The 57,671-nt window shown below is 42.6% G+C and carries 60 protein-coding genes, 1 tRNA gene and 1 other RNA gene (1 of these 62 running past the window's edge); 47 read left to right on the top strand and 15 right to left on the bottom strand.

Annotated features, from left to right (window positions below):
• The 17 genes from BLL40_RS10310 to BLL40_RS10230 form a co-directional block, all read left to right on the top strand.
• Positions 1-91, top strand: partial view of a DUF4003 family protein gene (locus tag BLL40_RS10310; protein ID WP_073711823.1) — the end only. 824 nt of this gene lie to the left of the window's left edge; the window shows 91 of its 915 coding nt (coding positions 825-915); its start codon lies beyond the left edge, outside the window; the stop codon is at positions 89-91.
• A gap of 128 nt (positions 92-219) precedes the next feature.
• On the top strand, positions 220-1,404 hold the full coding sequence (locus tag BLL40_RS10305) for an ATP phosphoribosyltransferase regulatory subunit (protein ID WP_073711822.1): 1,185 nt from the start codon (positions 220-222) through the stop codon (positions 1,402-1,404).
• Entirely contained in the window at positions 1,404-2,042 is a 639-nt protein-coding gene (gene hisG / locus BLL40_RS10300) for an ATP phosphoribosyltransferase (protein ID WP_073711821.1), read from the top strand. Before BLL40_RS10305 ends, hisG begins: the two co-directional genes overlap by 1 nt.
• Positions 2,043-2,045: 3 nt before the next feature.
• Entirely contained in the window at positions 2,046-3,314 is a 1,269-nt protein-coding gene (gene hisD / locus BLL40_RS10295; protein WP_095532841.1) for a histidinol dehydrogenase, read from the top strand.
• A gap of 18 nt (positions 3,315-3,332) precedes the next feature.
• Entirely contained in the window at positions 3,333-3,923 is a 591-nt protein-coding gene (gene hisB / locus BLL40_RS10290) for an imidazoleglycerol-phosphate dehydratase HisB (protein WP_073711820.1), read from the top strand.
• A 1-nt stretch (position 3,924) separates the two neighbouring features.
• Positions 3,925-4,563, top strand: coding sequence for an imidazole glycerol phosphate synthase subunit HisH (gene hisH, locus BLL40_RS10285; protein ID WP_073711819.1), 639 nt, complete (start codon positions 3,925-3,927; stop codon positions 4,561-4,563).
• The gene (gene hisA, locus BLL40_RS10280) at positions 4,560-5,288 is read left to right on the top strand and encodes a 1-(5-phosphoribosyl)-5-[(5-phosphoribosylamino)methylideneamino]imidazole-4-carboxamide isomerase (protein WP_073711818.1); all 729 of its coding nucleotides are present in this window, start codon (positions 4,560-4,562) and stop codon (positions 5,286-5,288) included. The genes hisH and hisA overlap by 4 nt, the downstream gene beginning before the upstream one ends.
• Entirely contained in the window at positions 5,285-6,043 is a 759-nt protein-coding gene (hisF, locus tag BLL40_RS10275) for an imidazole glycerol phosphate synthase subunit HisF (protein ID WP_073711817.1), read from the top strand. The genes hisA and hisF overlap by 4 nt, the downstream gene beginning before the upstream one ends.
• A complete protein-coding gene (hisIE, locus tag BLL40_RS10270; protein ID WP_073711816.1) occupies positions 6,040-6,669 on the top strand; it encodes a bifunctional phosphoribosyl-AMP cyclohydrolase/phosphoribosyl-ATP diphosphatase HisIE in 630 nt (209 codons plus the stop codon). Before hisF ends, hisIE begins: the two co-directional genes overlap by 4 nt.
• Positions 6,670-6,775: 106 nt before the next feature.
• On the top strand, positions 6,776-8,287 hold the full coding sequence (locus BLL40_RS10265; RefSeq protein WP_073711815.1) for a tetratricopeptide repeat protein: 1,512 nt from the start codon (positions 6,776-6,778) through the stop codon (positions 8,285-8,287).
• 398 nt (positions 8,288-8,685) lie between these two features.
• The gene (trxB, locus tag BLL40_RS10260; RefSeq protein ID WP_073711814.1) at positions 8,686-9,642 is read left to right on the top strand and encodes a thioredoxin-disulfide reductase; all 957 of its coding nucleotides are present in this window, start codon (positions 8,686-8,688) and stop codon (positions 9,640-9,642) included.
• A 400-nt stretch (positions 9,643-10,042) separates the two neighbouring features.
• Entirely contained in the window at positions 10,043-10,501 is a 459-nt protein-coding gene (locus BLL40_RS10255) for an NUDIX hydrolase (protein ID WP_073711813.1), read from the top strand.
• A 21-nt stretch (positions 10,502-10,522) separates the two neighbouring features.
• Positions 10,523-11,404 carry an RNase adapter RapZ gene (rapZ, locus tag BLL40_RS10250; RefSeq protein ID WP_083566485.1) on the top strand — a complete coding sequence of 294 codons (882 nt, stop codon included), beginning with the start codon at positions 10,523-10,525 and terminating at the stop codon, positions 11,402-11,404.
• Positions 11,401-12,363: a gluconeogenesis factor YvcK family protein gene (locus tag BLL40_RS10245; protein WP_173799921.1), complete on the top strand. Its 963-nt coding sequence runs from the start codon at positions 11,401-11,403 to the stop codon at positions 12,361-12,363. The genes rapZ and BLL40_RS10245 overlap by 4 nt, the downstream gene beginning before the upstream one ends.
• A gap of 27 nt (positions 12,364-12,390) precedes the next feature.
• On the top strand, positions 12,391-13,344 hold the full coding sequence (gene whiA / locus BLL40_RS10240) for a DNA-binding protein WhiA (RefSeq protein WP_073711811.1): 954 nt from the start codon (positions 12,391-12,393) through the stop codon (positions 13,342-13,344).
• A gap of 16 nt (positions 13,345-13,360) precedes the next feature.
• A complete protein-coding gene (locus tag BLL40_RS10235; RefSeq protein ID WP_073711810.1) occupies positions 13,361-13,624 on the top strand; it encodes an HPr family phosphocarrier protein in 264 nt (87 codons plus the stop codon).
• A 200-nt stretch (positions 13,625-13,824) separates the two neighbouring features.
• On the top strand, positions 13,825-13,950 hold the full coding sequence (locus BLL40_RS10230; protein ID WP_073711809.1) for a DUF4023 family protein: 126 nt from the start codon (positions 13,825-13,827) through the stop codon (positions 13,948-13,950).
• A 322-nt stretch (positions 13,951-14,272) separates the two neighbouring features.
• Here BLL40_RS10230 and BLL40_RS10225 read toward each other — a convergent pair whose 3' ends face one another.
• The 3 genes from BLL40_RS10225 to BLL40_RS10215 all read right to left on the bottom strand — a co-directional run bounded on the left by BLL40_RS10225 (position 14,273) and on the right by BLL40_RS10215 (position 14,933).
• Positions 14,273-14,488 (bottom strand): nucleotide exchange factor GrpE, encoded by a 216-nt coding sequence (locus BLL40_RS10225; protein WP_143180115.1) that lies wholly within the window; start codon positions 14,486-14,488, stop codon positions 14,273-14,275.
• Between the two features lie 19 nt (positions 14,489-14,507).
• A complete protein-coding gene (gene sspK / locus BLL40_RS10220) occupies positions 14,508-14,669 on the bottom strand; it encodes a small, acid-soluble spore protein K (RefSeq protein ID WP_073711807.1) in 162 nt (53 codons plus the stop codon).
• A 192-nt stretch (positions 14,670-14,861) separates the two neighbouring features.
• Positions 14,862-14,933 (bottom strand) — tRNA-Arg (locus BLL40_RS10215).
• Between the two features lie 216 nt (positions 14,934-15,149).
• Here BLL40_RS10215 and clpP point away from each other — a divergent pair.
• The 14 genes from clpP to ssrA all read left to right on the top strand — a co-directional run bounded on the left by clpP (position 15,150) and on the right by ssrA (position 29,528).
• Positions 15,150-15,752 (top strand): ATP-dependent Clp endopeptidase proteolytic subunit ClpP, encoded by a 603-nt coding sequence (clpP, locus tag BLL40_RS10210; RefSeq protein WP_018394526.1) that lies wholly within the window; start codon positions 15,150-15,152, stop codon positions 15,750-15,752.
• A 78-nt stretch (positions 15,753-15,830) separates the two neighbouring features.
• A complete protein-coding gene (gene rpoN / locus BLL40_RS10205) occupies positions 15,831-17,162 on the top strand; it encodes an RNA polymerase factor sigma-54 (RefSeq protein ID WP_245797932.1) in 1,332 nt (443 codons plus the stop codon).
• Between the two features lie 11 nt (positions 17,163-17,173).
• The gene (locus tag BLL40_RS10200; RefSeq protein ID WP_073711806.1) at positions 17,174-17,419 is read left to right on the top strand and encodes a glutaredoxin family protein; all 246 of its coding nucleotides are present in this window, start codon (positions 17,174-17,176) and stop codon (positions 17,417-17,419) included.
• Positions 17,420-17,578: 159 nt separating this feature from the next.
• Positions 17,579-18,607: a sugar-binding transcriptional regulator gene (locus tag BLL40_RS10195; RefSeq protein ID WP_073711805.1), complete on the top strand. Its 1,029-nt coding sequence runs from the start codon at positions 17,579-17,581 to the stop codon at positions 18,605-18,607.
• 75 nt (positions 18,608-18,682) lie between these two features.
• Positions 18,683-19,690 (top strand): type I glyceraldehyde-3-phosphate dehydrogenase, encoded by a 1,008-nt coding sequence (gene gap / locus BLL40_RS10190; protein WP_073711804.1) that lies wholly within the window; start codon positions 18,683-18,685, stop codon positions 19,688-19,690.
• 434 nt (positions 19,691-20,124) lie between these two features.
• A complete protein-coding gene (locus BLL40_RS10185; RefSeq protein WP_073711803.1) occupies positions 20,125-21,306 on the top strand; it encodes a phosphoglycerate kinase in 1,182 nt (393 codons plus the stop codon).
• A 28-nt stretch (positions 21,307-21,334) separates the two neighbouring features.
• On the top strand, positions 21,335-22,096 hold the full coding sequence (tpiA, locus tag BLL40_RS10180; protein ID WP_073711802.1) for a triose-phosphate isomerase: 762 nt from the start codon (positions 21,335-21,337) through the stop codon (positions 22,094-22,096).
• On the top strand, positions 22,089-23,624 hold the full coding sequence (gpmI, locus tag BLL40_RS10175) for a 2,3-bisphosphoglycerate-independent phosphoglycerate mutase (RefSeq protein ID WP_073711801.1): 1,536 nt from the start codon (positions 22,089-22,091) through the stop codon (positions 23,622-23,624). The genes tpiA and gpmI overlap by 8 nt, the downstream gene beginning before the upstream one ends.
• Before the next feature lie 15 nt (positions 23,625-23,639).
• The gene (gene eno, locus BLL40_RS10170) at positions 23,640-24,935 is read left to right on the top strand and encodes a phosphopyruvate hydratase (RefSeq protein WP_073711800.1); all 1,296 of its coding nucleotides are present in this window, start codon (positions 23,640-23,642) and stop codon (positions 24,933-24,935) included.
• 117 nt (positions 24,936-25,052) lie between these two features.
• Positions 25,053-25,286, top strand: coding sequence for a preprotein translocase subunit SecG (gene secG / locus BLL40_RS10165; RefSeq protein WP_018394517.1), 234 nt, complete (start codon positions 25,053-25,055; stop codon positions 25,284-25,286).
• 178 nt (positions 25,287-25,464) lie between these two features.
• Positions 25,465-26,211: an alpha/beta hydrolase gene (locus tag BLL40_RS10160; RefSeq protein ID WP_073711971.1), complete on the top strand. Its 747-nt coding sequence runs from the start codon at positions 25,465-25,467 to the stop codon at positions 26,209-26,211.
• Positions 26,212-26,233: 22 nt separating this feature from the next.
• Complete coding sequence (gene rnr / locus BLL40_RS10155; RefSeq protein WP_073711799.1) at positions 26,234-28,600, top strand: ribonuclease R; 2,367 nt, start codon at positions 26,234-26,236, stop codon at positions 28,598-28,600.
• Between the two features lie 20 nt (positions 28,601-28,620).
• Complete coding sequence (smpB, locus tag BLL40_RS10150; RefSeq protein ID WP_073711798.1) at positions 28,621-29,088, top strand: SsrA-binding protein SmpB; 468 nt, start codon at positions 28,621-28,623, stop codon at positions 29,086-29,088.
• Between the two features lie 72 nt (positions 29,089-29,160).
• Positions 29,161-29,528, top strand: a transfer-messenger RNA (tmRNA) gene (gene ssrA / locus BLL40_RS10145).
• Positions 29,529-29,612: 84 nt separating this feature from the next.
• Here ssrA and BLL40_RS10140 read toward each other — a convergent pair.
• From BLL40_RS10140 to BLL40_RS10110, 7 genes are read right to left on the bottom strand one after another with little or no spacing between them, the layout of a single operon-like run.
• Positions 29,613-29,957, bottom strand: coding sequence for a Na+/H+ antiporter subunit G (locus BLL40_RS10140; protein WP_073711797.1), 345 nt, complete (start codon positions 29,955-29,957; stop codon positions 29,613-29,615).
• Positions 29,935-30,219 (bottom strand): Na(+)/H(+) antiporter subunit F1, encoded by a 285-nt coding sequence (locus BLL40_RS10135; RefSeq protein ID WP_073711796.1) that lies wholly within the window; start codon positions 30,217-30,219, stop codon positions 29,935-29,937. The genes BLL40_RS10140 and BLL40_RS10135 overlap by 23 nt, the downstream gene beginning before the upstream one ends.
• Positions 30,216-30,701 carry a Na+/H+ antiporter subunit E gene (locus BLL40_RS10130; protein WP_073711795.1) on the bottom strand — a complete coding sequence of 162 codons (486 nt, stop codon included), beginning with the start codon at positions 30,699-30,701 and terminating at the stop codon, positions 30,216-30,218. Before BLL40_RS10130 ends, BLL40_RS10135 begins: the two co-directional genes overlap by 4 nt.
• Positions 30,702-30,731: 30 nt before the next feature.
• A complete protein-coding gene (locus tag BLL40_RS10125; RefSeq protein WP_073711794.1) occupies positions 30,732-32,213 on the bottom strand; it encodes a Na+/H+ antiporter subunit D in 1,482 nt (493 codons plus the stop codon).
• On the bottom strand, positions 32,206-32,544 hold the full coding sequence (locus BLL40_RS10120) for a Na(+)/H(+) antiporter subunit C (protein WP_073711793.1): 339 nt from the start codon (positions 32,542-32,544) through the stop codon (positions 32,206-32,208). The genes BLL40_RS10125 and BLL40_RS10120 overlap by 8 nt, the downstream gene beginning before the upstream one ends.
• Before the next feature lies 1 nt (position 32,545).
• A complete protein-coding gene (locus BLL40_RS10115) occupies positions 32,546-32,968 on the bottom strand; it encodes a Na(+)/H(+) antiporter subunit B (protein WP_073711792.1) in 423 nt (140 codons plus the stop codon).
• Positions 32,955-35,369, bottom strand: a complete 2,415-nt coding sequence (locus BLL40_RS10110; protein WP_073711791.1) for a Na+/H+ antiporter subunit A — start codon at positions 35,367-35,369, stop codon at positions 32,955-32,957. The genes BLL40_RS10115 and BLL40_RS10110 overlap by 14 nt, the downstream gene beginning before the upstream one ends.
• A gap of 293 nt (positions 35,370-35,662) precedes the next feature.
• On the opposite strand from BLL40_RS10110, the gene BLL40_RS10105 reads away from it, so the two are divergent.
• Positions 35,663-36,355, top strand: a complete 693-nt coding sequence (locus BLL40_RS10105; protein ID WP_073711790.1) for a universal stress protein — start codon at positions 35,663-35,665, stop codon at positions 36,353-36,355.
• Between the two features lie 83 nt (positions 36,356-36,438).
• On the opposite strand, the gene BLL40_RS10100 is transcribed toward BLL40_RS10105, so the two are convergent.
• Positions 36,439-36,978 (bottom strand): tyrosine-type recombinase/integrase, encoded by a 540-nt coding sequence (locus tag BLL40_RS10100; RefSeq protein WP_073711789.1) that lies wholly within the window; start codon positions 36,976-36,978, stop codon positions 36,439-36,441.
• Between the two features lie 100 nt (positions 36,979-37,078).
• Between BLL40_RS10100 and BLL40_RS10095 the strand changes: the two genes are divergently transcribed.
• From BLL40_RS10095 to hflX, 6 genes are all read left to right on the top strand, one after another.
• A complete protein-coding gene (locus BLL40_RS10095; RefSeq protein ID WP_425429413.1) occupies positions 37,079-37,210 on the top strand; it encodes a Sec-independent protein translocase family protein in 132 nt (43 codons plus the stop codon).
• A 119-nt stretch (positions 37,211-37,329) separates the two neighbouring features.
• Positions 37,330-38,148, top strand: coding sequence for a formate/nitrite transporter family protein (locus BLL40_RS10090; protein ID WP_073711788.1), 819 nt, complete (start codon positions 37,330-37,332; stop codon positions 38,146-38,148).
• Positions 38,149-38,221: 73 nt separating this feature from the next.
• Positions 38,222-38,821 carry an alpha/beta hydrolase gene (locus BLL40_RS10085; protein ID WP_073711787.1) on the top strand — a complete coding sequence of 200 codons (600 nt, stop codon included), beginning with the start codon at positions 38,222-38,224 and terminating at the stop codon, positions 38,819-38,821.
• A gap of 76 nt (positions 38,822-38,897) precedes the next feature.
• Positions 38,898-39,203: an AbrB/MazE/SpoVT family DNA-binding domain-containing protein gene (locus BLL40_RS10080; RefSeq protein WP_216820185.1), complete on the top strand. Its 306-nt coding sequence runs from the start codon at positions 38,898-38,900 to the stop codon at positions 39,201-39,203.
• Between the two features lie 50 nt (positions 39,204-39,253).
• Positions 39,254-40,075, top strand: a complete 822-nt coding sequence (locus BLL40_RS10075) for an undecaprenyl-diphosphate phosphatase (RefSeq protein WP_073711785.1) — start codon at positions 39,254-39,256, stop codon at positions 40,073-40,075.
• A gap of 101 nt (positions 40,076-40,176) precedes the next feature.
• The gene (gene hflX / locus BLL40_RS10070; RefSeq protein WP_095532843.1) at positions 40,177-41,445 is read left to right on the top strand and encodes a GTPase HflX; all 1,269 of its coding nucleotides are present in this window, start codon (positions 40,177-40,179) and stop codon (positions 41,443-41,445) included.
• Between the two features lie 116 nt (positions 41,446-41,561).
• Here hflX and BLL40_RS10065 read toward each other — a convergent pair whose 3' ends face one another.
• Positions 41,562-43,733 carry an MMPL family transporter gene (locus BLL40_RS10065; RefSeq protein WP_073711784.1) on the bottom strand — a complete coding sequence of 724 codons (2,172 nt, stop codon included), beginning with the start codon at positions 43,731-43,733 and terminating at the stop codon, positions 41,562-41,564.
• Positions 43,734-43,948: 215 nt separating this feature from the next.
• Here BLL40_RS10065 and BLL40_RS10060 point away from each other — a divergent pair, with 215 nt between their 5' ends.
• The 5 genes from BLL40_RS10060 to BLL40_RS10040 all read left to right on the top strand — a co-directional run bounded on the left by BLL40_RS10060 (position 43,949) and on the right by BLL40_RS10040 (position 48,111).
• On the top strand, positions 43,949-44,377 hold the full coding sequence (locus BLL40_RS10060; RefSeq protein WP_073711783.1) for a MarR family winged helix-turn-helix transcriptional regulator: 429 nt from the start codon (positions 43,949-43,951) through the stop codon (positions 44,375-44,377).
• Between the two features lie 107 nt (positions 44,378-44,484).
• Entirely contained in the window at positions 44,485-45,435 is a 951-nt protein-coding gene (locus BLL40_RS10055; RefSeq protein WP_073711782.1) for an ABC transporter permease, read from the top strand.
• Positions 45,428-46,375 carry an iron chelate uptake ABC transporter family permease subunit gene (locus tag BLL40_RS10050; RefSeq protein WP_073711781.1) on the top strand — a complete coding sequence of 316 codons (948 nt, stop codon included), beginning with the start codon at positions 45,428-45,430 and terminating at the stop codon, positions 46,373-46,375. The genes BLL40_RS10055 and BLL40_RS10050 overlap by 8 nt, the downstream gene beginning before the upstream one ends.
• On the top strand, positions 46,375-47,133 hold the full coding sequence (locus BLL40_RS10045) for an iron ABC transporter ATP-binding protein (protein WP_073711780.1): 759 nt from the start codon (positions 46,375-46,377) through the stop codon (positions 47,131-47,133). Before BLL40_RS10050 ends, BLL40_RS10045 begins: the two co-directional genes overlap by 1 nt.
• A gap of 18 nt (positions 47,134-47,151) precedes the next feature.
• Positions 47,152-48,111, top strand: a complete 960-nt coding sequence (locus BLL40_RS10040) for a siderophore ABC transporter substrate-binding protein (protein WP_073711779.1) — start codon at positions 47,152-47,154, stop codon at positions 48,109-48,111.
• Positions 48,112-48,134: 23 nt separating this feature from the next.
• Here BLL40_RS10040 and BLL40_RS10035 read toward each other — a convergent pair whose 3' ends face one another.
• The 3 genes from BLL40_RS10035 to BLL40_RS10025 all read right to left on the bottom strand — a co-directional run bounded on the left by BLL40_RS10035 (position 48,135) and on the right by BLL40_RS10025 (position 50,799).
• Positions 48,135-49,565 carry a sensor histidine kinase gene (locus BLL40_RS10035; RefSeq protein ID WP_073711778.1) on the bottom strand — a complete coding sequence of 477 codons (1,431 nt, stop codon included), beginning with the start codon at positions 49,563-49,565 and terminating at the stop codon, positions 48,135-48,137.
• Positions 49,552-50,235 carry a response regulator transcription factor gene (locus BLL40_RS10030; protein ID WP_073711777.1) on the bottom strand — a complete coding sequence of 228 codons (684 nt, stop codon included), beginning with the start codon at positions 50,233-50,235 and terminating at the stop codon, positions 49,552-49,554. Before BLL40_RS10030 ends, BLL40_RS10035 begins: the two co-directional genes overlap by 14 nt.
• Before the next feature lie 105 nt (positions 50,236-50,340).
• On the bottom strand, positions 50,341-50,799 hold the full coding sequence (locus tag BLL40_RS10025) for a hypothetical protein (RefSeq protein ID WP_073711776.1): 459 nt from the start codon (positions 50,797-50,799) through the stop codon (positions 50,341-50,343).
• Positions 50,800-51,332: 533 nt separating this feature from the next.
• Here BLL40_RS10025 and BLL40_RS16815 point away from each other — a divergent pair.
• The 4 genes from BLL40_RS16815 to BLL40_RS10000 all read left to right on the top strand — a co-directional run.
• Positions 51,333-53,225: a putative Ig domain-containing protein gene (locus BLL40_RS16815; RefSeq protein ID WP_083566483.1), complete on the top strand. Its 1,893-nt coding sequence runs from the start codon at positions 51,333-51,335 to the stop codon at positions 53,223-53,225.
• Positions 53,226-53,291: 66 nt separating this feature from the next.
• Complete coding sequence (locus tag BLL40_RS10010; protein WP_073711775.1) at positions 53,292-55,043, top strand: cadherin-like beta sandwich domain-containing protein; 1,752 nt, start codon at positions 53,292-53,294, stop codon at positions 55,041-55,043.
• A 19-nt stretch (positions 55,044-55,062) separates the two neighbouring features.
• Positions 55,063-56,625 (top strand): InlB B-repeat-containing protein, encoded by a 1,563-nt coding sequence (locus BLL40_RS10005; protein ID WP_073711774.1) that lies wholly within the window; start codon positions 55,063-55,065, stop codon positions 56,623-56,625.
• Positions 56,622-57,671 (top strand): InlB B-repeat-containing protein (locus BLL40_RS10000; protein WP_173799919.1); only part of this gene is annotated, 1,050 nt, incomplete at its 3' end. The genes BLL40_RS10005 and BLL40_RS10000, both read left to right, overlap by 4 nt.

Genomic DNA, 57,671 nt, shown 5'->3' with positions numbered 1-57,671 from the left:
AGCTGTTCAAGCGATGATTCAAGCACAACAAGCAGCGATGGCGGCCGCCACAGCTGGAGCTGTCGCGGCATCATCTGCATCCAACAGTTAAACCGGGGAAAACCCGGTTTTTTGCCTTGACGTGAATTATCAGAACCGTTAAAATACAGATAATCAGTCTTTAGTATATTAGCGAACTAAAGCGAAAAAATGATAAATAATGATAGATTGGGTGATAAAATGTCGAAGCTGTTAATGTTTGAAAAGCCTGTTGGAATGCGGGATACGTTGCCGCACATTTATGAAACAAGACGAAAATTGAAAGAAGCTGCGGAACAGGAAATGAGAAGCTGGGGCTATCGTTTTATTGAAACACCGGCGCTTGAATATCATGAAACAGTCGGCGACGCGTCAGCCATTTTAGACCGCCAGCTTTTTAAGTTGCTTGATCAGCAAGGCAATACGCTCGTGCTGCGTCCAGATATGACCGCACCGATTGCACGTGTTGCCGCGTCAAAACTGTTAAAAGAACGTATTCCATTACGTCTTGCCTATTCAGCGAGTGTATACCGTGCGCAGCAGCGTGAAGGTGGCCGTGCCGCTGAATTTGAGCAAATTGGTGTGGAATTGATCGGTGACAATACAATGAGTGCGGATGCTGAAGTGATTGCACTGCTCGTATCGGTTATGAGAAAATCGGGCTTGGAAAATTTCCGGATTTCACTTGGGCATATCCGTTTTATAGATGAATTATTTCGGCAAATTCTTGGTACAGAAGAGCGCTCTGAACAGCTGCGCCGCTTCCTTTATGAGAAAAATTATGTTGGCTATCGCGAGCACATTACAGGCTTGCCGCTGTCATCGATTGATAAACAGCGACTTTTGCAATTTTTAAATTTGTCCGGTGGCATTGACTGTTTGGATGAAGCCATAAAATTAGTCGAAGGAAGTGCAGGAAGCGCAGCGCTTAATGAATTAAAAACGGTGTATGACCGGTTGAAAGAATATAATGTGGATCAATATGTGACGTTTGATTTGCCACTTGTCAGTCATATGAGCTACTATACAGGACTTGTGTTTGAAGTATATGCAGACGGTGTAGGCGCTCCTGTCGGAAATGGCGGTCGCTACGATAATTTATTAGGGAAGTTTGGTCAACCGGCTGGCGCGACAGGGTTTGGCCTTCGTGTAGACTTTTTGCTCGAAGCATTGGAGCAATTGGAAGAAGAAGAAGGCATTCATTGCATTTTGTTCAGCAATGAACGACGTGTTGAAGCCATTGAAGAAGCACAAAAACGCCGTGCAGACGGAGAATATGTCCTTTTACAGGATGTTGCGGGTGTAAAAGATGTTGATACATTCACACAAACAAGCAAAAATGTAACGTTTTTTGTCGGGAAATCAAGTAATGGAGGTAACGTTTGATGTCAATGTTAACGATTGCGATGCCAAAAGGACGTATTTTTGAAGAAGCAGCGGCGCTTTTGCAAGAAGCAGGCTATCAGCTTCCGCCGGAGCTTGATGAATCGCGAAAACTGATTATTGAAGTACCGGAAGAAAATATGCGCTTTTTCCTTGCAAAGCCAATGGATGTGGCAACATATGTTGAACATGGTGTCGCAGATGTCGGCATTGCCGGTAAAGACGTGCTGTTAGAAGAAGAACGTGATGTATATGAGTTGCTCGATTTGAAAATTAGTCCGTGCTATTTAGCTGTTGCTGGGCTTCCGAATACATCGTTAAACGAAGTCGCACCGAAAATTGCGACAAAATATCCGAATGTAGCCTCGACCTATTTTCGCGGAAAAGGTGAACAAGTTGAAATTATTAAGTTAAACGGTTCAATTGAATTAGCGCCATTAATTGGCCTATCAGATCGTATTGTTGACATTGTCTCAACCGGTCAAACATTAAAAGAAAACGGTCTCGTTGAGTATGAAACGATTGTCGGCATTACGTCGCGTCTTATTGTGAATCCGGTCAGTTACCGGATGAAAAACGCCGACATTGCAAAGCTTGTCACTCGCTTAACGGATATCATTGCAGAAACGGCGGTGCAGTAACAGATGATTAAAACGGAGCGTATTACAGCCGGATTATCCATTAAACGGTCCGTCGATGCAGGAACAGAAGACCAGCAGCAGATCGTTCGTGCTATTATTAGTGAGGTAAAAGAAAAGGGCGATTATGCGCTTTTCGCCTATACAGAAAAGTTTGACGGAGCAAAATTATCGAGCTTAAAAGTGACAAGAGAAGAAATCAACGAAGCATACGAGACGCTTGATGATGAGATGATCAGCATCATTCGTGAAGCAGCCGAAAATATCGCGTCTTTTCATGCGAAGCAAAAACGGGAAACGTGGCTATATACAAACGCAGACGGTTCTATTCTCGGACAGAAAATGACGCCGCTTGATTCAGCGGGTGTTTACGTTCCTGGCGGTACAGCAGCGTATCCTTCTTCCGTTTTGATGAACGTCATGCCGGCAAAAACAGCCGGTGTTGAGCGAATTGTTATGGTGTCTCCACCCGGGTCAAATGGAAAGCTTCCAGCAGGTGTGCTTGTGGCGGCTGACATTGCTGGCGTGAAAGATATATATAAAGTCGGTGGTGCGCAGGCGGTAGCAGCTCTTGCCTATGGAACGGAATCCATTAAAGCTGTTGACAAAATTACGGGACCGGGCAACATATTCGTAGCACTCGCAAAACGGGAAGTGTTCGGAGATGTGGATATTGATATGATTGCAGGACCAAGTGAAATTGCGGTGCTCGCTGATGAGTCGGCTTCTGCGAAAGAAGTGGCAGCGGACATGCTGTCACAGGCGGAACATGACAAGAGAGCGTCTGCTGTGCTCGTGACGACTTCGCAAGATTTGGCGCAAGCTGTTGCACGCGAGATTGAGAAGCAGCTTAAATCGTTGCCGCGTTCGGAAATAGCACGGGCATCGATTGATGATTACGGAGCGATTTATGTAGCAGAAACAATGGAAGAAGCCGTTCAAACGATTAATGAACTGGCACCGGAGCATCTTGAAATCATGACAGAAGGTGCCCTTGAGCTCGTGAAAGACATTAAACATGCTGGAGCGATTTTTGTCGGCCGTTATTCTTCAGAGCCGGTTGGCGATTATTTTGCAGGTCCGAATCATGTCTTGCCGACGAACGGTACGGCCCGCTTTTCTAGCCCGCTGTCTGTCGATGACTTTATGAAAAAATCGAGTATTATTATGTACAGCAAGCAGGCATTTGATCAACATGGAGCAAAAATTGCCGCATTTGCCCGGCTTGAAGGATTAGAAGCACATGCCCGCGCGATTGAAGCGCGTAACGATTAAAAAGAAAGAGGGTTCACAATGGGAAATCGCTATGCAGAGCTGCAGCGTTATACAGGGGAAACAAAAATTGACCTCGCATTTGAGGTGGATGGTGAAGGAAAGTCGAATATTGACACGGGTGTACCATTCATGAACCATATGCTTGACCTTTTCACGAAGCACGGCCATTTTGATCTGACAGTGAAAGCAGATGGAGACGTTGATGTGGATGATCATCATACGACAGAAGATCTTGGCATTGTTCTCGGCATGGCATTAAAAGAAGCACTGGGAGATAAAAAAGGCATTAAGCGATATGGAAGCTTTTTTGTGCCAATGGATGATACGCTTGCACAGGTCGTTGTGGATTTGAGCAACCGTCCTCATTTTGAAATGCGTGGTGAATTCAAGGCGCAAAAAGTCGGCACATTTGATACGGAACTCGTATATGAGTTTCTATGGAAATTTGCTCTAGAAGCACGTATGAATTTACATGTCATTATTCATTATGGTCAAAATACGCACCATATGATTGAAGCGGTGTTTAAAGCGATGGCACGTGCAATTGACGAAGCAACGACAATTGATCCGCGTGTGAAAGGTGTTCCATCAACGAAAGGGATGTTGTAAAATGATCGGCATCATTGACTATGGAATGGGCAATTTATTCAGTGTCAGCAAAGCGCTTGAGCGAATTGGCATGCCCTATATAATTAGCGAATCTCCAGAAGAATTGAACAATACGAAAGGGCTCCTGCTACCTGGCGTTGGCGCTTTTAAAGATGCGATGACTAGTCTGCAGGAAAAAAAGCTTGATCAATTTATTCATCGTTATGTGGATAGCGGCCGTCCACTGCTTGGTATTTGTCTAGGCATGCAGCTTTTATTTGAAGAAAGCGAAGAAAATGGCCATTTTCAAGGATTAGGATTGTTAAAAGGGCGTATTGTGCGTATTCCGGATCGGGATGTGGATGGTGAAAGGCTAAAAGTGCCACATATGGGCTGGAATAAGCTTCATTTTCATCAAGAAGCACCTGTGCTGCATGACATGGAAGAAGGATTTGTTTACTTCGTCCACTCGTATTACGTAGACAGTATCGATGAGGCTTCACTGCTTGCGAGCGCAACGTATGGCGTTCAAGTGCCCGCTGTTGTCGGTCATGACAACGTATTTGGTATGCAGTTTCACCCGGAAAAAAGCAGTGAAACAGGGATGCAGCTGCTTGCTAATTTTGCAAAAGCGATGGAACGATCGGAGGAAATAATATGAGTTTTACGATTTATCCAGCCATTGATATGCGCGGCGGCAAATGTGTCCGTCTCGTACAGGGCGATTACAATCAGGAAACGATATATGGTGATTCGCCGTTTGATATGGCAAAATCATTTGTGGAGCAAGGCGCAGAATGGATTCACATGGTAGATCTTGATGGCGCAAAAGATGGACAGCGTGTCAATGATCAGTTCGTCATTGAAGCGGCACAAAAACTCTCTGCCCGCGTTCAAATTGGCGGGGGTATTCGAACAGAGGAAGATATCCGTCATTATCTTGATCATGGCGTCGATCGTGTCATTATTGGCAGCCTTGCTGTACAAGAACCGGAACTCGTAAAGCAATGGCTCGGTACATATGGAGATAAAATTGCGATTGGTCTTGATGCAAAAAATGGCTATGTGGCAACACATGGCTGGCTAGAAACATCGTCTATGAAAGCAGTGGATCTCGCGAAAGAATTTGCGGATGCGGGTGCAGAAACGTTTATTTTCACTGACATTGCCAATGACGGGATGCTGTCTGGCCCAAATACAGAAGCAACAGCAGAACTTGCGCGTGTGACGGGGAAAAGTGTCATTGCATCAGGGGGTGTTAGTTCTCTTGATGATTTGCGTGAACTAGCAAAATTTGAGGCAGATGGCTTATCCGGTGCCATTTGCGGAAAAGCCATTTACACAGGCCGTTTTAATGTGAAAGAAGCGTTGGAGGTGGCGAAATGATGACAAAACGCATTATCCCATGTCTCGATGTAAAAGAAGGCCGTGTTGTAAAAGGCATTCAATTTGTTGAACTGCGCGATGCAGGCGACCCGGTTGAACTGGCTCGTGTATATGATGAACAAGGAGCAGACGAACTTGTTTTCCTCGATATTTCCGCCTCAGTTGAAGGACGGAAGACAATGGTTGACGTTGTTCAGGCTGTTGCGTCGGAACTGGCAATACCATTTACAGTCGGCGGCGGGATTAATGCACTCGATGATATGAAACGGATTTTACGTGCAGGAGCGGATAAAGTATCATTAAATACGGCCGCTGTGAACAATCCGGATTTGATCAACGAGGGAGCTGCTTTTTTCGGCTCGCAATGTATCGTCATTGCGATCGATGCAAAATATGACGCTGAGATAGATACGTGGCGCGTGTATACGCACGGCGGCCGGACACCGACAGAACGAAACGTTATCGACTGGGCGAAAGAAGCGGTGGAACGTGGCGCTGGTGAAATTTTGCTGACGAGCATGGACGAAGATGGAAGCAAAAAAGGCTTTGATATTGCGCTTACAAAAGCCGTTGGCGATGCGGTTTCTGTCCCGATCATTGCATCTGGTGGCGCCGGTAATGCACAGCACTTTTTAGATGTATTTAAAGATGCGGAGGCAGATGCGGCGCTGGCAGCCTCGATTTTTCATTATAAAGAAACAGGTGTCGGAGAAGTTAAACAATTTTTAAGAAATGCGGGGGTGAACGTCAGATGATTGAAGAAGTGAAGTTTGATGAAAAAGGGCTTGTGCCTGCGATTGTGCAAGATGCGACAACGTATGAAGTATTGACGCTTGCCTATATGAATAAAGAGTCACTTGAAAAAACGATGGAAACAGGCGAAACGTGGTTTTACAGCCGTTCACGTGAAGAATTATGGAATAAAGGGGCAACGAGCGGCAATACACAAAAAGTCGTGTCGATGCAATTTGACTGTGACAAAGATGCAATTGTTGTCAAAGTAGAGCCTGCAGGGCCAGCGTGTCACCAAGGAACAACAAGCTGCTTCGATAAACCATTTTATGGCGATGAAAGCGGCTCGTTGCCCTATTCGATTTTGCAGCAGCTTGAGCAAGTTATTGCGGACCGCGAGCAAAATCGTCCAGAAGGTGCGTATACGACGTATTTATTTGAAAAAGGCGTCGATAAAATATTGAAAAAAGTCGGCGAAGAAGCATCAGAAGTCATTATTGCGGCGAAAAACCGTGATAAAGAAGAATTGCAGTGGGAAGCAGCCGATCTAATTTATCACTTGCTTGTTCTGCTTCGCGAGCAGGATCTGGCGCTTGATGATGTATTATCCGTACTGGCACGCCGACATGAAGGTAAAGGAAAAGAATAAAATTAAGCCGGCCCATTTTAAAGGCCGGCTTTTTCTCTCTATTCTTTCAGCGTTTATCTATGCTATAATGCATAAGTTAATCATATAGAACGTACGGAGGATTTTCATGGGAAATGACTCAATAAGCTGGAAAGAAAAAAGGAATATCATTCCGTTTCTTCCGACAGGAGAGTTTTACTATTCAAAAGGAATGAAAGCGCTCGAAAAACGGGAGCTGGCAAAAGCAAAAAAATACTTTTCACGGGCGATGGATTTAGAGCCGCTTGAGCCGGTCATTGCTTGCCAGCTGGCCATTGTGGAAACAGAACTCGGTCATTATGAACAGTCGATAGGACTGCTTCGTTTTGTGCTTGATGATCTGGATCCAAACATGAGCGAGTGCCACTATTTTTTAGCCAATAATTATGTGCATATCGGATCGTTTAAAGACGCATTTCGTCATGCACAAGCCTATTTAGATGCAAATGAAGACGGCGAGTATAACGACGATGCAGAAGATTTGCTTGATTTAATTACGCTTGACAGTGAAGAAGCTTTTAATGATTTGTACGAGCAGGATGAGATGATGGAACTGCAAGAGAAGGCGCGCTTTTTGCTTGAAAGCGGTCATTTTGCGAAAGCGGCCGCTCATCTTGAAGAATCGATAAAAAAGTACCCGGATTTTTGGGCAGCATACAACAATTTAGCACTCGCTTATTTTTATCTCGGGCAGACTGAAAAAGCACATCGCGTGTTGGAGGATGTGCTGGAGAAAAATCCAAGCAATTTACACGCGATCTGCAATAAAATCGTGTTTTATTATTATGAAAAAAAGCAGGAACCACTTGACTATTTGGCTGATCAACTAGTAAAAGTACAGCCACTTATTCCCGATCAGCAGTTTAAAATCGGTGCGACGTTTGCCCTGATTGGCCGCTATCAAGATGCCTACAGATGGCTGAAAAAGCTTTATAAAGGTGGATTCGAAGGCGAAGCAGACTTTTATTACTGGCTTGCCTATGCTGCCCATTTTACTGGGCGTGATGAAACAGCGCGCAAAGTGTGGAAAAAAGTCATCCAGGGCAATCCAGAAAAGGAAGGGCTTGAGCCATGGAATGGTATTCAAGAAGAAGGCGAAATGCAACGGAATCCAGAAGAGATTGTCCGGTATTTAAATGGAGAACGGGATGAAGAACGGTTATTTGGCATTTTCTTATTATCACTTGCAGGTGATCAAAAAGAAGTCATGACACATCCAGGATTTTGCGATATTGACCTTTTACAGCCGCATGAGAAAATTTATATGGCGGATGTGCTCGGGATGCCGGTGGATAGTTCACTCTTTATTGAAATGAACACGCGTCTGGCACATGATACAGCTCTTATATTATATCGTCATTTCCGGCCGCTCAAAAAGGAGAAAGCAGGTCTGTTTATGATCTGGTTTTCGATCTTTTTAGAGCTTCAGTATCATAATGCAAAATTGTCGAAACCAGATGCATTGGCTGCAGCTGTAGAATACATCTGGCGAAAATTGCGCAGTGAACCCGTCAGCCAGTCAGATATGGCTAATCAGTATGGTGTTTCTGTTTCAACTGTACAGAAATACGCCAAGTTTATTCGCGAGCATCTTTTGTGAGCATAATAATAGACGTAAGTGCTGAATTTAAGTACGATGAACACATAATCTAAAAAATACGTTTATCATTTTTTCGACAGAAGACTCCCCCTTCAAGGAATGTGTAGGGCATAGCCCAATGAGTAAGTGGGAGATGAATGTCGGTAGGCGTTCGCCTATACCATTCGAAAGTCGCAAAAAGAAGAAACCATCAAACTTGTGGCACGAAAACCAAGTGTCAAAAATCAAACGAAGACGGCAAGGACATACGAATTTCGTATCAATCGTAGGGACTACGAGGGTAGCCTGCTAAAATAACTGGTGGATACACTAGTATTCGCAGGAATCCCCCACTTCAAGTGTTAGCTAAGTGGTGGGTAGTTCAAGAGTATAAAGTAAAAAGCGAAGGAGAGTTGATGATGGCTGCTACTGAAGAAAAAATTTATGACGTAATCATTATCGGTGCCGGTCCAGCAGGAATGACAGCGGCTGTTTATACATCGCGTGCAAATCTTTCTACACTTATGATTGAGCGCGGTGTGCCTGGCGGACAGATGGCGAATACGGAAGAAGTTGAAAATTACCCGGGCTATGATCATATTTTAGGTCCTGAGTTGTCGACAAAAATGTTTGAGCATGCAAAGAAATTCGGTGCAGAATATGCATATGGTGATATTAAAAAAATTATCGATGGCAAAGAATATAAAACGGTTGATGCAGGCTCAAAACAATATAAAGCACGTACAATCATTATTACGACAGGTGCGCAGTATAAAAAAATGGGTGTACCTGGTGAAAATGAACTTGGCGGCCGAGGCGTATCCTATTGTGCGGTGTGCGACGGTGCATTTTTTAAAGAAAAAGACCTTGTTGTAATCGGCGGCGGAGATTCTGCTGTTGAAGAAGGTGTTTATCTGACACGTTTTGCGAAAAAAGTAACGATTGTGCATCGCCGTGATGAACTGCGCGCACAAAAGATTTTGCAAGATCGTGCCTTCGCAAATGAAAAAGTGGATTTTATCTGGAGTCACACGCTAAAAGAAATTCATGATAAAGACGGTAAAGTTGGCAGCGTGACACTCGTTTCGACAGAAAGTGGGGAAGAGCAAGAACTTCCGGTAGATGGTGTTTTCATTTATATTGGTATGCTGCCGCTCACGAAGCCATTCCTTGACCTCGGTATTACAAATGAAGCGGGCTACATTGTGACAAATGAAAAAATGGAAACAAACGTTCCGGGTATTTATGCAGCAGGAGACGTTCGTGAAAAAATGCTCCGCCAAATTGTGACAGCAACCGGTGATGGAAGCATCGCGGCACAGGCTGCTCAGCACTTTATTGAAGAATTGAAAGAAGAAATAGGCGTTAAAGCGTAATACGTTTTTTACATGAGCGTAATCCTTCTGAAATATTTAAGTGATACAATAAACATGTAATTAGACTGCCCCCTGCAGATTTTTTTACATTGCGCCCGGTATTGCCCGGGCGCTTTTTAGGTCTACAGGACGTAGGTTACAAAGGCTAAGAACGCGACATGATGTCGCGTTCTTAGCCTTTAATCCTTTATTGCTATCCCTTTTTCTTCTTAGTGCTTAGTTATAACGGCCAACTGTTTGCGTGACGGTCTTCGCCACGCAAACAGTTGGCCTTTGCCTGTCGCCCCGACCAGCCGCTCTCCGCTTTTTAAATAAACACCCGGCAGCGTTGAAGTTCTTAGAGTGTGCATATATAATAAAGGAAAGAAGTATGGGACTGAATCTGTGTGGGGGTGTTATTGTGCAGCGTGTCACAAATTGTGTGTTAATGAAAGATGGACAAGTGCTCTTAATGCAAAAACCGCGCCGGGGCTGGTGGGTGGCACCGGGTGGGAAAATGGAGCCTGGTGAATCTGTCCGAGATGCAGTTATTCGTGAGTATCGTGAAGAAACGGGACTTTATTTACGCAATCCAAATGTAAAAGGGATATTCACGTTTATTATTAAAGATGGCGATAAAGTGCTTTCTGAGTGGATGATGTTTACCTTTTTTGCTGAGCAGGCGGATGGCTTCGCGCTTTCAGAAACGAGAGAAGGAACGCTTCACTGGAAGCTGGTTGAAGAATTAAAGGAACTTCCAATGGCAGAAGGAGATCGTCATTTGCTGGAGTATATGGTACATGGAAATGGCCTGTTATATGGAGCATTTACATATACACCAGATTTTGAATTGATTTCATACCGTCTCGACCCAAGTTGATGAATAGAAAGGGGAATGACCATGGCAAAGGATGTACAGCTTGTCATTATTACAGGAATGTCAGGTGCAGGTAAAACGGTTGCTGTCCAAAGTTTTGAAGACCTCGGTTTTTATTGTATGGATAACTTGCCGCCGACGCTTCTCCAGCCTTTTTTAACATTGATAAAAGATTCCGGACAGCAGTTGAAAAAAGTGGCCATTGTAATGGATATGCGAGGTCGCGAATTTTTTGACCATTTATCAACGGCACTTGATGAAGCAGCAGAAACACTTAATACAGCGCCTAAAGTGCTATTTTTAGACGCCGAAGATGAAGTTCTTGTCAGTCGTTATAAGGAAACACGTCGAACACATCCACTTTCACGTGATGAACGCCCGCTTGACGGCATTCATCAAGAGCGTGAGCTGTTAAATGATCTGCGTGGCCGTGCACACATGATTTTGAATACATCAAAAATGAAACCAAAAGATTTACGTGAAACCATTATGCGTGAATTTTCCCCGGATAAAGAAGCGTCATTTACTGTAAATGTGATGTCATTTGGGTTTAAACACGGCTTGCCGATTGACGCGGATCTTGTTTTTGATGTAAGGTTTTTGCCTAATCCGCATTATATTGAGCACATGAGACCACGTACAGGGCTTGATACAGATGTAGCAGAATACGTAATGAAATGGACGGATACGCAAAAATTTCTTGAAAAAGTATCCGATCTACTTACGTTTATGATGCCGCATTATAAAATAGAAGGAAAGTCACAGCTCGTCATTGCGATCGGCTGCACGGGCGGTCAGCATCGTTCAGTTGCCCTTTCTGAATACTTGGCGAACTATTTTGCAAATGATTATACGACACGGGTTACCCATCGTGATATTGATAAGCGAAAGGCCGCAAAGTCATGATGAATGATCCGCAGCCAAAAGTGGTGATTATTGGCGGTGGAACTGGACTTTCTGTTTTACTCCGAGGACTGAAGCGTCATCCGATCGATTTGACAGCAATTGTCACAGTGGCGGATGATGGCGGCAGCTCTGGACGACTACGAAATGAGTTGAATATTCCGCCGCCAGGAGATATTCGTAATGTACTCGCCGCATTATCAGATGTGGAGCCGCTTGTCGAATCTCTTTTCCAGCATCGATTTTCAACGGAAAATGAACTATATGGTCATGCGCTTGGCAATTTAATGATTGCAGCTCTTTCATCTATTACCGGTGACTTTGGCCATGCGATTCAAGAAATGAGCCGCGTGTTAAATGTGAGAGGTAAAGTACTGCCAGCCGCGAATGAAAGTGTTATTCTTCATGCGGAAATGGAAGATCAATCGATTGTATCAGGAGAATCTAAAATACCTTATTCAGGGAAGAGGATACATCGTGTATTTTTAACACCAGAGGAAATTAAACCACTCCCAGAAACGATTCGCGCAATTCAGGAAGCCGATTTAATTATCCTTGGTCCAGGCAGTTTGTACACGAGTATATTGCCAAATTTATTAGTACCGGAAATCGGTGAAGAAGTATGTACCGTAAAGGCAAAAAAAGTGTATATTTGTAATTTAATGACCCAAGCAGGGGAAACGCTCGATTTTACAGCAGCCGATCATGTCAAAGCGATCTACGACCATATGAACTGTTCGTTTATTGATACGATTCTTGTCAATAAAGAACCGATTCCTGATCGTATTCAAGAAATTTATAAAGAGGAAATGGCCAAACCAGTCGTGTATGATGTGAATAAATTGAAATCAATGGGGCTTAATACCATCATTGATGATATTATCACGTATGACGACAGCATTATCCGACATGATACAGCCAAAGTAGCTGAAATATTAGTGCGTCTTATCCCGAAACAATAAGCGGACATCACGAGAGGAGTGGTGATGTTGTCTTTTGCATCAGAAACAAAAAAAGAACTGACCACCATTGAAACGAGCGGATGTTGTGCCAAGGCAGAATTGTCTGCGCTCATTCGTATGAATGGCTCGCTGTCTTTTTCTAATAGACAGCTTGTTGTCAACATACAAACGGAAAATGCGGCCATTGCCCGGCGTATTTACGTATTAATTAAACGGAACTATGAAGCAGTAGTAGAGTTACTCGTCCGTAAAAAAATGAGATTAAAGAAAAATAATGTCTATATTGTCCGACTAAAAGAAGCAGCAAAAGAAATACTCGATGATCTTGCCATTGTTGAAAAAGGTTTTTCAATTGTTCATCACATTTCTGATAAAATTATTAACAAAGATTGCTGTCGCCGTACCTATTTGCGTGGTGCCTTTTTAGCGGGTGGATCCGTGAATAATCCGGAAACATCTTCTTATCATTTGGAAGTGTTTTCACTTTATCATGAACATAACAAGGCACTGTGTGAATTGATGAATATCTTTCATTTAAATGCCAAACCGCTTGAACGAAAAAAAGGATTCATCACATATTTGAAAGAGGCAGAAAAGATATCTGACTTTTTTAGTGTTATTGGGGCACATAACGCATTAATGCGTTTTGAAGATGTGCGTATTATTCGAGATATGCGCAATTCAGTAAACCGTCTTGTAAACTGTGAAACAGCGAATTTGAATAAAACGATTGGTGCCGCTTTGCGCCAGGTCGAAAATATAAAATATATTGATGAAACGGTCGGACTTAGTATATTGCCAGATCGGCTTCGTGAAATTGCAGAGCTTCGCGTCCTCCATCAAGACGTGACGTTAAAAGAGCTCGGAGAAATGGTGTCGGGAACGGCAATTAGCAAATCAGGTATCAATCATCGTCTGCGCAAAATAGATGAAATTGCCAATAAAATTCGAGCTGGAGAGCTTACAACAGAGGGAAAATAAAAAAGGAGTGTATAAAATGGTTGAAAAAAAAGTAAGCGTCCAGTTAAAATCCGGACTGCAGGCAAGACCAGCTGCCTTATTTGTACAGGAAGCGAATCGATTCAGTGCCGAAATTTTTCTTGAAAAAGATGAAAAAAAAATTAACGCCAAAAGTATTATGGGCATTATGAGCCTTGCGCTAGGACGTGGTGCAACTGTTACGATCAGTGCAGAAGGACGAGAAGAAGAAATAGCTGTCGAAACATTAGCAGCTCTTGTTGAACGGGAAGAGTGGGTGTAAGAAAAGATTAAAATCTTTCTGAATAACGTGTAAGCTTCCTTAAACAGATGGACGGGATAAAAATAAACGAATGGACGCCACTATACACAAGGCGTCTTTTTTGTTTACTATTTGTAAAATAAAAGGACAAACATGTACGCATGCTTCGAAAGGTTTTGGTTACATTAAAAACTAGCTATAATAAAAAGGAGGAAAAGTCGATGGAAAAAGAGAGCACACATGATTTTGTGGAGAAATTAAATAATACAAAGAAAAAAGAAGAACGAAATAAAAAAAGACAAGGTAACGGTCATCCTGAGAAGAAATTACCGACTAAACAGCACTAACTAACTTTTTACAAATAGTAAACAGCAACCACCCTATACTAAAAGTGAGAAAGGGTGGTTGCTTTTGTTTAATTTTTACCCCGCATTAACGGGCAGTAAGACCCCCGCTTCAAGACGTCGAAAAGACAAGAAGGATAAGCAGGGGATCAACTGCCCGTAAAAGCCCGATTGGTTCGGGCCGGCTGAAGCCGGTCACTCAGGTATTGCCGCAGGACGCGGCGCTCTTTACCTGAGTTCCTTTTTATTCAGTGGGGGATAAGCGGAACGCAGACTAAGATCGTCACGTCCTGTGAACCTAACCCCCACTGAATGAAGTTTCACTTTATTGGTTTCGATATTTAGTTGAATTCGTTCGCTCTCGCTTTTTTTTCAGGTTATCGAGTTCAGCTAATTCACGAGCATACTCTTCATTTACTGTGTTTGATTTAACTTTTAAATTTTTTGATGTATAGGCTAAAGAACCCGTATTGTTATTGCCCATTCTACGATCGTTTCTTCCCATGATCAAGCCCCCATTTAAATAGTTCGTTTTTTTCATTGAAGAAGTCCTTTTTTACTTACGTGTCCGTTGCTCGTTGATTCGAAGCTCTCATGCGTTCTTGAGGATGTGTATTAATGGTGCCGTCTGCTCGCTTGGAAGCAAATTCTGGCTTAGCCCGGGCTTTCCCAGCTTCCCCTTTCATCGATGTAATCGAGAAGTTTTTTGCTTTATTCCTCATTAATTTCCCTCCAGACACGTAGTAGATACGCGGGGTTTCCGCGTATGAATAGTATGAGGAAAAGAAATAAAATTATCATGATACTTTTCATAAAAATCATGGGAAAAACACCGTGAATTAGTAGCACCCACTAAAAGTGAACACAAAAATACCATCGTGCCATAAAAGCACGATGGTATTTGTAAACATTGACGCCCTCGGCAGGAATCGAACCTGCATTTCAAGCTTCGGAGGCTTGCGTGCTATCCGTTGCACCACGAGGGCAATAACAGTACATTTCAAAATTATATAGGATGACGGCATGAAATGCAATGATTAATTGAAAAAACAATCACAAGTAGAAAAAAAAGTGTTGTTTAGCAGGAATTTCATAAAAGAAAGAAGAAAACGTACACAATAGCAAAGCATTATGTTTGACCTTCATTGACCTTGAATTGTATGATGGTTGTATAGCACAGCAATTAAAAGGAGGAACCATTTATGAATTTAATTCCTACAGTTATTGAACAAACGAACCGTGGTGAGCGTGCGTACGACATTTATTCCCGTCTGTTAAAAGACCGTATCATTATGCTGGGCAGTGGGATTGATGATAACGTGGCAAACTCGATTGTCGCGCAGCTTCTTTTCCTTGAAGCCGAAAACCCTGAAAAGGACATATCCATTTACATAAACAGCCCAGGCGGCAGTATTACAGCCGGTATGGCGATTTATGACACAATGCAATTCATTAAACCAGACGTACAGACAATCTGCATCGGTATGGCTGCATCAATGGGTGCATTCTTGCTTGCGGCGGGTACGAAAGGAAAACGTTATGCGCTTCCGAACAGTGAGGTCATGATCCATCAGCCGCTCGGCGGTGCACAAGGACAGGCGACGGAAATTGAAATTGCGGCGAAACGCATTTTGTTCCTTCGTGAAAAATTGAATGGTATTTTGTCAGAGCGTACAGGTCAACCGCTTGAGGTCATTTCGCGCGATACAGACCGAGATAACTTTATGACAGCAGAGCGTGCAAAAGAATATGGTCTCGTCGATCATATTGTAACACGCAGCGAAGCAGCATCTAAAAAAGATTAAGAAGAAAGGCCTGCATCCCAGCAGGTCTTTTTTTTTTTGCGTCTATCTGTATAATAGATAAGAAGGGGGGAGATACAGATGAATAGGCAGATGAAGCCTGGATTGTGGCAGCAGCAGTCAATCAAGCTTGCCATGACACAGGAATTGACACAGGCGATCGCGCTTCTCCAATATTCAACACAGGAACTGACTGAATTTTTGGAATCGAAAATAGTGGAAAACCCGTTTATTCAGCTTGAAGCACCTGATTTGAAAGCGCTTAATAATAAAGGACAGCAGCGTAGTTCAGCAAGTCAAGCAGAAGATAAAAATTGGATTGAACATATTCCGGATTCTTCTTATAAGATAACGGATCATTTAAACACTCAATTTCAACTGATCAATTTAACAAAATCTCAAAAACGAATTCTTAAGTTTTTACTTTATAATATAGATGAAAACGGATACATGAAAATTAATGATGCAGACGCTGCTAGTCTGCTTGCTGTAGATAAAAAAGAAGTCACTCATATGATGAACATGATTAAGCGGATGGAACCGGCGGGTATCGGTGCTCAGGATTTACGGGAGTGTTTATTGATGCAAATTGAAAGCCGTCTTGATGCACCCTTTCTTGCAGAAGTTATTATTCGTGATCATTTTATTGACTTTGCTAATAAAACGTGGAAACCACTTTCTAAAAAACTTGGTGTGGAAATGAAAGAAATTCAGCAGGCAGCCGATTTCATTAAAACATTGAATCCGAAGCCGGGTGCCTGTTTTCACTATGCCTCATCATCGTATGTTCGTCCAGATATAGCTGTCCTAGTGGCTGATGAAACGATTGAAGTTCATCTTCTAGATGATGATTTGCCGAAAGTCGTTTTTCAACGGGACTATTTTGATGAAATGGCTGTCCACTCTGACACAGATGTGAAAAAGTTTATAAAAGAAAAAGAAAAGGACTACCAATGGTTGTTAAAAAGTTTGAAGCAGCGTCAGCAGACGATACAGCGTGTCGGACTGAAGATTGTTGAAAAGCAGCGGGATTTTTTCTTTAAGGGGTCCGGTTCATTACAGCCGCTGACAATGAAAGAAGTGGCTGATGAACTAGATATTCATGAGTCAACGGTCAGCCGAACAGTGCGTGAAAAGTATATGCAGACGCCCTTTGGGACGTATGAATTGAAATATTTCTTTCCCTCTGGTTTGGGGGCTGCACAGTCAGATGGAGAAATAACATCATCTGATCAAGTAAAGACGCGTATTGAAGAGCTTGTATCAACTGAAGATAAAAGAAAACCAATGTCTGATCAAGCAATTTGTACTATACTAGAGAAAGAAGGAATGGCGGTTTCAAGACGGACGGTAGCCAAATACCGGGAACAGCTTCAAATCCCGTCATCAACGAAGAGGAAACGATATGATTGAGGTGAAAGTGCGTGGAAGTTTATTTTTATACGCGCCCAGGTTGTCATTTATGCGAAGACGCAAAAGTGGTCATGAATATGGTGAAAGATGAAATCGGTATCACGTTGTATGAGCGGGATATTAATGAGTGTGATAAGTGGACGGAGCAATATGGGTTAATGATTCCCGTCGTGGAATGCGGGGGGGAAATGATCCAATATGGGCACATTGACTATTTCACAATCTTTACAAAGTTAAAACGAAAGTTTAACAAATAAATAAAAAATAAAATGGTATCTTGCGTTGATTTTTGAATAATACCCTGCTACAATAATTTTGTAGGCAGGGAAAATTTTTTTTGAGTGAGTGGGACGCGTTTAGTTTTTAATGGGACGAAACGAAACCCGAAGCTCGAAAGCCGAAGAGGAGCGTCGAATATGAAACCCATCTTAAGTATTCAGCAGCAGCTCGTACCGGACCTGCTTGACGTAATGCAAAAACGCTATCGACTTTTGCAGGCTGTCAGGATTGCAGGAACGGCAGGGCGAAGAACATTAGCCCAGTCGCTTGACATGACTGAGCGTGTTGTGAGAAGCGAAGCGGAATTTTTAAAAGAACGTGGACTACTTGATTTTAGTGCTGCAGGCATGAGGATGACAGAAACAGGTATGGATGTTGTGAGAGAATTAGAAGATATGATGCTTGAATTAAAAGGCATTGATTCAATGGCAGAAAAACTAAGGAATCGCTACAACTTGTCGAATGTCGTTATTCTTCCAGGCAACTGCGATGAATCCGCCTTTGTGAAGAAAGCAATTGGTGATGCATGCGCAAGCCGCATAAAGAGCCATCTTAGTGAACAAACTATCATTGCTGTAACCGGCGGCTCGACGATGGCGGAAGTCGCACGAACAATGAAACCGGATTTCGCAGAAGGAAAGCAAGTATTATTTGTGCCGGCACGGGGCGGAATTGGCGACGATGTCCGCAATGAAGCAAATACCGTTGCTGCATTAATGGCCCAAAATACGAATGGTTCGCACCGAGTCTTGTACGCACCAGAGCGGATTAGCCCAGATGTGCGAGAGTCTCTTCTTCAAGAGCCGGCAATTAAAGAAGCGGTTAGTATGATTCAATCAGCGGACATCGTACTTCACGGTGTCGGTGATGCTCTTGCTATGGCTAAAAGGCGTAAAACACCAGATGCTGAATTAGCTATTTTAGAAGAGAAGGAAGCCGTTGCGGAAGCATTTGGCTACTATTTCAACAAAGATGGAGATGTCATTCAAAAATTGTCGACAATCGGGTTGAAGCTGGATGACTTGCAACGTGCAACAGTCGTCATTGCAGCAGCCGGTGGAGCTTCAAAGGGAAGTGCGATTCGTTCTTATTTAAACGGATCACCCAAACTGGACATACTCGTTACAGACGAAGCAGCAGCACGAGTGCTGTTGGAACAATCATAACTTACATGAACACTACCAACTGGCAATGAAAAATTGCTAATGGTTTGATAAACAAATTTTAGGAGGAACTCACTCATGACAGTAAAAATTGGTATTAATGGCTTTGGACGTATTGGACGTGTTGTTTTTCGCGCCGCTCTTAAAAATCCGGAAGTAGAAGTAGTAGCAATCAATGACCTTACAGATGCAAACATGCTTGCACATCTTTTAAAATACGATTCAGTACATGGAGCTCTTGATGCAGAAGTAACAGTTGACGGAGATACAATCATTGTAAATGGAGAACGTGTAAAAGTGACAGCTGAACGTGAACCTGCGAAAATACCTTGGGGTGCAGCTGGTGCTGATATCGTTGTAGAATCAACAGGTCGTTTCACAAAACGTGAAGATGCTGCGAAACATCTTGAAGGCGGAGCTAAAAAAGTCATTATCTCTGCTCCAGCATCTGGAGAAGATATTACCATTGTTATGGGTGTGAATGAAGATAAATATGATGCAGCAAACCACGATGTTCTTTCAAATGCATCTTGTACAACAAACGGCCTTGCTCCATTTGCAAAAGTATTAAATGACAAGTTCGGTATTGTACGCGGAATGATGACAACTGTTCACTCGTACACAAATGATCAACAAGTTCTAGATTTGCCACATGCTGACTACCGTCGTGCAAGAGGAGCAGCAGTAAACGTTATCCCGACGACAACGGGTGCAGCGAAAGCCGTTGCTCTTGTAATACCTGAATTGAAAGGTAAATTGAACGGTATGTCTATGCGTGTTCCAACACCAAACGTATCTGTTGTTGACCTTGTTGCTGAACTTAAAACAGACGTTACAGCTGAACAAGTGAATGAAGCACTTAAAACGGCATCTGAAGGCGACTTGAAAGGTATTTTAGCATATAATGAGCTTCCGCTAGTGTCTTCTGATTACAATGGCACGACTGCTTCTTCTACAATCGATGGTCTATCTACTATGGTTATAGAAGGCAACATGGTGAAAGTTGTTTCTTGGTACGATAATGAAAATGGCTACTCGAATCGTGTAGTAGATCTTGCGAAATACATCGCTTCAAAAGGTCTTTAATAAAGTGAAACTTCATTCAGTGGGGGGTTAGGTTCACAGGATGTGAATCATGCAGACGTTGTCACAGGACGTGACGTTCTTAGTCTGCCTTCTTCTTAGCCCCACAGAATAAAAAGGAACTCAGGTAAAGAGCGCCGCGTCCTGCGGCAATACGTGAGTGACCGGCTTCGGCCGGCCCGAACCAATCGGGCTTTTACGGGCAGTTGATCCCCCGCTTATCCTTCTTTTCTTTTCGACGTCTTGAAGGGGGGTTCTTACTGCCCGTTAATGCGGGATAAAAAGAAACGCTGTTTTTTTTCAGACTAATAGTTGGAAAATAACAGTTCGCCGTCTATAATGAAGAAGTGAAACGGGGAGAGGGGTACAATCCCTGCTCCCCGTTTTTATTTAAATACCCCTGCATACGCTTTAAATTACAACTGGAGGTCTTTTTAATGAACAAGAAAACGATTAAAGATCTGGATCTGAAAGGAAAGCGTGTCTTTTGCCGTGTTGATTTTAATGTGCCAATGAAAGACGGCGAGGTAACGGATGATACACGCATTCGAGCTGCCCTTCCAACGATTCAATATTTGTCAGAGAAGGGCGCAAAAGTGATTTTAGCAAGCCACCTTGGCCGTCCAAAAGGTGAAGTAAATGAAGACATGCGTCTTACAGCTGCAGGCAAACGTTTGGAAGAACTGCTCGGGCAACCGGTTACAAAAACAGACGAGGCCTATGGTGACAGCGTAAAAGAAGCTATTTCAAGCTTGAACGAGGGCGATGTCCTTCTTCTTGAAAATGTCCGCTTCTACAAAGGGGAAGAAAAGAACGACGATGAGCTTGCGAAGCAATTTGCAGAACTTGCGGATGTGTATGTCAATGACGCATTTGGTGCGGCTCACCGTGCGCATGCATCAACAGAAGGAATTGCAAAATATTTGCCATCTGCAACCGGGTTTTTAGTACAAAAAGAATTGGATGTCCTCGGTAAAGCGTTATCTAATCCGGAGCGCCCGTTCACAGCGATTATCGGCGGAGCGAAAGTAAAAGATAAGATCGGTGTCATCGATCATTTACTTGATAAAGTGGACAACCTGATTATTGGCGGCGGACTTGCGTATACATTCGTGAAAGCGCAAGGACATGAAGTGGGGAAATCGCTTCTTGAAGAAGATAAACTTGATCTTGCGAAACAGTTCATGAAAAAAGCCGAAGAAAAAGGCGTGAAATTTTTAATGCCTGTTGATGTTACAGTTGCTGATGATTTTGGTGAACATGCGAACACGAAAGTCGTTCCAATCAATGAAATTCCGGCGGACTGGGAAGCGCTTGATATCGGTCCGAAAACGATTGAGCTTTACAAAGAAACAATCGGGCAATCTAAACTTGTCATTTGGAATGGTCCAATGGGCGTATTTGAAATGGACAAGTTTGCAACAGGTACAAAAGGGGTGGCGCAGGCGCTGGCAGAAGCGGATGCTTACTCAATCATTGGGGGCGGCGACTCAGCAGCAGCTGTTGAAAAATTTGGTCTCGCGGACAGAATGAGTCATATTTCAACAGGCGGCGGTGCAAGCCTTGAGTTTATGGAAGGAAAAGCACTTCCAGGTGTAGAGGCAATTGACGAAAAATAATTCATAGATTTTAAGGGGGATTTTTTACATGCGTAAGCCTATTATTGCGGGAAACTGGAAAATGAATAAGACATTGGAAGAAGCACTTGAATTTGCAAATAGTGTGAAAGAAAAAGTACCAGCAGCAGCTTCTGTTGACAGTGTCATCGGTGCACCAGCACTTTTCTTGGGACAGCTTGTGGAAGCGGTTGAAGGAACAAATGTGAAAATCAGTGCGCAAAATGCACACTTTGAAGAAAGTGGTGCATTTACAGGTGAAACAAGTTTGAAAGCACTCGCAGATCTTGGTGTTTCTTATGTGATTATTGGGCACTCTGAACGTCGTGAAATGTTTAATGAAACAGACGAATCTGTAAACAAAAAAGCACGTGCGGCATTTAAACAAGGTTTAGTTCCAATCGTATGCTGTGGTGAAACGCTTGATCAGCGTGAAGCAGGCGAAACGAACGATTTCGTAGCCGGCCAAATTAAAGCGGCACTTGAAGGCTTAACAGAAGAGCAAGTAAGCAATACGGTCATTGCCTACGAACCAATTTGGGCAATTGGCACAGGTAAATCTTCTTCCGCACAGGATGCAAACGAAGTATGTGCACATATTCGGGAAACAGTCCGTGGTCTTTATTCAGAAAAATCAGCTGATTCGGTCCGCATCCAATACGGCGGCAGTGTAAAACCAGAAAACATCGCTGAATACATGGCAGAGTCGGATATTGACGGCGCACTTGTTGGCGGCGCAAGCTTGGATGCGGCTTCTTACTTAGCATTATTGGAGGCTGTTAGCAATGGCTAAAGGACCGGTCGCCCTCATTATTCTCGACGGGTTTGCCTGCCGGGAAGAAACGAGTGGAAATGCGGTCGCACAGGCGGAAAAACCAAATTTTGACCGTTACTGGAATCAATTTCCGCATGCGGAATTAACAGCAAGCGGTGAAGCAGTCGGTCTTCCAGAAGGTCAGATGGGCAATTCGGAAGTCGGCCATCTGAATATCGGTGCCGGCCGCGTTGTCTATCAAAGTTTAACACGCATTAACATTGCGATTCGTAATGGTGAGTTTTTTGATAACGAGCAGTTTATACAAGCAGCTGCATATGCAAAAGAACATGGTACAGCTCTTCACTTATTCGGTTTGTTATCAGATGGTGGTGTACATAGCCATATTGAACATTTAAAAGCATTGCTTGAATTTGCGAAGCGTCAAGACGTTGAAAAGGTATATGTTCATGCCTTTTTAGATGGACGTGACGTTGGACCGAAAACAGCAAAAGGGTACATTAAAGATGTACAAGCGAAAATGGACGAACTTGGTGTCGGCCAATTCGCAACGATTTCAGGCCGCTACTATGCGATGGATCGCGATAACCGCTGGGAGCGTGTTGAAAAAGTATATCGGGCTATTGCTTACAATGAAGCGCCAATGTTTGAAGATCCAATTGAAGCGGTGGATGCTTCTTATGCGGCCGGTATATACGATGAATTTTTTGAACCTGCTGTTATTAAAGGGGAGAGCGGAGAAACGATTGCGAAAGTGAAAGACAAGGATGCGATCATTTTCTTTAACTTCCGTCCAGACCGTGCGATACAGCTAGCCAATGTATTTACAAACGAAACGTTCCATGATTTTAACCGGGGCGATAAACAGCCGAAAGATTTATTTTTTGTATGCATGACACCGTACAGTGAATCTGTAAAAGGTGTAATTGCGTATAATAAAACAGATTTGTCGAATACCGTCGGTGAAGTACTTTCAAAACATAATCTTCGCCAACTTCGTATTGCGGAGACGGAAAAATATCCACATGTCACGTTCTTTATGAGTGGTGGACGTGAGGATGAATTTCCAGGTGAAACACGCATTTTAATCAATTCGCCGAAAGTGGCAACGTATGATTTGAAACCGGAAATGAGCGCATATGAAGTGACGGACGCGTTGCTTGCGGAAATTGAAGGGGACAAACAGGACGCGATCATTTTAAACTTTGCGAATCCGGATATGGTTGGTCATTCCGGGTTACTTGAACCGACAATTAAAGCAATTGAAACGGTTGATGAATGTTTAGGCCGGATCGTAGACTTAATCTTGTCAAAAGGCGGGACAGCAATTATTACAGCGGATCATGGAAATGCGGATGAAGTTATGACAATGGAAGGCAATCCAATGACAGCTCACACAACAAATCCGGTGCCAGTGATCGTCACGAAAGAAGGCGTCACTTTGCGAAGCGGTGGCATTTTAGGCGACTTAGCACCGACAATGCTTGATTTATTAAATATCAAACAACCGGCTGAAATGACCGGAAAAACGATTATTGAAAATTAAAGGAGAGAAAAAATAATGCCAGTAATTACAGACGTATATGCACGCGAAGTACTTGATTCACGTGGAAATCCAACAATCGAAGTAGAAGTATATACAGAGTCCGGTGCATTCGGACGCGCGCTCGTTCCATCAGGTGCATCAACAGGTGAATATGAAGCGGTTGAACTTCGTGATGGCGACAAAAGCCGTTATCTTGGAAAAGGCGTCGAGCAAGCTGTTAAAAACGTAAATGAAACGATCGCTCCTGAAATCGTGGGCAGCTTTGTCGTAACAGATCAAATTGGCATCGATAAAGCGATGATTGAACTTGACGGCACAGAAAACAAAGGGAAACTAGGCGCCAATGCTATTCTTGGTGTGTCTATGGCCGTTGCGCATGCAGCAGCAGACTATCATGGCGTATACCTTTATGAATACCTTGGCGGTGTAAACGGCAAGCAGCTTCCAGTTCCGATGATGAACATTGTGAATGGCGGAGAACATGCGGATAACAACGTGGACATTCAAGAATTCATGGTGATGCCTGTTGGTGCACCAACATTTAAAGAAGCCCTTCGTATGGGTGCAGAAATTTTCCACAACTTGAAAGCTGTTTTACAAGAAAAAGGCTTGAACACAGCAGTAGGTGATGAAGGTGGATTTGCACCAAACCTTGGATCAAATGAAGAAGCTCTTCAAACGATTATCGAAGCAATTGAAAGAGCAGGCTACAAACCAGGCGAAGAAGTGAAACTAGCTATGGATGCTGCTTCTTCTGAGTTCTACAATAAAGAAGACGGTAAATACCACCTTTCAGGTGAAGGCGTTGTGAAAACATCTGCTGAAATGGTTGACTGGTATGAAGAAATGGCGAATAAATATCCAATTATTTCAATTGAAGATGGTTTGGATGAAAACGACTGGGAAGGCCACAAATTGTTGACTGAGCGCCTTGGCGATCGCGTACAGCTTGTTGGGGATGACCTTTTCGTTACAAACACGAAAAAATTGTCTGAAGGTATTAAAAACGGCGTAGGTAACTCGATCCTCATTAAAGTAAACCAAATCGGTACATTGACTGAAACATTTGATGCGATCGAAATGGCGAAACGTGCAGGCTATACAGCCGTTATCTCTCACCGTTCTGGTGAAACAGAAGATGCAACGATTGCGGACATCGCTGTTGCAACGAATGCTGGGCAAATTAAAACAGGAGCTCCGTCACGTACGGATCGTGTGGCGAAATATAATCAGCTTCTTCGTATTGAAGACAACCTGGCTGACCTTGCCGAGTATCTTGGAAACGACACGTTCTATAATTTGAAAAAATAAAAGTAAATCAGGAAGTCCGGGCGGCCGCCCGGGCTTTTTGCTTAGACATTTTCACGAAGAAGCATGTGTGATATAATAGATCTATCTATACGTTCGTTAATGGAGGTAACTAAATACATGCATACGTTAATTTTAGTGCTGCTCGTCATCGTTTCAATCGCACTCATAGCTGTTGTTCTTTTACAGTCAGGAAAAAGCGGAGGATTATCTGGTGCGATTTCCGGTGGTGCGGAGCAGTTATTTGGTAAACAAAAAGTGCGCGGAATTGATCTTGTGTTTCATCGTCTCACCGTTGTATTGTCTGTGCTGTTTTTCGTTTTGACGATTGCGCTCTCTTATTTCGGTTTGTAATAAAACAGGCGATTCAGCTGAATCGCCTTTTTTTTTGTGGCCGACAGGATATGGGTTACAAAGGCGTTGCGGTGGGTTATCGCGTTCTTGGTTGGGCCAACAGGATGTGGGTCACAAAGGCGTTGCGACAGGACGTCGCGGAACCATTACTATAAATAAAAGAAAGGAAATCATGCACATGAAACTTGCCATACCAAAACCATTTACATTTCAATCAGGAAAACGGGCGGTTCTTTTGCTGCACGGATTTACGGGGAATTCTGCTGATGTGCGCATGATCGGGCGTTTTCTGGAGAAAAATGGATATACATCACACGCGCCACATTATAAAGGACACGCTGTACCGCCGGAAGAGTTAGTAAAAACAGGCCCTGAGGACTGGTGGATGGACGTCGTTGAGGGCTACAATCATCTATTGGACATTGGCTATGAAGAAATTGCTGTCTGCGGGCTGTCGCTTGGCGGTGTTTTTGCACTTAAACTCGGTTATACTAAACCTATAAAGGGTATTATTTCAATGTGTGCGCCAATGTCGATGGAAGATGAGACAACGATGTATAATGGGGTTGTGGAGTATGCGCGCGGGTTTAAGAAATTTGAAGGGAAATCAGCGGAAGTCATTGAAGAAGAAATAGAAGTGTTTAAACAAACACCAATGAACACGCTGAATGCTTTACGTGATTTAGTGCAAGATGTCCGGAGTCACATCGACCATATTTACGCACCAACGTTTATTGTGCAGGCACGCCTGGATAACATGATTGATACGAACAGTGCCAATATCATTTTTGACAGCGTGGAAACAGATGAAAAGCAAATAAAATGGTATGAAGAATCCGGTCACGTCATTACGCTTGATCAAGAAAAAGAGCAGCTACATAAAGATATTCTCAGCTTTCTTGAACGTCTTGACTGGACCGTGTAAACCGAAACGGAGGGTCTCCCAAATGGATCAGCACATACAAGAAAATGTCGACCGCTTGTTGACATACATGAAAGAAGAATCTTACAAGCCGCTCACCGTGCAGGAACTGGAAGAAGTACTCGGTATTGAAGGATCGGATGGCTTCCGCGACTTTGTCAAGTCACTTGTGTATATGGAGGAGCGTGGACTCGTTGTCAGAACACGTGCGAACCGGTATGGATTGCCGGAGAAAATGAATCTTGTGCGTGGGAAAATTTCCGGCCATGCGAAAGGTTTTGCTTTTTTGATACCTGATGAGCAAGGTGTTGATGACGTCTTTATTCCACCTCATGAAATAAATGGAGCGTTAAATGGTGACACCGCACTTGTTAGAGTGACGAAAGAAGATCAAAGTGGAACGCGGCGGGAAGGAACAGTGATCCGTATTTTAGAGCGAGGCCAGACAGACATTGTCGGGACGTTCATTGATAAAAAAAGCTTTGGTTTTGTAGAAACGGATGATAAAAAATTCAACGTTGATATTTTTATTCCGAAAGAGAAAACAGCGGGTGCGATTGATGGACATAAAGTCGTTGTTCATATTACACGATGGCCGGAAGGCAGACAATCGGCTGAAGGGGAAATTGTCGAAATTATCGGCCATAAAAACGATCCAGGTGTCGATATTATGTCGATTATTTATAAACATGGATTGCCTCAGGAATTTCCAGAGGATGTATTAGAACAGGCAAATAACGTGCCGGAACAAATCGATGAACAAGACATAAAAGGACGGCGTGATCTTCGGGATGAGGTCATCGTGACGATTGACGGCGCTGATGCGAAAGATCTCGATGATGCGGTCACTGTAACGAAACTTAACAATGGAAATTACAAGCTTGGTGTTCACATTGCCGACGTTAGTCATTACGTAACGGAAAATTCACCCATTGACCGTGAAGGGTATGAACGAGGAACAAGTGTGTACTTAGTTGATCGCGTAATTCCGATGATCCCGCATCGTCTTTCAAACGGGATCTGTTCCTTAAATCCGCAAGTGGACCGGTTGACGTTATCATGTGAAATGGAAATTAATGCAGCAGGTGAAGTCGTTAGCCATGAAATTTTCGATAGTGTGATCCGTACAGCAGAGCGGATGACATATTCGGATGTGAACGCCATTTTAGTGGACAAAGACGAAGAGTTGCGTACAAAATATGAGCCGCTCGTACCATTATTTGAACGGATGGAAGAGTTAGCAGCGATTTTACGAGAAAAACGGACAGAGCGCGGTGCTATTGACTTTGATTTTAAAGAAGCAAAAGTCATTGTGGATGAAGACGGACATCCACTGGACGTGATCATACGTGAACGTTCTGTCGGTGAAAAGCTGATTGAAGAATTTATGCTGGCAGCCAATGAAACAGTCGCTGAGCATTTTCACTGGATGGAACTTCCATTTATTTACCGCATTCATGAAGATCCGAAAGAAGATAAATTACAGCGCTTTTTTGAGTTTTTAACGAACTTCGGTTTGAATGTAAAAGGAACAGCGAATTCCGTTCATCCGCGTGCACTGCAAGCCATTATCGAAGGCGTACAAGGGACACCGGAAGAAACGGTTATTTCAACCGTTATGCTTCGTTCTATGCAACAGGCGAAATATAATCCAAACAGCCTCGGTCATTTTGGTCTGGCAACGGAATTTTACACACATTTTACCTCGCCTATACGTCGTTATCCGGATTTAATTGTTCATCGTCTCATCCGCACATATTTAATTAATGGAGACACCTCACGGCAAACGCAGGAAAAATGGGATGCAAGGCTGTCAGAAATTGCGGATCATACGTCTAGTATGGAACGCCGTGCAGTCGAAGCAGAGCGTGATACAGATGAGCTAAAAAAGGCGGAGTACATGCTTGATAAAATCGGCGAAGAATACGACGGTGTGATTAGTTCTGTCACGAATTTCGGGATGTTTGTGGCGCTTGATAATACAATTGAAGGACTCGTTCATGTATCCTTTATGACGGATGATTATTATCGTTACGATGAACGCCATTTTGCGATGATCGGCGAGCGGACTGGGAATGTGTTCCGTATAGGCGATGAAATTACAGTGCGTGTTCGGGATGTGAATAAAGAAGAACAATCCGTTGATTTTGAAATTGCCGGTATGAAAAAACAGCGTCAGCGTCCGAAGCGTGAAGATTCAGCCCGCACGAAAAAACCGCGGGGCCGTGGCAAAAAGGAACAGCCAGAACGAAAAGAAATGAAACTAGAAAAAAAACCGGCGCGTCCTGATATGAAAGGCAATGGCGGTGAATGGTCCACAAAGTCATCATTGAAAAAGAAGAAGAAACGTAAATTTTATGAAGGTGTGCCAAGGAAAAAGAAACAGAAGTAAAAAGTGAGGGGAACGAACCGATGCCAAAAGGAGAAGGTAAAGTGATTGCGCAAAATAAAAAAGCGCGCCACGACTATTTTATTGAAGAAACATATGAAGCAGGCATGGTGCTGTTAGGGACTGAAATTAAAGCAATCCGTGCGGGACGAGTGAATTTAAAAGATTCATTCGCCCGCATCCGGAACGGGGAATTATTTGTTCACAATATGCACGTCAGCCCGTATGAGCAAGGAAATATTCATAACCATGACCCAATTCGTACAAGAAAACTTCTGTTGCACCGGAAGCAGATTAATACGCTGATCGGTGAAACGAAGGAAGCAGGATACTCGATCGTACCACTTAAAATTTATTTGAAAGACGGCTATGCGAAAATGCTGATTGGCCTTGCAAAAGGGAAAAAGAAATACGACAAACGTGAGGACTTGAAACAGAAAGAAGCGAAGCGTGATATTGAGCGTGCATTCCGTGATCGTCAAAAAGGTTGATTAGCCATTAAATCTATGTTACAATGGGTCATGTCACAAAAAAGCAGAACAATCAGCTACAACTTTAATCCGGGGGACGTTACGGATTCGACAGGGGTAGTTCGAGCCTGGGCTGCGGGTCAGAGGGTCGGCTCTGTCAAAACGCACTTGCCTATAATAACTGGCAAACAACAAACACAACTACAAGCTGCCTAATTAAATTTAGGTTAGCCTGTGCTCCTCCCGCTGTTGTCCGTGCAGTCGGATCAGGGGCCCACTTTAAGCGGACTACGCTCGATTCCTCCGTCTGGGGATGACAGAAGAGACTAATCAGACTGGCTGATCCAAAGGCCTGCCGTTCGGCAAATGGATCAGCGAGACTCTAAATAGTACGGCTACACCCGTAGACGCTCAGGTGCCGTTATCTTTGGACGCGGGTTCGACTCCCGCCGTCTCCACCAAATACATACTAAATATGTCCTGGTGGATATTCTTATAAAATAAAGCATAACTTGTCTTATAAGGACAAGTTATGCTTTATTTTTTTATTCTTCATGTTGTAAAATCGTATCTTCTGCCTTGCCTGCAAGCTCCACATCTGAATGATAGGCAGCCCGGCAAATAAGATGCCCTGCGACGGGTGCGGTTAAGTATAAGAAGACAATACCGAGAACAAGCCGAACGCTTATATAATGTTCAGCGGACCAGAAAAAAATGAATACGCCTGTTAAAGTGAGCAGCACGGCAAGTGTTGAACTTTTCGTTCCAGCGTGCGAACGAGTATACACATCAGGCAAAATCACGATACCATAAGCGCTAATGACAGCGGCAAAGCTGCCAAACAATACCATCAAGGCGGCAATCAATTCAACGATTTCGTTTCCGGTCAATGATGACCCCCCTCTCAATATATTTTGAGAAGGCGACCGTGCTAATAAAAGCGAGAATCGCGATAATCAAAATCACTTCCAAATACGCTTTCGTCTTCAAAACGACACTTAATACGGCGACAATAGAAATAAGATTAACACCGATCACATCGAACGCGACAATACGATCCGGCAGCGTGGGTCCTTTTAAAACGCGGAAAAGTACAATTAGAACGGCAATGCTAAACAGAACGATTGCCGTCACGAATATAAGGTTAATCATGGACGAGACACCTCCAAAATCACTTTTTCATACATGCGAATTGATTTTAATAACATTAGTTTCGAATCTTTCACATCCATTGCATGGATCGTCAGCACATTTCCTTCAGGTGAAATGCGCAGGACGACAGAGCCAGGCGTTAAGATGATGAGAAGGGCAAGAGCCGTTACTTCCCAATCACTCTGAAGTTTTGTTTTATACAATAAGACCCCTGGTTCAAACGTTGTGCTTGGAAGTAAAATTTGTTTCATGATCAATAGGCTGGAAGCGAAAAGCTCATAGTTGAAAACGAAGAGCAATTTCACGATGGAAAAGACACGCTTCAAATAAAAAGGTGTTCCAAAAAATCGATGCATAATAAACAAGATGAAAATACCAATTAAAAAACCGGATAAAAGAGTGGGAACTCTGAGTGAATCCTCATCTTTTAAGAAGACCCATAAAACAGAAATTAACAAGTTTAAAAGAAATTGTTGGTACATCTAATTCCACCTCCATTGTGAACGAACCCATTAGTCATTGTTCAGCGCCCCTTCAATGTAAAGGTGCGGATTCGTTAACACGTTTGCTGCATCTGTCACATAAGGAGAAACGACACTCATCCCTAAACCGAGTCCGATTGTTAATACGGCTAAAATAAAACAGGATGCTAACATTCCTTTTGATAAGTAAATTTGGTTCTTTTTAAGAATGGATGTTTCGCCCCAGAACATATGTAAAAAGATGCGTAGTAGCGAATATAATACGAACAAGCTTGATAAAAAGGCTACGGCAACCATCACATATTCACCGGCAACAAGTGCTCCTTTTCCAATTAATAGCTTACCGGCAAAACCACTGAACGGAGGGATACCGCCTAAAGATAGAAGAGTAATAAGGAAAATCCAACCGAACAGCGGATAGTTGGTCATTAAACCGCTGACTTGATCAAATCTCGTTTTCCCGGTCAAATAAATCACTGTTCCAACCATGAGGAATAACAAACCTTTCACGAGAATATCATGTACGAGGTAATAGATAGAGCCTTGCATCGACTCTATATTATTGGAAGCCAGTCCAACTAAAATAAATCCAATGGCGATAATAACATTGTACGCCGCGATTTTACGCACATCTTTATACGCAATCGCTCCGATGCTGCCGCCGATCATCGTCATCATCGCCATCACGCCGATGATCGTATGTGTAATCGATGGCTCATGGTAAAACAATAAAGTGAAAGAGCGAAATAACGCATATACACCTACTTTTGTCAGCAATGCCGCAAAGAGGGCAGAGACAGCTGTAGGCAATGCCCCGTAAGAACCAGGAAGCCAGAAATAAAGCACTAATCCTGCTTTGAGGGAAAAGACGATCAAAAACAAAATGCTGATCGTCGTAAGCAGCGGCGGCTGTCCGGCTTCTGCAATCCGCTGGGATAAATGAGCCATATTCAACGTTCCGAGCGTACCGTATAAATAAGCAATTCCAAGTAAGAAAAACCAAGAAGATAAAATGTTAATTAAAATGTATTTAATTCCTTCTGTCAGCTGCTTTTTCTCGCCTCCAAGTGTCATTAATACATACGAAGCAAGAAGCATTACTTCAAAACAAACAAATAAATTGAATAAGTCTCCTGTTAAAAATGCCCCATTTACGCCTGCGATCAGCAATAATAAAAATGGGTATAAAAAGAACTTTTCTCTTTTTTCATCTTTTGCAAAAGCAGCATACAATAAGCAAAGAATGGTCACGAGTGAAGACGTTGTGACGAGCAGCATCGCGAAAGCATCTGCCACGAAGGTAATACCAAATGGCGGTGCCCATTCTCCGAAATCAAGACGTAAGATGCCTTCATCCATTACTTTTTCTAAAATCGAAAGACTGATTAGAAAGACGACGACCATTGTCAACACGCTGCCCCATCGTTGAACGTTCGGTTTTAAACGAAAGAAAAGCAATAAAACACCGGCAATGATCGGGAGGATCATAGGAAATGCTAAAATATTATTCATCGTTCGTCCCTCTCATTTCGTGCAAATTATCAGTTCCAATGCTTTGATACGTGCGATACATAAGAGCAAGGAAAAACGAAGTCACGGCAAAACTGATGACAATGGCTGTTAAGATGAGCGCTTGTGGCAACGCATCCACATAGGTTTCAACTTTATCTCCTAAAATAGGCACGCCTCCTTTTTTTAACCCGCCCATCGTTATGAGCAGCAGGTGGATGGCATGAGAAAGAATCGCGCTGCCTAATACGACCCGAATCACATTTTTTGAGAGCAGCAAGTAAGTGGCAACAGATACAAGTAAACCGACTAAAAGAGTGATGACCGTTTCCATCTTACACATCCTCACTTATGCTGATCATGATCGTGATGACGACACCAACCACACCTAAAGCAATCCCTGATTCAAATAATGTGACGGTCGCAAATCCTGTCTTTCCAAAAACGGGAAGATTGAAGTAGGCAGAAGATTGGCTTAGAAAAGCTCTTCCGAATAGGAGAGAACCCATTCCAGTGAATATCGCGATCAAAACACCTATAGCAGCTACCATTTTATAATTGAGTGGAATCCCTGCGTTAACGGACTCCACATCAAAGGCTAAATACAAAAGGACGAAAGCAGATGATAACGTAAGTCCGCCGATAAATCCGCCTCCTGGATTGTGATGTCCTGATAAAAATAAATAAACGCCGAATGTTAAAATAATGAACACAGCGACTTTTGATACGGTTTGTAAAATGAGATCATTTTCTCTCAATTTTATCCCCTCCTTGCGGTGCTTTTAATTTCACGAGAGTGTAGACGCCGATGCCCGCTATAAATAGAACGACTACTTCCAGCATCGTATCGAAGGCACGAAAATCTCCTAAAATGGTATTGACAATATTACGTCCACCCGCAAGTTCATATGAATCCTCAAAATAGCTAGAGATTGATTCAAATAAATTGTTTCCTTGTACAGATAACGCAATCAATACCGTTAGCGCACCCATGCCGATGGAAAGGATGATTTTAGGGAAACGAACTTTCCATGAACGATCTTCTTTTGACCACTCGGGTAAATGATAGAAGCAAAGGAGAAATAAGACGGTTGTAACAGTTTCAACGACAAGCTGCGTCAGCGCAAGGTCCGGTGCTTTAAATAAGACAAAGAACACGGCGATCGAATAGCCAAGAACACCGTTTAACAATGTAGCGGTCATGCGAGACTTTGCAAAAAGAATGCCGACCGCTGTGATGCCCATGATCCCGACAAAGATCGCTTCATACAAACTGACTGGCGCATCGTTGGAAGGATCAAAGACGATGCTTCCTGATAGAAAGAGTGTGCCGCCTACTGTAAGCAAGAGAAAACCAAAGATATAATAAAGGTAGTTTGGCAAAAATCCTGTCATATAATGGTCTGTTGCTTTTTTTGATCCGCTTTCGCTTGCTGCCAATAGCCATTGATACCCGCGATCAAGACTTCGCTTCTCAGGAAATAAGTCATAAATAACATTCCAGAATCGATAGGTGTTCATTAGAATGATCCCAAGAATGACAACACCTGCTGTCATCAATAATTCTAAATTAAATCCATGCCAGGCAGAGATTTTAGGAATGAACCCTTCCATGTTTTGATAGGTAGGAAGAATCCCGTTCATGGCAGGTGCAAGCAAGTATTTACTTAACAGATTCGGAAAGAAAAACAAGAGAATGACGAACGTACATAGGATAATTGGGGATAGCAACATCCCAATTGATGCTTCGTGCGGGTCTTTCTCCAGTCGTTCACGGCGATACGGTCTGAGGAATGTCCGAAAGACGATGAACATGGAATAAATGAAGGTGAAAATGCTTCCTATCCAGGCGATAACCGGAAACAAAAGACCCCACGTATCCATAGAGAACATCGACATTTCATGGGCATTTAATACAGCTGTAAAAAACATTTCTTTACTTAAAAAACCATTAAATGGCGGAAGTCCGGCCATTGAAAAGCTGCCAATAACCGATAATGTGAACGTAATCGGCATGAGGGAGAGTAAACCACCTAGTTTACGAACATCCCTTGTCCCCACTCCATGATCGACAATCCCAACAACCATGAAAAGAGCTCCTTTAAACGTGGCATGATTGACAAGGTGAAAGAGGGCGGCAAAGATCGCTTGTGTATAAATAATGGAATCGATGGAAGCGCCTCCTTGCAACGCTGCAGATCCGAGGCCGAATAAAGACATCATTAACCCTAATTGGCTAATCGTCGAATAAGCGAGCAACGCCTTTAAATCATTTTGTCTAACGGCTGTAAAGGAGCCCCAAAACATCGTGAAAATGCCTACACCGCTTACAAGCCAAAACCAGGTCGCTTCGCCGCCAAAAACAGGCGTAAAGCGGGCGACTAAAAATAATCCTGCTTTAACCATCGTGGCAGAGTGCAAATAGGCACTGACGGGCGTTGGTGCTTCCATTGCATCCGGCAGCCAGATATGGAATGGAAATTGGGCCGATTTTGTAAAAGCGCCAAGCAAGATTAACACTAAAGCTGGAACAAATAATTCATGATCTTGAATCGAATCTCGCATTGCAATGATTTCTTGCACGCTGTTTGTCGCGGTCATCACTTGCAGCATGATGAACCCGACAAGCATGGCAATACCGCCCCCGACCGTAATTAAAAAGGATTTTTGAGCACCGTAACGGGATTTTTTCCGATGGAACCAAAAGGCAATGAGTAAAAATGAGGAAATACTCGTTAATTCCCAGAATAGGTAGAGCACCATTAAGTTATCAGATAACACAACTCCGAGCATTGCCCCCATGAAGAGTAATAGGTAGGCGTAGAAATGGGAAAGTGATTCCTTTTCTTTCGATAAATAAAAAATGGAATACAGAACGACTAAGCTTCCAACCCCTGCAATTAATAACGTGAAAATGAGACTGAGGCCATCTAAATAAACGGCAAAATGAAGATCCAATGCTCGAATCCAGGGGATAGAGCCTGTGATGGTTCTATTGGCGGAAATCACGGGGATTTTTGAAACGAAAAAGCTAAATAATAAAATCGGGACGGCAAGTGTGACCCATCCGAGATGCCATTTTGGGAATTGCTTCCCGATGAACGGGATCAGAAAAGCTGTTAAAATCGGGATGAGAATAAAAGCATGAATAGAGATCAAACAAGTTCCTCCTTATTCTTTTGATATCGTTCAAGTCGTGCAAGAAAGTATTCAATTTTAAAAAAACTTGAATAAAAAAACAGTTATTTCCTTGTAAGCAATGTCAAATAGGGGAATATAAATAAAGTGACCATCATTAAAAAATTTAGGGGTTGAAATTTCGACAACTCCCCTATAATCTAGTCATTTAGGGCAAGAAAACTATCTTTGTCGTATCTGTATTAAACTTTAGATTTAAAGCTATGCAAAATGAACAAAATCATTAAAAAATGATAGATAGAGGTGTAGTCGTTATGAAAAGATTGAGAGCCCGTATGGATGAAAGCATTTTAGTTTGTGCGTATTATGGTCCAAATGGCGAACGGCTAATCAAGCGCGGCTGCAACATTGCGAACATGCTAGATTGCCCGCTTTACATTTTGACTGTTGATTCACTTCCTCAAGAAGAACTAAGTGCGGACAAAGCAGCCTACATCGATCGATGGAAAGCTTTAGCGGAAGAACAGGGTGCGGAAGAGTTAATCTTTCGCGATAATGAAAAGAGACCACCTGTGAAAGTGATTGCCGAAGTTGCCCGTGAATTAAATATTACCCAAATTATTTTGGGCCAGTCTCCTCAAAGTCGTTGGGAAGAAATTAAAAAGGGATCTTTTGTCAACACTTTGTTGCGTGAAATCTCGTTTGTGGATTTTCATATCGTTTCGATCGACCGCTCTGTTGAGGACGAGGACAATCTTTTTGATAGCGGGACAAGAGCTTATTTAGTAAAATCTGATGAAGAATATCTTATTAGCTTTACCTACTCTGATGAAGTCATTCATGAAGGAATCTTTTACAAAGAAACTGGCACAGATTTTAATAATGGCGTCTTCAAATTTATTAAAGACAATAAAACGTGTCAACTTCATGTAACTGACGATCGAATTACAGAGCCTACTTCTATCCACGCTTCCATTAAAGAAGAGACGTTTAAACATAAAGAATAGAAGAACCATTTTGTTTTAAAAGCCTGCAGAGAAAGAAGCTATTTTCTTTGCAGGCTTTTTTGTATGTATTGTTAGAAGAAGCACTATAAATTTACGTCTATTTTTTGATCAGTAGCATCCATTCCGATGTAACGAAATGTTTCGGATGGGCTAGCGTGATGAAACCGGGCTTGAATAAGGGAAATAGCAATCCCTTTTATATAGGCATGGTAGCCAAAGGTTTTTCTCAGCGTATGAGTGCCAATCTGATCATCTATCCCAGCTTTTCTTGCCGCATCATGGATGACACGATAGGCTTGTTGACGCGAAATGGGTAATTCACTTTTCGGTGATTTGAACAGATAATCATCGATCGTCGTCTTATTTTGGTTCAAATGAAACGTTAAGGCTGATTTAACTTGATCATTCAAATAAATCGTTTGATTGTCTACATGAAGAAATGAAAAGATTGTTCCGGACTCGTCTACCAATTGATTGATTTTTAAAGATAGAAGCGTGTTAATTTTAAGTCCTGTATTAATGCCTAATACAAATAAGACAAAGTCTCGGCTCGATTGTTTTTTTAAAATTTCCTTGATTAATTGTATTTCATCTATGTTTTTGATTGGGTTAACATATTCCACTGTCTTCTCTCCTTGATGTTACTTAATATAATGGTATCATCCCTTTAAGTAACATTCAAATGATAAGGTATATACGCATATAAATAAAAAAACTAAAAAGTTGCCAGAGATCAGTCGAGCAGCAGGTAAAACATTAACGGAATTTAAAAACTCGACAAAAGGTCTTATGGAAGATGATGACAAGAAAGCGAAAAAACAACCGCAAGAAAAGTCGGACAATGAAGTAAAATAATCATATAAAAAAGAGCGTCCCTGAAAAAATAGAGATCGCTCTTTTCTATTTTTAAAAGCATCGATAACGATCTGATTGTATAATAAAAGAAAAAGTATGTGCAAAAGGAGATCGTGAAGGTGGGTTATGTAAAGCCAGAACAAGTTATTGAAAGTATGGTGCAAGCTGGAGCAATGAAAGCAGCTCTTTCTATAAAAGATGTATTAATCAGAAGTGCGCTTGCGGGCGCGTTTATTAGCTACGCAGTTACGCTGGCGATGACAGCATCCATCCAGACGGGAATGGGGATTGTCGGTGCGCTTGTGTTTCCGGTGGGGTTTGTCATGGTGGTGCTGCTCGGGATGGAACTTGTAACAGGAAACTTTGCTCTTATCCCGCTTGCGGTTTATGAGAAAAAAGCAACAATGGGGCAGATGTGGTCAAACTGGGGGTGGGTGTTTCTCGGTCATGTGATTGGCTGCTTTTTGTATGTAGTCCTTTATTTTATTTCATTCCGGTTTGCGGCGGATCAATCGGTCATTGAGCAGATTGTGAAAACAGCTGAAATGAAAACAACTGGATATGCGGCACTTGGCGGAGCGGGTCTTGCATCTGTCTTCGTAAAAGCCATTTTGTGCAACTGGATGGTTGCTCTTGCTGTGGTTATGGGGATGACAGCGGAAAGTGTGATTGGAAAAATAGCCGCGATGTGGCTGCCGATTTTTATCTTTTTTGCGCAAGGGTTCGAGCATTCCGTCGTTAATTTGTTTGTTATTCCAGCGGGCATGATGTTTGGCGCAGATGTATCGATAGCGGACTGGTGGTTCTGGAATCAGATGCCCGTTACGTTCGGTAATATTGTCGGTGGGGCTTTGTTTACGGGAGTGGCGATGTACATGACGCATAAGAAAAAAAGAAATGTATCCTCTGTGTCGATTGAAAAAAACGGAACGGAATAAGTTGACTCAATTCCTCTTGTCTTGTACTATTATCTTTAATTCGAGATAATAAGAGGGACGGAGGATTTTTATAATGAAACATCTTTTTCAACAAGGGAAAAATGAGAACGTATTACTTATGTTGCATGGCACGGGCGGTACAGAGCAAGATTTACTGCCGCTTGCTCAAATAATTGATCCGGAAGCCTCTGTATTAAGCGTACGTGGTAACGTACTTGAAAACGGAATGCCCCGGTTTTTCCGCCGTCTAGCTGAAGGTGTTTTTGATGAAGAGGATTTAATTTTCCGTACGAAAGAATTAAATAAGTTTCTTGATGATGCGTCAAAACAATATGGATTTGGCCGTGACTCAGTCGTGGCGATTGGCTATTCAAATGGTGCGAACATTGCCGCGAGTCTGCTATTCCATTATGAAAAAGCAGTAAAAGGGGCTATTTTGCATCATCCGATGGTGCCGCGCCGTGGAATAGAGCTGCCTAATTTAACGGGTATACCGGTCTTTATGGCGGCTGGAAAAAATGATCCTTTATGTCCGCCAGAGGAAACTGAAGAGCTGCAGCAACTGCTTGATCGTGCAGGGACCATAACGGCCGTACATTGGGAACAGAATGGACATATGCTGACAGGAACGGAAGTACAAGCAGCTGCAGAATGGTATAAAAAGAATGTGTGATCAGCACATTCTTTTTATTTTGACGCAATTGAAAAAGAATGTAATATTAATAGTACATATGGATCATTGGGGGCAGATGATGAAAGAAATAATGATAAGACGTGTTGTTGATAAAGAAGGAAGAGTCACCATTCCAAAATCAATGCGTACACAGTTAGGTATTCAAGAATTAGACGAGGTTGCGATGGTTTATGAACAAGAAAGTATTGTTATGAGAAAATATGACTCTCCTTTTGATGGGAAAGAAGAAAAAACGTGTTTTATAACAGGGAGCATATCAAACGATCATTGGCATTTCAGTGGGGATATTGTGCTTAGTAAAGAAGGGGCGATCTGGCTGCTGGACGAAATTCAGTCTTATTGGATAAAAGTTGGCATATAATTCGAAACATGCTATTTTAAAGAGTGGAAATCAATAAAAGGAGCTATCATATGGACTTTATTACTCTTTTAAAAGCAGTTATTCTTGGCTTGGTTGAAGGATTGACAGAATTTGCGCCGGTGTCATCAACTGGGCATATGATTATCGTCGATGATATGTGGCTGCAGTCACAAGCGTTTTTAGGGAAATATGCAGCAAACACGTTTAAAATCGTTATTCAACTCGGTTCCATATTAGCGGTTGTCGTCGTGTTTAGAAATCGATTTATTGATTTACTCGGGTTAAACAAAGAAACACGTGGACAAGGCGGACGGCTTCGTTTAACACATGTGATCGTCGGCTTGCTTCCAGCAGGTATTCTAGGTGTCTTGTTTGAAGATTATATTGATGAATATTTATTTTCAACGGAAACGGTATTGATCGGTCTTGTTGTCGGTGCGTTTTTAATGATTGCAGCAGATTTAATTGGCGGCCGCAAACGAGAAATCGAGACAGTCGACCAAATTACGTATGGACAAGCGTTATCTGTCGGGCTCATTCAATGTTTATCACTCTGGCCAGGCTTTTCCCGTTCAGGCTCGACGATTTCAGGCGGTGTTTTACTTGGCATGAGTCATAGAGCAGCCGCAGATTTTACGTTCATTATGGCTGTACCGATTATGTTTGGCGCGAGCTTCTTATCCCTCTTAAAAAACTGGCAATATTTCACGATGGACTTGATGCCGTTTTTCGTCATCGGCTTTATTAGCGCGTTCGTTTTCGCGCTTCTATCCATTAAATTTTTCTTGAAATTAATTAATAGAATCAAACTCATTCCGTTTGCCATTTACCGGATTGTGCTGGCCGCTGTTATTTATTTCGTTTTTCTTTAAGTGGAGCTGTTTGATTTATGCCATTAGGGCATGATAAGATAATAGAACGAATCGAAACCGCAGGCAGCCGTCTGCGGTTTTTTTATAACGGAGGAAAAGGGATGAATGAAACGAAGCTGGATCAGCTAAAAGGAATCGTTGCCGGTGTCAATCTCGACAACGGGGATGATTTTGCCTATTCAATGGAAGAATTAAAAAACCTCGCAGAAGCGTGCGGCATTGATGTACGCGGTGAACTGACGCAAAACTTGCCGCGTATTCATTCGGCGCTTTACATGGGGACAGGCAAAGTGGAAGAACTAAAATCGCTTGCTGAATATGAGGAAGCAGACGTCGTCATTTTTGATGGGGAATTGTCTCCGTCACAAATTCGAAACTTGGAAAAAGAACTCGATTGTGAAGTGATTGACCGGACGATGCTTATTCTTGATATATTCGGACGGCGGGCGAAAACGAAAGAAGCACAGCTGCAAGTAGAGATGGCACGTCTTCAATACATGCTGCCGCGTCTTGTTGGTACGTACATTGCACTCGGACGCCAAGGCGGCGGGTCTGGTTTTAAAAACCGTGGTGCTGGTGAAACGAAGCTTGAGCTTGATCGGCGGAAAATTGAAACGAAAATTGCTTATCTCCGCAAAGAACTGGCTAAAATATCTGAACAGCGTACTGTGCAACGGAAGCAGCGCCAGAAAAACAATATGCCGGTTGCCGCACTTGTCGGGTATACGAATGCAGGCAAATCGACTGTCATGAATGCGATGCTGCAAACGTACGAGGGAGGCGGATCAGAAGTATTTGAAAAAGACATGCTGTTCGCCACACTGGATACATCTGTTCGGGGTATTACATTGCCGGATAAAAAAGAGTTTTTGCTGGCGGATACAGTCGGATTTGTCAATAAACTTCCTCATCATTTAGTAAAGGCCTTTCGCTCGACGCTAGAAGAAGCAGCGGCTGCTGATTTGCTTATTCATGTCATTGATGTGTCTAGCCCGCAGCACCAAACGATGATTGATATTACCGAAAAAACACTTGTTGATATCGGTGCAAAAGATATGCCGGCCATTTATGCGTACAATAAAGCGGATCTTGCAGGCATTGATTACCCCGGAGCAGCCGGCAATTCGGTGTATTTATCCGCAAAAGAACGCGCCGGTATTTTGGAATTGACAGAAGTGATGAAAAGTCATTTGTTTAAAGACTACATCCGCTGTGACTTGTTGATTCCGTATGATGAAGGAGAAGTTGTCTCTTATTTCAACGAACAGGCCACGATTTTTGAAACGGCTTATGAAGAAGAAGGAACAAAATTGACCGTTGAATGCCATCGGTCGGCTTATGAAAAATATAAGTCGTTTGTCGTAAAATAGGTGAAGGTTCATTGTTGCGTCGATTGGGCGGTAGTTGAATAAATAGCTGTCTGTTCAAAAAAGCCGTATGAGTACGCATTCACTTAATCTTAAAACAGGGAAACAGCCCTTCCATATCAGGAAGGGCTGTTTTTGTTTCGGCGCCTAAACGGCATCCACCAATTCGCAGATCCAAGCAATTTCATTAAACTAGGGACGAGCAAAAGACGGACAATCGTTGCGTCGATCGCAATGGCAATGGCAATGCCAATCCCGATTTGTTTAACAGGGACTACGCCTGTAAAAGCAAATGCCCCGGTAATGACAATCATAATAAGTGCCGCAGACGTGATGATTTTACTCGTACTTGCCAAACCTTCAACGGTTGAATAGTCATTATCCCGCGTTTCTAGATAAAATTCTCGAATGCGAGAAATAAGAAATACTTCATAATCCATACTCAAGCCAAACACGAGAGTAAAGACCAGGACCGGCATAATAAGTGAAATGTCTGTCGCCTCTAAGCCAAGATGTCCGCCCTGAAATAGCCAGACGAGAATTCCAAAGGTGGAAGCCAGGCTGATCACATTCATGAAGATGGCCTTTAATGGGATGATAATGGAACGGAAAGCGGCCATTAAAATAAAGAACGTCGATATTAAAATGACAGCGAGTACCGGAATCACTTTATTGTAAATTTCGTCATACAGCTCCTGATTAAACTTTGGCCGACCGCCGAATAAAACATCTACGTCCCAATTAGTTGAACTCCAATCTCTTACAATGGTTTGTGCAGCAGCAGAAGAAGCTTTTACATCAAGAGAAACGGGAATTAATAATTGATTATCTTTTATAAATTGATTAATAGCCGGCTGAAGTTGAACCGATGCTAGAGGTTGATCAAGCATTGCAGCAAGCTGTGAAGGGTCATCTACACCGCTTACTGAAAAAAGTGTCTCTACGCTAGTTACATGGTGCTCCTTTTCAAAATCTCCCTGAAGTTGTTTCATTTCCCGCAAACCCGCTTCATTGAGCCATCCGCCATCGCGTTCCGCAATAGCAAAAACGGTAGAAGCAGCGTCCTGATTAAATTCTTCTTCAATCGTATCGTATGCAGTGCGTGATTCAAAGGATGTGGGAAGTGCTCCCGCCTCAGGGATTGCGAGGCTCATATTTTTGACCGGGATTATGCCGGCGCCGAGAATCGCAAATGCGGCCATGGCTATAAAAACAGGGCGCTTCATGACAAAACCGGCAAATGTTCGCCAACGATTTGCAGCGTCCGGATTCATGCGGATAATTTGCCATTTATACACCCGGTCACCAAGCACCTTCAGCAGTGCAGGCAATAAGGTCATCGAGCTGATAACGGCAATCATAATAACCGTCATTCCACCGATTGCGACATTTTTGAAGATATCGATATCAATTAGTAAGACAGAACCGAGCCCAATAAACACGCATAAAGCGGAGAATAAAATGGAGTGCCCAGCTTTGGAAATGGTGACCGTCAAAGCATCATCAATTGTTCTTCCATTCGAACGTTCTTCTTTATAGCGATTAATGAACAAAAGGGAAAAATCGATTGATAAAGCCAAGCCGAGCATCGGGGTAATATTTAAAATGAAAATCGCTAAATCAACTGAATCGGCTATGAGAGACAGGACGCCAAATCCGATGACAATGCTCACTCCGCCGATGATGAGCGGCAAAATCGATGAAACAACTGTGCCTAGTGCCAATAACAGCACAATAAGTGCAACAGGCAGACCGATTAATTCAGCACGCTTTAAGTCATCCTGGCTCGCTTTATTAATGTCTTTAGAAATAACAGGGCCACCGGTTATGGAAACACCTTCCTCATCTTTAATGATCGACTGAACGTCTTCAATAATAGGATCCATCTCTAACGATTCGTCGTCATAATGAATGGCAGCATAAGCAACGTGCTCCTTCATGAGTTCGTTATTTTCAAGAGGTGAATCGATTGCTGACGGGTCACCTGTTGCTTCAATATCCGATAATACGGATAAAATTTGATTTTGATATGATTCTGAAGACTTGTTTTTTGCCTTTTCAAACAAGATAAGCAACGTGTTTTCCGGGAAGTTGAATGTATCATGAAGTTCCTGTTGAACAGCTTCATAGTCTCCGTCAGTCCGGAATCCGTCACCTTCGAGTTTTGATGGCAATTTTGATGCGAAAAACCCGAAAATAACAGCTGCCATAAGCCAAAATACTAGAATCAATCGCCACCAACGGACAATGATAGATGGTTGTTTATTCACGAATACAGCTCCTTTTTTCATCTATCATAACGGAAAATAGTATTATATGAAAATAATTAGAGTACAAAAGTGTTGAAATGAAAATCATTATCAATTATAATTGGGTTTATAAGAATCAATCCCATTTTTTAAAAAAGGAGGATCATCAGTTAAAAAATCATTTCGTTTGAAATACTTGTGCCAACAAGTTCTTTCCTTTACAATAAATTGAGAGAAGCTGTCAAAGGAGAATGGTTATGTATAAGCTGGATGATTCGCTTGGATATAAGCTGTTTCAAAGCTCACGGGTTATGACAAACCGGCTGAACCATTATTTTCGCTTGAAAGGGTATCCAATTACGCATGAGCAGTGGCAAGTGTTAAGCCGGCTTTATGACCATGATGGGCAGACACAGCACTCACTTGCAGTGTTAAACGAAAGGGATGAACCGAGCGTTTCACGGCTTTTGGGGAATATGGAGCGGAACGGACTTATCGTTAGAAAACCCCATACAACGGATAAGCGGATCAATCTTGTTTATTTATCGGAAGAAAGTAAGCAGAGAAAGGACGTTTATACGGCAATTGCCAAGCAGACAATTGCCGATGCCTCTGCAGGAATTGATCTTGAAGAATTTGAAAGAACCTTAAAGATATTGGATCAAATTCGCCGGAACTTATCTTGAAAGTGTATTGCCGGTTTGTAATCGGCAACTATATTTTTCTTTTTAATTGAGAATGAATCTCTCTATCATTCTTTCGATGACAGCAATACGAAAGTTAGGACAAGAACATGAAAAAACGTTATTTAGTTGTAATGCTCATCTTATTATCATTTGTATCATTATTCGTAGGCGTGACAAACATTTCGCCCTTTGATCTGTTTCGGTTTGATGATCACCAGACACAAATTTTCTGGCAAAGTCGTGTCCCGAGGCTAATTAGTATTTTAATGGCGGGTGTAACGCTTAGTATTAGCGGATTTATTATGCAACAGTTAAGCCGCAATAAATTCGTGTCGCCGACAACTGCAGGAACGATGGATTCGGCCCGATTTGGGATCTTAATTTCACTTATCGTCTTTACGTCTGCGAGTCCGATTGAAAAAATGATCGTCGCGTTTATTTTCTCGCTTGCCGGTACGTTTTTATTCATGAAAATACTGGACCGGATTAAAATGAAAGATCCAATTTTTATCCCGCTCGTCGGATTAATGTTTGGGAATATTATCAGCTCGATTACGACGTTTTTTGCGTATAAGCATGATTTAATTCAAAATATGTCCGCATGGTTGCAGGGAGACTTTTCAATGATTACAGCAGGACGCTATGAAATGCTTTACATTAGCATACCGCTTGTCGTGATCGCGTACATATTTGCAGACAAGTTTACAATCGCTGGCATGGGGGAAGATTTTGCACGCAACCTCGGCTTAAATTATAAGCAGGCGGTGAATATCGGCTTAGTCATTGTCGCTTTGTCAACAACATTGGTCGTGTTAACAGTCGGCCTCATCCCATTCCTTGGTTTAGTGGTACCGAATATTGTTTCGATTTACAAAGGAGACAATTTGAAAAACAGCTTGTCTGACACGGCATTGCTCGGTGCGGTATTCATTTTGTTTTGCGATATTCTTGGCCGTATTCTCATCTTTCCGTACGAAATTCCGATTGGCTTAACAGTCGGTGTTATCGGAAGCGGATTATTCATTTACTTGTTGATGAGGAGACGGGATTATGCGTGATAAAAGCAAACTGATACTGTTATTGATTCTGGCAGGCGCTTCGATTGCCGGGTACATGTTTATTGAACTCGGACCTAATTGGGATTATGCGCTGCCGCGACGCGCGGAAAAGATTGCCGCGATTGTGTTGACCGGAACGGTTATCGCCATTGCCACATTGCTATTTCAAACCGTCACGAACAACCGGATTTTAACACCGAGTATTATTGGTCTTGACTCGCTTTATATGCTTGTTCAGACAACACTCGTGTTTTTCCTCGGTTCAACAAGCATGACGGTTATGAACAAACAAATAAACTTTGCGATTTCAATCGGTTTTATGGTCGTTTTTGCCCTCCTATTATACCGGCTGTTATTTCGCCGTGAAGGGCAAAATATTTATTTTTTACTGCTGCTTGGTTTAATTTTCGGTACGTTTTTTGGCAGTTTCACATCGTTTATGCAAGTACTCATTGATCCGAATGAATTTCAAATTATTCAAGACCGCATGTTTGCGAGTTTTAATAATATTCAGACGGAAGTACTCATTATGGCCACCGTTTTAACAGGTGTGACGCTGCTTTATTTAACGAAGTTTGTGAAATATTTGGATGTGCTGTCATTAGGAAAAGAAACAGCGATCAACCTTGGCGTTGATTACGATTACACGGTGAAACGTCTGCTCGTGATCGTTGCAATTCTCGTATCTGTCGCCACCGCACTTGTCGGTCCGATCACCTTTCTCGGATTGCTCGTCGTCAATGTCGCTTATGAAATGTTCAAAACATACAAGCATTTCACATTAATTTTTGCATCAGCGCTCGTTTCAATCGTAGCCCTTGCGGCAGGACAAATGCTCGTTGAACATGTGTTTACTTTTTCGACACAGCTCAGTGTCATCATTAACTTTATCGGTGGCATTTATTTTATATACTTACTACTAAGGGAGAGTCGGACATAATGGTTGAAGTACATTCAGTCTCGAAATCGTACGGATTAAAAGCAGTCGTTGATAATGTGTCAGTTAATATTGAAAAAGGCAAAATCACCTCTTTTATTGGTCCGAATGGTGCCGGGAAGAGTACACTTCTTTCCATTATTAGCAGACTGATGAGCGCCGATACAGGCGAAGTGCTGATCGATGGGCAAAAAGTGAAAGAAACGAAAAGCCGCGATCTCGCGAAAAAAATAGCGATTTTAAAACAATCCAATCATTTAAGTTTACGTCTGTCTGTCCGGGATCTCGTTTCCTTTGGCCGCTTTCCGTATTCACAAGGCAAGCTGACGAAAGAAGATCAAGTGTACATTGATGAAGCCATCCGCTACATGGAACTTGAAGATATGCAGGACAAATATTTAGATCAATTATCTGGCGGGCAAAAGCAGCGGGCCTTTATTGCGATGACGATTGCTCAGGATACGGAATATATTTTGCTTGACGAACCGCTTAACAACCTGGATATGAAACATTCTGTCCAAATTATGAAAGTGCTACGCCGTCTTGCAGATGAGCTTGGTAAAACGATTTTGATCGTCATTCATGATATTAATTTTGCCTCTGTGTATTCTGATTACATCGTTGCACTGAAAGACGGTAAAATCGAAGCGCAAGGAACAGTTAATGAAATTATTACGAGCCTTACGTTAAAGCGGATTTACGGAATGGATATGCCTATTCAAGAAATTAACAATCAAAAAATTTGCGTTTATTTTAGTTGACAAGGAGACGATTTAAAAATGAAAAAGTATGTATTAGTGATGATCATGGCGTTGTTCACGATGATCGCAGCAGCATGTAACTCATCTACAACTGATGGAGAAAAGGCAGAACCAGCCGAAAATGATGAAAAACTGACAGAAATAACGGTTACCCATGAATTGGGTGAGACGACAGTCCCTGTTAACCCTGAAAAAGTGGTTGTATTTGACTTTGGGACACTTGACACGATGGCAGAGCTTGGCATTGATCCAATCGGACTTCCGAAACAAAATATTCCGGAATACCTGTCACAATATGAGGACGAAAAGTACGTAAATACAGGCAGCCTGAAAGAGCCTGACTTTGAAAAGATTAATGAACTTGCGCCGGATTTAATTGTGATCTCTGGTCGTCAAATGGACCTTTATGATCAATTTGCTGAAATTGCTCCGACGGTATACCTCGCAGTGGATACAGCGGATTACATGGAATCTTTTAAATCAAATGCTACAACGATCGGTGAAATCTTTGGCAAAGAAACAGAAGTAGAAGAGAAATTAGCGGAAATTGATGAAAAAGTAGCAGCATTGAATGAGAAAGCATCAACGATGGAAGGGAACGGTCTTGTTATTCTAGCAAACGAAGGCAAGATTAGTGCATACGGTCCGGCTTCACGTTTCGGCATCATTCATGATGTATTCGGCGTAAAACCAGCCGATGAAAATATTGAAGTATCGACACATGGACAAAGTATCTCTTTTGAGTACCTTGTTGAAACAGATCCAGATTACTTGTTCGTTGTTGACCGCGGTGCTGTTGTAACGGAAGGCGAGTCTTCCGTGAAGCAAGTGGTTGAAAACGATCTTGTGAAAAATACGAAAGCAGTAGTGAACGATCATGTGATCTATCTTGATCCTAACGTATGGTACTTGTCAGGCGGTGGACTTCAATCCGTTCTTGAACAGACTGACGAAATCGAAAAAGGAATTACAGAATAATGGAAACAGCGCTGACGGTAACGTCAGCGCTGTTTTTTTGCGGTTAATGTAAAGGTTGTCCCTAGTTGAGATGTTTCTTTCAGGGTTAAGTCGCCATCCATCGCCCGTGCGAGAAGCTGGCTGAATGGGAGTCCAAGTCCAAGTCCGCGTACTTTGAATTTTTTGTTTTCACCACGGTAAAACCGTTCGAAAATGAGTGTTTGCTCAGTGACCGGAATGCCAACTCCGGTATCAATGACATCGATGGAAGCATAACCCCCATCGTCGTGCATTCGCACAGTTATTCCTCCAGCACCTTCAATTGCATGAGCTGCGTTGTTCAATAAATTCATCATAATTTGCCGAAAACGAACAGGATCGGTCAGAATGTACAGGTCATGGCCAGACGAATGAAAATGAACAGGAATTCCGTCCGAATTCCGCGCCAAATTCCATTCATGTACGATATCGCGCGTCAATGTATTGGCTTCGTGAGGCGCGGTTGAAACAGGAAGTGCATTGGCTGCAAATGTATTAAATTCGAGAAGGTCGTTAATCATTGTTTGCATCCGCTCTGTTTCATTTAATGATATGGTAATAAATTCCTGCACTTCATCTCCAGTGACGACACCGTCTTTTACTGCCTGCAAAAGGCCGCTTATAGATGTGACAGGTGTTTTTAGTTCATGTGTGACACCGGCAAGCAATTCCGCTCTTATTGATTCAAGCTGTTCAAGGCGGATCGCCATATCATTAAAGGATGTGACAAGGTCGTATACTTCTTGCTCTTTCGCTTTAGATGGCATGAGCGACACGCTGTAATTGCCGGCGCGAATTTCTTTCGCAGCAGCTGCGGCTTCACTAATTGGGCGGGCGAGGCGGCGTGATAAAATGTAAATGGCTGCCCAGCCAAGCAATCCGCTCCCTAAAATGAGTAAAGCAAGAAGCCGGTATTCGTCGTTTAAATCGGCGAATTCATCTTCTGGCTGAAGCATCACAACCCATCCGAATGTGACCTCATTAACGGTAATCGGCTTTTTAATTAAATAAACAAGTGTATGATTGTCGTCAATACTGGGAAATGTCTGCACATCACGATTCTTTTTTAAAATAACATATGGAAAAGAGTCTTTGCTGTATACGTCATGGTCGCTTGCAGACAAAATGACTCCGGTTGCATCGGTAATATAAATAGAAGGGGGGGCCTTCATGTTCATCAGTTCATCGCGTGCATCGATCATGTCGTCATCAATGTACGTTTTGGATTCATTGCCATTCAGCTGGCTTCCAGCAATCCGGATGGCGAGTTCCGCTGCAAGAAATTCTGACACATCGAGTCTGTTTTCAATCGTCGTATGCCGGATCCAAACGACAGACAGCATAGCGAGTATAAGCAAGCCAAGTGCAAGCGTGATGGCATAGCGTGTCGTCCAGTAGCGGAGAAGCGAAATGCGCCGCTCTTTACTCTTCCACAACAAACTGGTACCCCAATCCGCGCAGCGTCTTAATTTCTCCTTCAGTGGGTGGCCATTTCGCCAGCACTTTCCGAATTCGCTTCACTGATAAATCAACGGCCCGGTCACTGCCGTCGTAATCGTGTCCCCACACTTCATCGAGCAGCTGCTCCCGTGTAAATGTCCGGTTTGGTGCAGCTGCTAAAAATAAAAATAGCGATAAATCACGCGGTGTGAGCGTAATTTCCTTGTCAAACAACGTAATACGATGCGCGTTAAAATCGATCGTCAAGCTTCCGTATGTATGGGTTGTATCTGCTTTCTTTCCATCATCGGCCCGGCGTAAAACAGCCCGTACACGTGCGACGACTTCATCAGCGATAAACGGCTTGGCAATGTAATCATCCGCACCGCCATCAAGACCATCCAGCCGATAATTCACGTCATTCAGCGCTGTCAGCATAATGACGGGGCACGAACCCTCCATACGAATTTCTTTTAAAACGGCCCAGCCGTCCTTTCCAGGCATCATTACGTCAAGCAGGACGAGAGATGGTGAATGTGCATGGAATTTTTCGATCGCTTCTGTGCCACTGTACGCTTGTATAACATGTAAGCCCGCTTTCACGAGATATACTTTTAACACTTGGCTAATCGCCGGTTCATCTTCTGCAATTAAAATTGTCCGCATCTTTAACCCCTCATTTCGGTTCAATTATATAATAAAATTCATCTGAACGTGAACAAGTAGGCAACAGAGTGATAAATGAAAAAACCCGGCCATTAGCCGCCGGGTTTAATAAAATCCATTCAGTTGTGCAGCCGCTTCGGGATTGATGTCTGAGATGGATGCAATAATATCTTTCAAGCGCTTTCCATCTGTCTCAACACCGAGATTGCCTGCTGCATTGTAAACATTCATTTCATGTGCTTTTTTCACTTCGAGGCGGATTGTTTTTTCTTTCTTTCCATCTGTTTCAATATTCAATGCGGCTGCCTGGTTGTGCAGTTTGGCAAGTCGCACTTTTTTTGCCGCAATCTCTAGATCATCGCCTTTAATATTAATACCAAGTGCCAATGCTTGTTCCTCAATGACATCTGCAAAGTTTTTCGTTCCGGTTCGTATTACAGTAGGTGCTGCCTGTTCTTTTATAAGATGTGGAGAAGCCGCTTGAGCTGGAGAAGAGGGAACACCGCTTAAAATCGTAATGGATAGCGCGCCAGTCATAACATATGACATTGTCTTCTTCTTCATGATCATTCCTCCTGATTTGTATGTACGCTTTCTTTGATACTGTCATTGTATAAGAGAAATGTGTCAAGTAAATGTCAAATAGGCAAATTTTATCTGCTTTTTCGACAAATGTGTGAACGTCCTGTTTTGGAATTAAATCAATTATAAATCTTCTAACATTTCTTCAATTTCATTTTTAATGCAGGTAACTTAAGGTCTATATACAATTTACATGCCTTTTGTATATTCCATTAAATGTAAAGTGGTGTCTGCCAAACTAGTTCGGAAACGGGATTCTGCCAATTTATAAAATATTTGTGGCTTTTTACGTCGTTTGCCTGACCAATTGTTATTGAGCGGACAGTTGATGGAAATGTTACGAAACAAAAAGGTAGATCAAACTTGAATTAAATGAGTATTTATGAGCGTGTTGATTTAGGTAAAAAGAAACTTGGTTTTTTATGTAAAATTGTCGAAATATATGATAATATAGTTAACAAGAATCAAGACATTTGTATGAGTAATTTATATTTTTCAGTAGGAGGTGGAAATAATTGAAGAAAATTAAGAGAGTTTCTGCCATTTTTGCTATGGTTCCGGCCATCGCTTTGGTACAGGGAGCTGCTCAAGCTGCTGAGCTTTCTTTTTTAGATGGAATGAGCTGGATGGAATCGTCTTTTCGACAGGAAGAGAGACAGTTCTTCGTGAATGTCGCCCAACATTTTGATGATTTAGAAGAATCATCTTTATCAGTTACTGCGTCATCATCTGATCCAACGGTTATGAAGACAGATGTCACTGGGTCAACTGTACGTTTTGGTGTGCAAGGACATGGAAGGACTGTTATCACAGCAGAGGGTGGAGATGGAAGTCTGTTACTTAAAGATAGGTTCCAGGCGATGGTGACAAAACTGGGCGATATAACTGGAGATGGACTTATTACGGCTGCTGATGCACTTTTTGTCTATCAAGTGATCAATGGGAAAGTAACAGTAACCGATGCACAAAGAAAAGCGATCGATATGAATAGTGATAGTGTAATTACGGCGGCAGATGCATCGTTAATTATGAAAATTGCTACAAGTGGAAGTAACGTCCAATCGGCTGAACAGAAATACGTTGTTGAGTGGTCTAACGTAAATGATGCGCCCGTTTTAACGGCGGTACTGCCGGCGCAATCAGCTACATCGAATGAACGATATGAATGGAAGATCCCGGACGGCACATTTATCGATATCGATGAAGACGATACGCTAGCGTATGCAGCCACTTTAGAAAATGGACAGCCGCTTCCGTCCTGGCTTTCATTTAACGCGTCGAACCGTACATTTGAAGGTACGCCGACAGATCCTAGTACGTTCAATGTAAAAATAACAGTGAAAGATCAGTGGAACGAAACAGCGGAAGCGATCGTTGGTTTCGCCATTCAGGTACCTATTGCGAATGAGGCTCCGCAAGTAACAGGACAAATAACGGAACAACTTGTCGTTAAGGGCATACAGGAGCAGTCTGTTAATCTATCGAGCTTGTTTAGCGATCCGGACGGCGACTCATTAACGTTCACGGCTTCTTCTTTAGACGAGTCCATTGCATCCGGAACAGTTTCTGGCCATATGGTAAACATTCAGCCAACTGGTATTGGCAAAACAAAATTAAAAGTGACGGCAAGCGATGGCAAAACGTCAGTGGATGCATATATTGATGTGCATTCAGTTGAAGTCGTGCCTGGAGGATTTGTTGATGTGGCGACAAAGCAGGGGGTGGCAAATGTCGCAATTGATCTTGCCCCTTACTTTCCGAATACAACAGATCTGCAGCTGATTAAAAATGGAGCTTCTGCTTCTTTATCAGGAAAAACAGTCTCTTACTTACCAGGCGCTCCGGGCACACAGCAATTCTGGGCGATTTCCGCTAGCCATCAAGCGGTGAGGATGACAGTAAATGTCATGGCGCAATCAGGAAGCCCCTTCCTTTTTTCTGAATATTTAGACGGTGGGGATGGACGAATAGCGCTCGAGATTTACAACAGCTCGTATGAGTGGGCAGAAGGATATGAACTCGAAATGCATCGATATGTTACAGCGACGAATCAACGAAACGTGACGAGGATCCCGTTGTTCAATTCAGGGCCTAGTATGACATACATTTTGATCAATAGCACTTTTTACGACTTCTTTGATATCACAAATGCCTATTATTACAATGATGAAATGTTTGTTTATGGAAATGGGGTATTTCCGGTTGCTTTCGTCCTGAAAAAGAACGGACAAGTAATGGATGTCATCGGTGATCCGACAGGAACCGGACCGACACCTATTTTTACTAACGGGGGCACCATCATTCGTAAACAAGGAATTGTTACCGGTTCACAATCCTATCAACTGCAAGGTGAATGGGATCGGTACCCATCTGGAGCATTCCAATATATAGGCAGACACACACCTTGAATGCTTTCATGATGAAAACGTCTGTTTAGAAAACATAACTTTATACAAGAAAAGGGGGAGGTAACCATGAGAATTAATAAAAAATCATCCGTAATAACCATAGTTCTAACGATTCTTTTACTTGTACAGATCATTGGTCCGGCATATATATTGGCTGAAGAGAACGGTACGAAAGCCGCTGTATCATCATCTATTCAAGAAACGATGGTTCATACGTACAGCCAAAATACGTGGGCATGGAATTCATTGGCGACAGGCCCGAATGGCGAGATTTACTTAACGCATAAAATAAGCAGCACAGAAATCGCCATTAAAAAATGGAATGGAAGCGCATGGAGCTCCTTGCCGAGTGTGAAAACATCGATGACTGGAGATACCGGTTTTAGTGATTCGCTTGATTTGGCGGTAGATGCATCGGGCAAATTACATTTGGTTTTTAAACATTATATCGGTTCAGGGGTCACAAGTAAGAGAGGCGTGAAGTACGGGGTTTACAATGGGACAAGCTGGTCTTTTTCGGAAGTGGAAGCGTATAGCCATCCGAGCGGCGGCAGAAATTTTTATGATCCAGCCCTTGATGTCGATTCGCAGGGGCATGCTCACATTGTATATAAATATGTGGATACCTCTTATTATGCCAGGTACGCAACGAATAAATCCGGCGCTTGGCAAATAAATAATATCGCAGTTGGAACAAGTGCAATTGACGAAGTGCACAAGCCAGGCGTTCAAGTGGATGGCAATGATGTTATCCATCTCTCCTATGTAAAAGAAGATAATCAGAATAACTATTATGGGAATTTTTATTACACAAAAAAAGCACTGAATGATGCAAGTTTTCCGACAGCTCAAAAGGTCGTTGATGCTGTGGCTGAGAAAGAGGGTTACTATTATTCTCCTCTAGCTGTTGATAGTGAGGGAAATGGCTATTTCACCTATAGCGTGTCAAATTATGATTCAGACTGGAATTTTCTGTCCTCTGTTTCTTATATTCAATCTAATGTTTCTGGAATTTGGAAGCGGGAGGCGCTTTATACTGATCAAGTAAGGGATACTTATCCGGTTGGTGTGTATACAGTCGATTCTACTCTTTATGTGTTAATGGATTCATGGTCAGCTGACTGGTCAGAAAATCATTTCTTTGCGATGGCGGACTATGGGGCTGGCTGGATTACAGGAAACAAAACGGTAAAACCAGCTTTAGTGCTGGATAGTACAAATGAGCTAACATACTTGGTCGATTCAAATGGCCATTTTATGCTTGCGATGCTGCATGGTAATTTAAAAAAAATCAGCAGTTTAACAGGAACAAGTGAAGATTTTGGCTTGGTTCAGGCTTTATCAGGCAATGCGGACTTGAGCAGCATCACATTAAGCGATGGAACATTGTCACCTGTGTTTGATGGAGAGATTACGAACTATACAGCAAGTGTAGAAAACATAGTGACAGATGTAGACATCACGTCCATTGTTTCAGATGTAGCAGCAACAATCACAGTGAATGGGTCTGTTGTCGCAAGTGGAAATGCTGCAAATATACCTTTAACTGTAGGAGTAAATACCATTTCAGTTATGGTTACAGCTCAAGATGGAACGACAAAAACGTACACGCTCGTGGTAACGAGAGAATTGCTTAAAGGTGATGGCAGCGGGGATGGGAAAGTGACATCGGCTGATGCCTTAATGGTTTATCAGGCGGTGGCGGGGAAAATCCAGCTGACAGACCTTCAGAAAAAAGCCTTGGATATGAACAATGACGGCAAGATTGATGCGACGGATGCGAATCTTATTATGAAAGCAGCTGTCGAAAAAAAATAATAGATTAGGAGGTTAAGAGATGAATAGAAAATTAAGATGGCTGCATCCATTGCTTGTCTTCCTGCTAGTTTTATCGTCGGTGCTTCCATATGCGGCTTCGGCAAAAGCAGCTGTGAATGATGTGACGGTAACCGTAGGCAGTGTCACTGGCAAGCCGGGGGATATTGTCGAAGTACCAGTGTCGATTGATGCACCACTAGAAGATATTACTTATTATACTATTGCCCTTAATTATGATGCAGCGAACCTAGAATACGTAGGTGTAATTGATGATCGTAGCGAATTAATGGGAATGTTGATGGAAGATGAAAACCCGGGAGATGGATCAGATACTTTCACATGGTTTATAGGAACGGAGCAAACAATCACTACATCAGGAAGTTTATTTACTCTGAAATTAAAAATCAATAGTAATTCAGATATAAAAACTTATCCCATTTCTATAGATACTGACAATTCAAGTTTGTTTGGGTTATACGATATGGTAAATGCAGCCTACAATGATGGTTCAGTAGCCGTTAAATCAGCTAGTACGACCAACTCAGTCAAATGGACAGCCGGAACAGTATCTGCTGTACCTGGCGAAACGGTATCTGTTCCTGTATCAATTAGCAATTTAACAAAAGATATCGCAGCGTACGGCTTGACACTAACCTACGACATGTCAAAACTTGAGGCTGTTGATGTGACACCTGTTTATGGCAATGCATCAGAAACTTGTAATGAAACAAGTGATGAAGGTTGTTTCCAATCCAACTTTGATAATTCTGCGGGTACGGTAAGTACGATCTGGGTAGATTCTAGTGGCGGCGATCGTCCATTAACAGCAGATTATACAGGAACTTTGTTTACGATTAATTTTAACGTAAAGGAAAGTACTTCAGTTGGAGACACGATCATTTCATTCGATGAATCAGCTTCATCAGATGCATGGGATCCTGATTTTAACCCAGTGATCGGCACCTTTACTTCTGGGAAAATTACAGTAGTGCCAACGTATACTGTCACTTATGATAGCAACGGTAGCACTGGAACAGTTCCAACAGACGATACAAAATATAAAAAGGATGCGGCTGTCACTGTAAAAGGAAATACAGGTGGCCTAACGAAAACCGGCTATACCTTTGCTGGCTGGAACACAGAAGCAAATGGAACAGGTGCCAGCTACGCGGCTAATGATCCTTTTACTATTGAGGCAGCGGATGTTGTGCTGTATGCGCAGTGGGAAGCTAATTCATACACCGTGACGTTCAGCGGAACTAAACTATCAGATGCCACGGTATCACACGGCGAAAAAGTGGACAAGCCGGCTGATCCATCAAAATCAGGCTCTATATTCGGTGGTTGGTACGCGGATGCAGAGTTTGACGCAGAATTTGATTTCACAAAAGAAATTATATCTGACACCGTGATTTACGCAAAGTGGACGGTGAATGAATACAAAGTGACGTTCAACGGCACGGACTTGTCCGATGCATCCATCACACATGGTGGCAAGGTCACGAAGCCTGCCGATCCGGAGAAAGCGGGCTCCACCTTTGGCGGCTGGTATGCGGATGCAGACTTTCGAAACCGAATTTGATTTCACGAAAGAAATTACGTCTAGACACCGTGATTTACGCAAAGTGGACAGTAAATGAATACAAAGTGACATTCAACGGCACGGACTTGTCCGACGCTTCGATCACACATGGTGGGAAGGTCACAAAACCTGCGGATCCGGCGAAAACGGGCTCTACATTCGGCGGCTGGTACGCGGATACGGACTTCGAAACCGAATTTGATTTCACGAAAGAAATTACGTCGGACACCGTGATTTATGCGAAGTGGACGGCGAATACGTATACGGTCACATTTGAAACAAATAGCGGATCAGCTGTTTCATCAGCGACGGTCAGTCATGGCAGCCCGGTTATTCGTCCATTAGCCGATCCAATAAAAGCTGGTCATACTTTCAAAGGCTGGTATAAAGATGAGCTGTTGACAAACGCATTCCTTTTTGACAATGAAGTGATCACGGGAGAAACGGTCATTTATGCAAAATGGGAAGCGAATCAATATACAGTTGTATTCGATTCAAACGAAGGTTCATCCGTAGAGAGTACAACGGTTTCACACGGTGAAAAGATCACAAAGCCGATAGAACCTGCAAAAGCGGGCTACACTTTTGCAGGCTGGTACACGGATGAAGATACAACGTCTATTTTTACATTTGAATCCGATGTCGTAACCGGAGATCTAACGTTGTATGCAAAATGGGTATCGATTCCATATAATGTGAAATTCGAATCGAACCAGGGCTCTGCAGTTGCGGATATTGTGACAGCTTATGGAGAGAAGTTATCTCAGCCGGCAGACCCAACGAAAGAAGGCTATACCTTTGATGGCTGGTATAAGGATAGCGGTCTTACGAAAAAATGGGATTTTGACAAAGATACTGTGAAAGATCACTTAACTGTATATGCAAAATGGATCATAAAGTCACATACGGTCACTTTTCAAACCGATGGCGGGACAATGGTTCCGGCTGCGAATGTTGAGCATGGGCAACCTCTTGTCCGTCCATTGACGGACCCATTAAAAACGGGCTCCACATTTGGTGGATGGTACACGGATACGGATTTCGAA

Source organism: Domibacillus mangrovi (assembly GCF_001906925.1).
GTDB lineage: Bacteria > Bacillota > Bacilli > Bacillales > Domibacillaceae > Domibacillus > Domibacillus mangrovi.
This window is presented reverse-complemented; position numbering and strand designations above follow the sequence as displayed.

Bases quoted from the DNA above. Each gene is read 5' to 3' on its own strand.
- BLL40_RS10120 (WP_073711793.1), bottom strand. From the start codon at position 32,544: ATGGAAACGGTCATCACTCTTTTAGTCGGTTTACTTGTATCTGTTGCC.
- BLL40_RS10305 (WP_073711822.1), top strand. From the start codon at position 220: ATGTCGAAGCTGTTAATGTTTGAAAAGCCTGTTGGAATGCGGGATACG.
- hisG (WP_073711821.1), top strand. From the start codon at position 1,404: ATGTCAATGTTAACGATTGCGATGCCAAAAGGACGTATTTTTGAAGAA.
- BLL40_RS10045 (WP_073711780.1), top strand. From the start codon at position 46,375: ATGGTTGAAGTACATTCAGTCTCGAAATCGTACGGATTAAAAGCAGTC.
- BLL40_RS10040 (WP_073711779.1), top strand. From the start codon at position 47,152: ATGAAAAAGTATGTATTAGTGATGATCATGGCGTTGTTCACGATGATC.
- hisD (WP_095532841.1), top strand. From the start codon at position 2,046: ATGATTAAAACGGAGCGTATTACAGCCGGATTATCCATTAAACGGTCC.
- rapZ (WP_083566485.1), top strand. From the start codon at position 10,523: ATGGCAAAGGATGTACAGCTTGTCATTATTACAGGAATGTCAGGTGCA.
- BLL40_RS10005 (WP_073711774.1), top strand. From the start codon at position 55,063: ATGAATAGAAAATTAAGATGGCTGCATCCATTGCTTGTCTTCCTGCTA.
- gpmI (WP_073711801.1), top strand. From the start codon at position 22,089: ATGGCTAAAGGACCGGTCGCCCTCATTATTCTCGACGGGTTTGCCTGC.
- BLL40_RS10025 (WP_073711776.1), bottom strand. From the start codon at position 50,799: ATGAAGAAGAAGACAATGTCATATGTTATGACTGGCGCGCTATCCATT.
- BLL40_RS10050 (WP_073711781.1), top strand. From the start codon at position 45,428: ATGCGTGATAAAAGCAAACTGATACTGTTATTGATTCTGGCAGGCGCT.
- BLL40_RS10265 (WP_073711815.1), top strand. From the start codon at position 6,776: ATGGGAAATGACTCAATAAGCTGGAAAGAAAAAAGGAATATCATTCCG.
- trxB (WP_073711814.1), top strand. From the start codon at position 8,686: ATGGCTGCTACTGAAGAAAAAATTTATGACGTAATCATTATCGGTGCC.
- eno (WP_073711800.1), top strand. From the start codon at position 23,640: ATGCCAGTAATTACAGACGTATATGCACGCGAAGTACTTGATTCACGT.
- hisB (WP_073711820.1), top strand. From the start codon at position 3,333: ATGGGAAATCGCTATGCAGAGCTGCAGCGTTATACAGGGGAAACAAAA.
- smpB (WP_073711798.1), top strand. From the start codon at position 28,621: ATGCCAAAAGGAGAAGGTAAAGTGATTGCGCAAAATAAAAAAGCGCGC.
- BLL40_RS10135 (WP_073711796.1), bottom strand. From the start codon at position 30,219: ATGATTAACCTTATATTCGTGACGGCAATCGTTCTGTTTAGCATTGCC.
- hisH (WP_073711819.1), top strand. From the start codon at position 3,925: ATGATCGGCATCATTGACTATGGAATGGGCAATTTATTCAGTGTCAGC.
- BLL40_RS10185 (WP_073711803.1), top strand. From the start codon at position 20,125: ATGAACAAGAAAACGATTAAAGATCTGGATCTGAAAGGAAAGCGTGTC.
- BLL40_RS10245 (WP_173799921.1), top strand. From the start codon at position 11,401: ATGATGAATGATCCGCAGCCAAAAGTGGTGATTATTGGCGGTGGAACT.
- hisF (WP_073711817.1), top strand. From the start codon at position 5,285: ATGATGACAAAACGCATTATCCCATGTCTCGATGTAAAAGAAGGCCGT.
- BLL40_RS10230 (WP_073711809.1), top strand. From the start codon at position 13,825: ATGGAAAAAGAGAGCACACATGATTTTGTGGAGAAATTAAATAATACA.
- BLL40_RS10085 (WP_073711787.1), top strand. From the start codon at position 38,222: ATGAAACATCTTTTTCAACAAGGGAAAAATGAGAACGTATTACTTATG.
- BLL40_RS10160 (WP_073711971.1), top strand. From the start codon at position 25,465: ATGAAACTTGCCATACCAAAACCATTTACATTTCAATCAGGAAAACGG.
- BLL40_RS10130 (WP_073711795.1), bottom strand. From the start codon at position 30,701: ATGTACCAACAATTTCTTTTAAACTTGTTAATTTCTGTTTTATGGGTC.
- hflX (WP_095532843.1), top strand. From the start codon at position 40,177: ATGAATGAAACGAAGCTGGATCAGCTAAAAGGAATCGTTGCCGGTGTC.
- secG (WP_018394517.1), top strand. From the start codon at position 25,053: ATGCATACGTTAATTTTAGTGCTGCTCGTCATCGTTTCAATCGCACTC.
- hisIE (WP_073711816.1), top strand. From the start codon at position 6,040: ATGATTGAAGAAGTGAAGTTTGATGAAAAAGGGCTTGTGCCTGCGATT.
- rnr (WP_073711799.1), top strand. From the start codon at position 26,234: ATGGATCAGCACATACAAGAAAATGTCGACCGCTTGTTGACATACATG.
- BLL40_RS10225 (WP_143180115.1), bottom strand. From the start codon at position 14,488: ATGAAAAAAACGAACTATTTAAATGGGGGCTTGATCATGGGAAGAAAC.
- BLL40_RS10125 (WP_073711794.1), bottom strand. From the start codon at position 32,213: ATGAATAATATTTTAGCATTTCCTATGATCCTCCCGATCATTGCCGGT.
- BLL40_RS10075 (WP_073711785.1), top strand. From the start codon at position 39,254: ATGGACTTTATTACTCTTTTAAAAGCAGTTATTCTTGGCTTGGTTGAA.
- BLL40_RS10030 (WP_073711777.1), bottom strand. From the start codon at position 50,235: ATGCGGACAATTTTAATTGCAGAAGATGAACCGGCGATTAGCCAAGTG.
- gap (WP_073711804.1), top strand. From the start codon at position 18,683: ATGACAGTAAAAATTGGTATTAATGGCTTTGGACGTATTGGACGTGTT.
- BLL40_RS10060 (WP_073711783.1), top strand. From the start codon at position 43,949: ATGTATAAGCTGGATGATTCGCTTGGATATAAGCTGTTTCAAAGCTCA.
- sspK (WP_073711807.1), bottom strand. From the start codon at position 14,669: ATGAGGAATAAAGCAAAAAACTTCTCGATTACATCGATGAAAGGGGAA.
- BLL40_RS10105 (WP_073711790.1), top strand. From the start codon at position 35,663: ATGAAAAGATTGAGAGCCCGTATGGATGAAAGCATTTTAGTTTGTGCG.
- BLL40_RS10195 (WP_073711805.1), top strand. From the start codon at position 17,579: ATGAAACCCATCTTAAGTATTCAGCAGCAGCTCGTACCGGACCTGCTT.
- BLL40_RS10010 (WP_073711775.1), top strand. From the start codon at position 53,292: ATGAGAATTAATAAAAAATCATCCGTAATAACCATAGTTCTAACGATT.
- BLL40_RS10080 (WP_216820185.1), top strand. From the start codon at position 38,898: ATGATGAAAGAAATAATGATAAGACGTGTTGTTGATAAAGAAGGAAGA.
- hisA (WP_073711818.1), top strand. From the start codon at position 4,560: ATGAGTTTTACGATTTATCCAGCCATTGATATGCGCGGCGGCAAATGT.
- clpP (WP_018394526.1), top strand. From the start codon at position 15,150: ATGAATTTAATTCCTACAGTTATTGAACAAACGAACCGTGGTGAGCGT.
- BLL40_RS10065 (WP_073711784.1), bottom strand. From the start codon at position 43,733: ATGAAAAAAGGAGCTGTATTCGTGAATAAACAACCATCTATCATTGTC.
- BLL40_RS10235 (WP_073711810.1), top strand. From the start codon at position 13,361: ATGGTTGAAAAAAAAGTAAGCGTCCAGTTAAAATCCGGACTGCAGGCA.
- tpiA (WP_073711802.1), top strand. From the start codon at position 21,335: ATGCGTAAGCCTATTATTGCGGGAAACTGGAAAATGAATAAGACATTG.
- BLL40_RS10055 (WP_073711782.1), top strand. From the start codon at position 44,485: ATGAAAAAACGTTATTTAGTTGTAATGCTCATCTTATTATCATTTGTA.
- rpoN (WP_245797932.1), top strand. From the start codon at position 15,831: ATGAATAGGCAGATGAAGCCTGGATTGTGGCAGCAGCAGTCAATCAAG.